Annotated in this window: 52 protein-coding genes (1 of these 52 only partly in view); 28 read left to right on the top strand and 24 right to left on the bottom strand. The window is 33.9% G+C overall.

The genetic code is table 11. The features are described from left to right. The 4 genes from lon to yaaA all read left to right on the top strand — a co-directional run. Positions 1–1281, top strand: a 1281-nt coding sequence (lon, locus tag V7M80_RS06710; protein ID WP_333694935.1) for an endopeptidase La, incomplete at its 5' end; no start/stop codon positions are given. A 122-nt stretch (positions 1282–1403) separates the two neighbouring features. Then, on the top strand, positions 1404–2423 hold the full coding sequence (gene porQ, locus V7M80_RS06705) for a type IX secretion system protein PorQ (RefSeq protein ID WP_333694934.1): 1020 nt from the start codon (positions 1404–1406) through the stop codon (positions 2421–2423). A 68-nt stretch (positions 2424–2491) separates the two neighbouring features. Continuing rightward, positions 2492–3181, top strand: a complete 690-nt coding sequence (gene cmk / locus V7M80_RS06700) for a (d)CMP kinase (protein ID WP_333694932.1) — start codon at positions 2492–2494, stop codon at positions 3179–3181. Between the two features lie 96 nt (positions 3182–3277). After that, positions 3278–4039 (top strand): peroxide stress protein YaaA, encoded by a 762-nt coding sequence (yaaA, locus tag V7M80_RS06695; protein WP_333694930.1) that lies wholly within the window; start codon positions 3278–3280, stop codon positions 4037–4039. Between the two features lie 197 nt (positions 4040–4236). On the opposite strand, the gene V7M80_RS06690 is transcribed toward yaaA, so the two are convergent. After that, entirely contained in the window at positions 4237–5112 is an 876-nt protein-coding gene (locus tag V7M80_RS06690) for a winged helix-turn-helix domain-containing protein (RefSeq protein ID WP_333694928.1), read from the bottom strand. 152 nt (positions 5113–5264) lie between these two features. Here V7M80_RS06690 and V7M80_RS06685 point away from each other — a divergent pair, with 152 nt between their 5' ends. Beyond that, positions 5265–5819 carry a hypothetical protein gene (locus V7M80_RS06685; protein WP_333694926.1) on the top strand — a complete coding sequence of 185 codons (555 nt, stop codon included), beginning with the start codon at positions 5265–5267 and terminating at the stop codon, positions 5817–5819. Positions 5820–5925: 106 nt separating this feature from the next. Next, a complete protein-coding gene (locus tag V7M80_RS06680; RefSeq protein WP_333694925.1) occupies positions 5926–6522 on the top strand; it encodes a hypothetical protein in 597 nt (198 codons plus the stop codon). Positions 6523–6925: 403 nt separating this feature from the next. Here V7M80_RS06680 and V7M80_RS06675 read toward each other — a convergent pair whose 3' ends face one another. The 13 genes from V7M80_RS06675 to V7M80_RS06615 form a co-directional block, all read right to left on the bottom strand. Further along, entirely contained in the window at positions 6926–9328 is a 2403-nt protein-coding gene (locus tag V7M80_RS06675; protein WP_333694923.1) for an NACHT domain-containing protein, read from the bottom strand. 184 nt (positions 9329–9512) lie between these two features. Continuing rightward, positions 9513–10460 carry a tRNA dihydrouridine synthase gene (locus tag V7M80_RS06670; protein WP_333694922.1) on the bottom strand — a complete coding sequence of 316 codons (948 nt, stop codon included), beginning with the start codon at positions 10458–10460 and terminating at the stop codon, positions 9513–9515. A 42-nt stretch (positions 10461–10502) separates the two neighbouring features. Next, entirely contained in the window at positions 10503–11024 is a 522-nt protein-coding gene (locus V7M80_RS06665; RefSeq protein ID WP_333694921.1) for a CIA30 family protein, read from the bottom strand. A gap of 191 nt (positions 11025–11215) precedes the next feature. After that, positions 11216–11977 carry a tryptophan synthase subunit alpha gene (trpA, locus tag V7M80_RS06660; RefSeq protein WP_333694920.1) on the bottom strand — a complete coding sequence of 254 codons (762 nt, stop codon included), beginning with the start codon at positions 11975–11977 and terminating at the stop codon, positions 11216–11218. 2 nt (positions 11978–11979) lie between these two features. Then, complete coding sequence (gene trpB / locus V7M80_RS06655; RefSeq protein WP_333694919.1) at positions 11980–13164, bottom strand: tryptophan synthase subunit beta; 1185 nt, start codon at positions 13162–13164, stop codon at positions 11980–11982. Beyond that, a complete protein-coding gene (locus tag V7M80_RS06650) occupies positions 13161–13787 on the bottom strand; it encodes a phosphoribosylanthranilate isomerase (protein ID WP_333694917.1) in 627 nt (208 codons plus the stop codon). The genes trpB and V7M80_RS06650 overlap by 4 nt, the downstream gene beginning before the upstream one ends. Then, positions 13784–14569, bottom strand: coding sequence for an indole-3-glycerol phosphate synthase TrpC (gene trpC, locus V7M80_RS06645; protein WP_333694916.1), 786 nt, complete (start codon positions 14567–14569; stop codon positions 13784–13786). The genes V7M80_RS06650 and trpC overlap by 4 nt, the downstream gene beginning before the upstream one ends. Further along, entirely contained in the window at positions 14566–15561 is a 996-nt protein-coding gene (gene trpD, locus V7M80_RS06640; protein ID WP_333694915.1) for an anthranilate phosphoribosyltransferase, read from the bottom strand. The genes trpC and trpD overlap by 4 nt, the downstream gene beginning before the upstream one ends. 64 nt (positions 15562–15625) lie before the next feature. Then, positions 15626–16192 (bottom strand): anthranilate synthase component II, encoded by a 567-nt coding sequence (locus tag V7M80_RS06635; RefSeq protein WP_333694913.1) that lies wholly within the window; start codon positions 16190–16192, stop codon positions 15626–15628. A 7-nt stretch (positions 16193–16199) separates the two neighbouring features. Next, a complete protein-coding gene (locus tag V7M80_RS06630; protein WP_333694911.1) occupies positions 16200–17600 on the bottom strand; it encodes an anthranilate synthase component I family protein in 1401 nt (466 codons plus the stop codon). 292 nt (positions 17601–17892) lie between these two features. Next, positions 17893–18462 (bottom strand): YceI family protein, encoded by a 570-nt coding sequence (locus V7M80_RS06625; RefSeq protein WP_333694910.1) that lies wholly within the window; start codon positions 18460–18462, stop codon positions 17893–17895. 23 nt (positions 18463–18485) lie between these two features. Further along, positions 18486–19118 (bottom strand): NAD(P)H-dependent oxidoreductase, encoded by a 633-nt coding sequence (locus V7M80_RS06620; RefSeq protein ID WP_333694908.1) that lies wholly within the window; start codon positions 19116–19118, stop codon positions 18486–18488. A 6-nt stretch (positions 19119–19124) separates the two neighbouring features. Then, positions 19125–19583, bottom strand: coding sequence for a MarR family winged helix-turn-helix transcriptional regulator (locus V7M80_RS06615; protein WP_333694906.1), 459 nt, complete (start codon positions 19581–19583; stop codon positions 19125–19127). Positions 19584–19715: 132 nt separating this feature from the next. Here V7M80_RS06615 and V7M80_RS06610 point away from each other — a divergent pair, with 132 nt between their 5' ends. The 7 genes from V7M80_RS06610 to priA all read left to right on the top strand — a co-directional run bounded on the left by V7M80_RS06610 (position 19716) and on the right by priA (position 25866). Beyond that, a complete protein-coding gene (locus tag V7M80_RS06610; RefSeq protein WP_333694905.1) occupies positions 19716–20237 on the top strand; it encodes a redoxin domain-containing protein in 522 nt (173 codons plus the stop codon). Positions 20238–20248: 11 nt separating this feature from the next. After that, positions 20249–20857, top strand: a complete 609-nt coding sequence (locus V7M80_RS06605) for a thioredoxin family protein (protein WP_333694903.1) — start codon at positions 20249–20251, stop codon at positions 20855–20857. 59 nt (positions 20858–20916) lie between these two features. Next, positions 20917–21231, top strand: coding sequence for a rhodanese-like domain-containing protein (locus V7M80_RS06600; protein WP_333694902.1), 315 nt, complete (start codon positions 20917–20919; stop codon positions 21229–21231). A gap of 54 nt (positions 21232–21285) precedes the next feature. Next, positions 21286–21498: a YgaP family membrane protein gene (locus tag V7M80_RS06595; protein ID WP_333694901.1), complete on the top strand. Its 213-nt coding sequence runs from the start codon at positions 21286–21288 to the stop codon at positions 21496–21498. 97 nt (positions 21499–21595) lie between these two features. Then, positions 21596–22453, top strand: coding sequence for a carboxylating nicotinate-nucleotide diphosphorylase (gene nadC, locus V7M80_RS06590; RefSeq protein ID WP_333694900.1), 858 nt, complete (start codon positions 21596–21598; stop codon positions 22451–22453). A gap of 14 nt (positions 22454–22467) precedes the next feature. After that, a complete protein-coding gene (locus V7M80_RS06585; protein ID WP_333694899.1) occupies positions 22468–23394 on the top strand; it encodes a YihY/virulence factor BrkB family protein in 927 nt (308 codons plus the stop codon). A gap of 21 nt (positions 23395–23415) precedes the next feature. Then, entirely contained in the window at positions 23416–25866 is a 2451-nt protein-coding gene (gene priA / locus V7M80_RS06580; RefSeq protein WP_333694898.1) for a replication restart helicase PriA, read from the top strand. 2 nt (positions 25867–25868) lie between these two features. Here the strand turns inward: priA and V7M80_RS06575 are convergent, their stop codons facing one another. Beyond that, entirely contained in the window at positions 25869–26564 is a 696-nt protein-coding gene (locus V7M80_RS06575) for a LytR/AlgR family response regulator transcription factor (RefSeq protein WP_333694897.1), read from the bottom strand. 169 nt (positions 26565–26733) lie between these two features. On the opposite strand from V7M80_RS06575, the gene rpsF reads away from it, so the two are divergent. From rpsF to V7M80_RS06555, 4 genes are all read left to right on the top strand, one after another. Further along, on the top strand, positions 26734–27072 hold the full coding sequence (rpsF, locus tag V7M80_RS06570; protein ID WP_333694896.1) for a 30S ribosomal protein S6: 339 nt from the start codon (positions 26734–26736) through the stop codon (positions 27070–27072). A gap of 5 nt (positions 27073–27077) precedes the next feature. Beyond that, the gene (rpsR, locus tag V7M80_RS06565; protein WP_333694895.1) at positions 27078–27374 is read left to right on the top strand and encodes a 30S ribosomal protein S18; all 297 of its coding nucleotides are present in this window, start codon (positions 27078–27080) and stop codon (positions 27372–27374) included. Positions 27375–27435: 61 nt separating this feature from the next. Further along, positions 27436–27876: a 50S ribosomal protein L9 gene (gene rplI / locus V7M80_RS06560; protein WP_333694894.1), complete on the top strand. Its 441-nt coding sequence runs from the start codon at positions 27436–27438 to the stop codon at positions 27874–27876. A gap of 110 nt (positions 27877–27986) precedes the next feature. Then, the gene (locus V7M80_RS06555) at positions 27987–28607 is read left to right on the top strand and encodes an L-threonylcarbamoyladenylate synthase (RefSeq protein ID WP_333694893.1); all 621 of its coding nucleotides are present in this window, start codon (positions 27987–27989) and stop codon (positions 28605–28607) included. 46 nt (positions 28608–28653) lie between these two features. On the opposite strand, the gene V7M80_RS06550 is transcribed toward V7M80_RS06555, so the two are convergent. The 3 genes from V7M80_RS06550 to V7M80_RS06540 all read right to left on the bottom strand — a co-directional run bounded on the left by V7M80_RS06550 (position 28654) and on the right by V7M80_RS06540 (position 31004). After that, positions 28654–29490 carry an OmpA/MotB family protein gene (locus V7M80_RS06550; RefSeq protein ID WP_333694892.1) on the bottom strand — a complete coding sequence of 279 codons (837 nt, stop codon included), beginning with the start codon at positions 29488–29490 and terminating at the stop codon, positions 28654–28656. 81 nt (positions 29491–29571) lie between these two features. Continuing rightward, positions 29572–30558: a glycosyltransferase family 2 protein gene (locus tag V7M80_RS06545; protein ID WP_333694891.1), complete on the bottom strand. Its 987-nt coding sequence runs from the start codon at positions 30556–30558 to the stop codon at positions 29572–29574. Further along, positions 30555–31004, bottom strand: coding sequence for a type I restriction enzyme HsdR N-terminal domain-containing protein (locus V7M80_RS06540; protein ID WP_333694890.1), 450 nt, complete (start codon positions 31002–31004; stop codon positions 30555–30557). The genes V7M80_RS06545 and V7M80_RS06540 overlap by 4 nt, the downstream gene beginning before the upstream one ends. Positions 31005–31061: 57 nt before the next feature. Between V7M80_RS06540 and holA the strand changes: the two genes are divergently transcribed. The 4 genes from holA to V7M80_RS06520 all read left to right on the top strand — a co-directional run bounded on the left by holA (position 31062) and on the right by V7M80_RS06520 (position 36336). Next, entirely contained in the window at positions 31062–32066 is a 1005-nt protein-coding gene (gene holA / locus V7M80_RS06535; protein ID WP_333694889.1) for a DNA polymerase III subunit delta, read from the top strand. Between the two features lie 61 nt (positions 32067–32127). Continuing rightward, positions 32128–32310 (top strand): CAL67264 family membrane protein, encoded by a 183-nt coding sequence (locus V7M80_RS06530; protein WP_333694888.1) that lies wholly within the window; start codon positions 32128–32130, stop codon positions 32308–32310. Between the two features lie 17 nt (positions 32311–32327). Then, complete coding sequence (gene ettA / locus V7M80_RS06525; protein WP_333694887.1) at positions 32328–34022, top strand: energy-dependent translational throttle protein EttA; 1695 nt, start codon at positions 32328–32330, stop codon at positions 34020–34022. A 121-nt stretch (positions 34023–34143) separates the two neighbouring features. Then, positions 34144–36336 (top strand): response regulator, encoded by a 2193-nt coding sequence (locus tag V7M80_RS06520; RefSeq protein ID WP_333694886.1) that lies wholly within the window; start codon positions 34144–34146, stop codon positions 36334–36336. A gap of 2 nt (positions 36337–36338) precedes the next feature. Here the strand turns inward: V7M80_RS06520 and V7M80_RS06515 are convergent, their stop codons facing one another. Then, positions 36339–36662 carry a YbaB/EbfC family nucleoid-associated protein gene (locus V7M80_RS06515; protein ID WP_333694885.1) on the bottom strand — a complete coding sequence of 108 codons (324 nt, stop codon included), beginning with the start codon at positions 36660–36662 and terminating at the stop codon, positions 36339–36341. A 143-nt stretch (positions 36663–36805) separates the two neighbouring features. Here V7M80_RS06515 and V7M80_RS06510 point away from each other — a divergent pair, with 143 nt between their 5' ends. Then, on the top strand, positions 36806–38863 hold the full coding sequence (locus tag V7M80_RS06510; RefSeq protein WP_333694961.1) for a S9 family peptidase: 2058 nt from the start codon (positions 36806–36808) through the stop codon (positions 38861–38863). Positions 38864–38938: 75 nt separating this feature from the next. Next, complete coding sequence (locus V7M80_RS06505; RefSeq protein ID WP_333694884.1) at positions 38939–39979, top strand: PLP-dependent cysteine synthase family protein; 1041 nt, start codon at positions 38939–38941, stop codon at positions 39977–39979. A gap of 75 nt (positions 39980–40054) precedes the next feature. Here V7M80_RS06505 and V7M80_RS06500 read toward each other — a convergent pair whose 3' ends face one another. Both V7M80_RS06500 and V7M80_RS06495 read right to left on the bottom strand, forming a co-directional pair. Beyond that, a complete protein-coding gene (locus V7M80_RS06500; protein WP_333694882.1) occupies positions 40055–41836 on the bottom strand; it encodes an ABC transporter ATP-binding protein in 1782 nt (593 codons plus the stop codon). Positions 41837–41955: 119 nt separating this feature from the next. Further along, on the bottom strand, positions 41956–42666 hold the full coding sequence (locus tag V7M80_RS06495; RefSeq protein WP_333694881.1) for a YebC/PmpR family DNA-binding transcriptional regulator: 711 nt from the start codon (positions 42664–42666) through the stop codon (positions 41956–41958). Between the two features lie 147 nt (positions 42667–42813). On the opposite strand from V7M80_RS06495, the gene V7M80_RS06490 reads away from it, so the two are divergent. Continuing rightward, complete coding sequence (locus V7M80_RS06490; protein WP_333694879.1) at positions 42814–43392, top strand: porin family protein; 579 nt, start codon at positions 42814–42816, stop codon at positions 43390–43392. 46 nt (positions 43393–43438) lie between these two features. Here the strand turns inward: V7M80_RS06490 and gcvT are convergent, their stop codons facing one another. Then, the gene (gcvT, locus tag V7M80_RS06485) at positions 43439–44521 is read right to left on the bottom strand and encodes a glycine cleavage system aminomethyltransferase GcvT (RefSeq protein ID WP_333694878.1); all 1083 of its coding nucleotides are present in this window, start codon (positions 44519–44521) and stop codon (positions 43439–43441) included. Between the two features lie 194 nt (positions 44522–44715). On the opposite strand from gcvT, the gene V7M80_RS06480 reads away from it, so the two are divergent. The 4 genes from V7M80_RS06480 to V7M80_RS06465 all read left to right on the top strand — a co-directional run bounded on the left by V7M80_RS06480 (position 44716) and on the right by V7M80_RS06465 (position 49101). Next, positions 44716–45870: an alpha/beta hydrolase gene (locus tag V7M80_RS06480; RefSeq protein ID WP_333694877.1), complete on the top strand. Its 1155-nt coding sequence runs from the start codon at positions 44716–44718 to the stop codon at positions 45868–45870. A gap of 5 nt (positions 45871–45875) precedes the next feature. Then, the gene (locus V7M80_RS06475) at positions 45876–47288 is read left to right on the top strand and encodes a leucyl aminopeptidase family protein (protein WP_333694876.1); all 1413 of its coding nucleotides are present in this window, start codon (positions 45876–45878) and stop codon (positions 47286–47288) included. A 3-nt stretch (positions 47289–47291) separates the two neighbouring features. After that, positions 47292–48509, top strand: a complete 1218-nt coding sequence (locus V7M80_RS06470; protein ID WP_333694875.1) for an ATP-grasp domain-containing protein — start codon at positions 47292–47294, stop codon at positions 48507–48509. Positions 48510–48603: 94 nt separating this feature from the next. Further along, a complete protein-coding gene (locus V7M80_RS06465) occupies positions 48604–49101 on the top strand; it encodes a hypothetical protein (protein ID WP_333694873.1) in 498 nt (165 codons plus the stop codon). Positions 49102–49182: 81 nt separating this feature from the next. Here V7M80_RS06465 and V7M80_RS06460 read toward each other — a convergent pair whose 3' ends face one another. After that, the gene (locus V7M80_RS06460) at positions 49183–50373 is read right to left on the bottom strand and encodes a hypothetical protein (protein ID WP_333694871.1); all 1191 of its coding nucleotides are present in this window, start codon (positions 50371–50373) and stop codon (positions 49183–49185) included. Positions 50374–50439: 66 nt separating this feature from the next. Further along, positions 50440–50861, bottom strand: the 3' portion of a protein-coding gene (locus V7M80_RS06455; protein ID WP_333694869.1) for a type 1 glutamine amidotransferase. 406 nt of this gene lie beyond the right edge of the window; only the last 422 of its 828 coding nucleotides appear in the window; its start codon lies off the right edge, out of view — the gene reads right to left on this strand; it ends in the stop codon at positions 50440–50442.

Raw genomic sequence — 50861 nt, 5'->3', positions numbered from 1 at the left:
CCGGGAGTTGGAAAAACATCTATTGGTAAATCTATAGCCAAAGCTCTTGGCAGAGAATATGTGCGAATGTCGTTAGGCGGTTTACGTGATGAAGCCGAAATTCGAGGACATCGTAAGACCTATATTGGGGCTATGCCCGGAAGAATTTTGCAAAACATAAAGAAAGCCGGTACTTCCAATCCTGTTTTTGTTTTAGATGAGATTGACAAATTATCGGTAAGTCATACCGGAGATCCCTCTTCGGCTTTGTTGGAAGTTTTAGATCCGGAACAAAATAAAGAGTTCTATGATAATTTCCTGGAAATGGGTTATGACTTATCTAAAGTGATGTTCATTGCAACTTCCAATACCATGTCTACCATACAGCCGGCTCTGAAAGATCGAATGGAGGTAATTAAAATGACAGGATATACTTTAGAAGAAAAAGTTGAAATTGCCAGACAACATTTATTCCCTAAACAATTGAAAGAACACGGTCTCACTTCCAAAGATTTGAGTATTGGTAAACGTCAATTGGAAAAAATTGTAGAAGGATATACCCGAGAATCCGGTGTTCGTTCTTTGGAACAAAAATTAGCTCAAATAATTCGATTTGCAGCCAAATCGGTAGCCATGGAAGAAGAATACAATACCAAAGTTACCGATGAGGATATCATTAAAACTTTGGGAGCACCTAGATTGGAAAGAGATAAATCTGAGGGTAATGATGTGGCCGGCGTGGTAACCGGTTTAGCATGGACAAGTGTGGGTGGTGATATTTTATTCATAGAATCTCTTATTTCCAAAGGAAAAGGAGGATTAACCTTGACCGGAAATTTGGGAACCGTAATGAAAGAATCGGCTACTATTGCTATGGAATACATTAAGTCTAATGCCGAAATGTTTGGAATTAACCCGGAGGTGTTGCAAAATTATAACATTCACATCCACGTTCCGGAAGGAGCTACACCCAAAGACGGACCAAGTGCCGGTATTGCTATGTTAACTTCGTTGGTTTCGGTTTTGACTCAGAAAAGAGTAAAAAAGAATTTGGCTATGACAGGTGAGATAACACTTAGAGGCAAAGTTTTACCTGTTGGCGGAATTAAAGAAAAAATTTTAGCGGCAAAGAGAGCCAATATCAAAGAAATCATTTTATGCCATGAGAATAAATTTGATATTGATGAAATCAAAGCCGAGTATATAGAAGGTCTAACTTTTCATTACGTCAGAGACATGAGTGAAGTAATTGCCATTGCAATTACCAATCAAAAGGTTAAAAATGCTAAGAAATTAAATTAAAAACAGAAATAAAAAAATGGTGAAGTTTCTTTACCATTTTTTTTTGAAGTTTATCAAGTCCAAAATAAAAATAATATCTTCGCATTTCCGTTATTGAATAAGCTAATTGATAAATCTGCCTAATGTTTAGAGTTGTTTTGTGTTTGTTTGTTTTATGCTGCTGTATGAAAGGATACAGTCAGATAGGCGGTCAATCGGTTTATCAGTTTCTAAATTTGGTTACCTCACCTCGTCAAGCGGCATTGGGAGGTAAGGTTATCACACATTTTGATTACGATGTAAATGCCGCTCAATTCAATCCGGCTAGTATTAATACCGAAATGGACAATCACTTGTCTGTAAATTACGGGAACTATTTTGGCGAAATCACCTACGGAACGGCTTCTTATGCTTACACATACGATCGTCACGTTCAAACGTTTCACGCCGGTGTAAACTATGTTAATTATGGTACTTTTGAGGGTAGAGATGAACTGGGTGGACTCACTTCAGATTTTACCGGAAGTGAAATAGCTTTGTCATTTGGTTACAGTTACAATATCCCTTTTTCTGATTTTTATCTAGGAGCCAATGCCAAATTGATATCTTCTACTTTAGAAAGTTACAATTCTTTTGGTGGAGCATTAGATTTAGGAGCTCTTTACATTGATACAGATAACGATATTCATTATGCACTCGTAATTCGAAATATAGGGACTCAATTTACAACCTATGCGGGTGAACGTGAGAAGTTGCCTTTAGAAATTTTGCTGGGAATTTCTCAAGAAGTAGAAAATGTTCCTATTAGATGGCATGTTACTTTAGAAAACTTACAACAATGGAATATTGCGTTTTCAAATCCCGCACGAGCTCAAGGAAATTTAGATGGTGGGACTCAAGAGGAAAAGGTTTCATTTTTTAATAATGCGTTACGTCATTTAATTTTGGGAGCCGAACTCTTCCCGGGTAAAGGTTTTAATATTAGGGTAGGGTATAATTTTCGGAGAAGTGAAGAATTACGTATTGTAGATCAACGTCATTTTTCCGGAATATCTGCCGGTTTCAGTTTAAAAATTAATAAAATTCGTTTTGATTATTCCTATTCCAGATATACTTTAGCCGCAAACACCAGTCTTTTTGGATTGATGATTAATTTGCAATAAAATCGTGAATACATAGAAAATTAATCCAGAAAAAAGAAAAAGTATCTTAGTAACTTAGTACCCAAAAAATGAATCACATTACCATTGCTATAGACGGATTTTCATCCACCGGAAAAAGTACTTTAGCCAAACAACTAGCCAAACATTTAGGTTATGTCTATGTAGATACCGGAGCTATGTATCGTGCCGTTACTTATTTTGCAATGCAAAACCATTGGGTTGGAGAAGATTTCCTGGACGCAAAAGCATTAGTTAATGGTTTGCCGAAAATAAAACTTCATTTTCAGTTTAATGCTAATTTAGGTTTTGCCGAAATGTATTTGAATGATGTGAACGTGGAAAACGAAATCAGATCTATTGAAGTTTCCAGATTGGTTAGTAAAGTTGCCGAGATTTCTGAAGTTCGAACCAAATTGGTAGAACAACAACAAGAAATGGGGAAAAATAAAGGTATCGTGATGGACGGTCGAGATATTGGAACTGTAGTTTTTCCGGATGCCGAACTCAAATTATTTATGACTGCCAGTGCTCACACGCGTGCGAAAAGACGATTCGATGAATTAATAGAAAAAGGTCAAAAAGTATCGTATGAAGAAGTTTTACAAAATGTTGAAGAACGTGATTATATTGATACCCATCGAGAGGATTCGCCTTTGGTTAAAGCCCAAGATGCAATTGAAATTGATAATTCAACTTTGACCAAAAAAGAACAATTTGATTTGGTTTTAGATTTAATCTACAAATTTCATAACGATTAAGTATCATTTTCTCTGATAGAGCAATCAATACTTTCCATTTTTACGTATATGATTTTCAGGAATCAATTTGTATTTTTGAAATTATAAAAAGTTACTATGAAAATCGTTATATCGCCAGCCAAATCTTTAGATTACGAATCTCCCATCCCGGTAGACAAAGCCACACAATTTTGTTTTTTAAAAGAAGCTCAACAAATTAATACATTGTTGAAAAAGCAAAAGCCTAAACAATTAATGGAATTGATGGATATATCCGATAAATTGGCCGATTTGAATTGGCAACGCAACCAAGAGCGTGATTTGGATAATTTTACTCCTGAAAATTCTCGTCAAGCGATATATGCTTTTAACGGAGATGTGTATATTGGTTTGGATATCAAAACTTTACCAGTTGAAAAAATAGACGTTTTGCAAGATAAACTCCGCATTTTGTCCGGATTGTATGGTTTGTTGAAACCGTTAGATTTGATGCAGCCGTATCGATTGGAAATGGGAACCAAATTTCCGATAGGTAAAAGCAAGAATTTGTATGAGTTTTGGAAAGCCAAAATCACCAAGCAATTGAACAGCGAATTGCAAAAAGACGAACTTTTTATCAACTTAGCCAGTAACGAATATTTTGATGCAGTGGATGTGAAAGCCTTAAAAGTCCCCGTCATCACTCCCGAATTCAAAGACTACAAAGACGGAAAATTAAAAATGATTAGTTTTTTTGCCAAAAAAGCGAGAGGCATGATGGTGCGATACATCATTGATACCAATGCCGAAACCATTGGCGATCTCAAAGGTTTCAATTACGAAGGCTATGCCTTTGATGCGAATTTGAGCAAGGGAAATAAGTTAGTGTTTACGAGGTAGATTGGTTTTAGTTTCAAGTTTGCTTCGCCAGTCGCCTTTTAGGCTCGTGTCAGGTTTCAAGTTTGGTATTCTGTTTAGAATTGCAAGTTTGAAGTAATAAATCCGCTTTTGTCCTTTATAGCGAAGCTATCAAAATCTGTGAAAATCTGCGTTTGCGAAGCAATCCGTCCCGATAGCTATCGGGATCCGTGTTTCAATTAAGAATTAGTTTCTTTCACCTCCAAAACATACCCAATCCCATGAACATTCGTCAACTTAATGCTTTCATCCTCACTCAACTTTTTGCGTAATTTGGAAATATACGTATCCAAACTTCTCCCCACAAAAACCCCATGATCTTCCCAAACTTTTTTGGAAAGTTCTTCTCGTTTGATGATTTTATTGGGATTGGCTACAAAAAGCGTCAACAATTCCACTTCTTTTTTGGAAAGACTGATTTCTGTTCCTTCAGTCATTAATTTATTTTCTTCAGGATAAAATTGCAATTTGCCAATTGCAATTCCATTTTCACTAAGATTTTCCTTGGTTTGTTGTTTTACAATATCCTTTTTGAAGAAGAAGTAAATTGCCGCAAACAAACTGATAATTAATAGAAGTATCCAATGATATGGAGTTGTATTCGGTTTTAAATTCACAAATTGTACTTCAATAGAATAGCAATTTTGTGGTAAAATTCGACCGCTACACGGAATAATGTCTTTACTAATGGCATTACTTTTTTGATAACTGTACGCTACCTCAAAATCGCGACATTGTTTTACTTCAATTTGATAAAGTGGATGAAGATTCGCTTTTTTGAAACTATTTTCCACAATAGAAACCAAACTATCCGGATGAATGGTCAGTTCTTTTTCAAATGTAAGTTGGTATTTTGAATCATTACTTTTTTTTACAGGCAAAATGAGCGAAGTACTATCGCCATTTGCTAATAACAATTTATTACCCACATCTCGCAAGGCAATTTTTGTCAATGCTGTTTCAACCTCACGGTTATTTTGATAAGTGAGTAGTAGCAAAGCTGATAAAAGGGCAATCAAAAGACTACCGTAAAAAAATAGTTTTCGTGTATTCATAGGTTTGGCAAAGAACATACTATTTTGTGATTTTTTAAAACTGTTGACACTTTTTTTACCTATTTTTTACATTTTAAACAATTGATACGGCTAGTTTTACATTGAAATTCAAGAACAATGGATTTCAAAATAATCATTTAAAATCATCCCTCATGAACAACAGTTTCTTTTTAGGTTTATTCCTTCTTTCGTTCAATTACAATTGTGCGGAGGTCAACTCTCAAGATTTGGCTCAAAACAACAAAGCGGTTGACAGCGTATATGTTGGGCCAACTCATTTTAGCGATGATCTGGTAAAAGAAGATCCGCTTTACACCACAATTATTCGCATTGACAAACAAAGCGATAAGGAACATGTACTTTCCATTCAAATGAATCTGAAGAAGAATGGCTATTTTGTTTCGCCTACAGAACTCGGTTCTTTTACAGGAAAATTTACGATTGTACTTACCGAACCGCAACATTTGCAAACCAATGGTGCCATCATCGAAACCCCTTTATCAAAAGTGGATGAAAACGAAGGTTTTGTTAAATGGGTTCGACAAAACACGCATTACAAACAATCGTTAAAAGTCCTAACCAACGAAAATTTTGAAGTCTATGGCTATATCCAATTTACGATTGAACCACGTTGCACGTTAGAAAAAATTCCGTTTATTCTTTCGTATGGGGATGGAAAATTGAGTGTGAAGAGGGATGGGTGTTAACTGTTGTCGGTTGACTGTTGTCGGTTGACTGTTGTCGGTTGTCTGTTCTCAGTTGTCAGTTCTCAGTAGTAATAAGAAAAAAAATAGTATTTAATCCTTTATTAATATGAAAAAAATTATTTCAATACCCATCCTTACGTTGGTAATAGTAGGCGGATTGGTGTTTAGCTTTACACAGTTCAACAACGACAAAATTACCAATAATGAAATTAAAACAGAGACTCCTAAAAAGCCAAAACAAAAGCCCCTTTCAGCGGAGGAAAGAAAAGCAGAATTGAAAAAATGGGAGGCAAGTCCGGATGGGATGGCATTCAAAAAATGGGAAACCTCTCCTGTGGGACAAAAAGTGATTGCCGCTTCGGCCAAAATTAGACAACCCGTTAAAAATTTTACACCCATGGAAGCCGTTGTTACATCACTTTCGCTACCGCCTGGCTCAAGATTGGGATTTGGAATGATGATAGCAATAGAAGGCGAGGAGTATATTCTTTCTTTTGGCATTGAACAACCCGGTAACAATAGTTTGAACTTAAAAAGAGAATTTGACCTATTGCGAATGCTAAAAGTAAACGACAAAATACAAATTAAAAGTCATAACATTTCAAAAGCTCCAAAATATGATTTTCCTATTATAGCTGGTGATTTTGTGGAAAAAGAGGGTGAAGTTATTTATGAAAGGATGTTACGGAAAGATGGGTGTTAAGGAAATAAATTATGAAATATAGTTAGAAGTGTATACTTTTTCTGAGATGAAAAATTGTTGATTTTATTTATGGGTGCGAGCGTCTCGCTCGCACGAGCAGGGGGGAGAATTGAAGATGTTTTACTAGTTTCAATCCACCATGACAAAAACGGTATTCTGTGGTTAGGAACAGATAATGATGGCGTTTACAAACAAAATGGAGATAAGTTTGAAAAATTTAAAGTAAAAAATAAATGTGACCGCTGATTAGGGTTTGACAATTTTTTTTAAATTATTGATTTCGTTTTACAACTTCCCCAGTCGTTTGATTTATATAAAACCGCAAAGATAGAGAGGTTTGCGGTGCAATTTGCTATCAAAGAATACTCAGGTGAGCTTATAGAAGCTGTAAAGGACAGTAGTATCAGTTTAGTTGATTTGTACTTATATCTTTCAGTTTACTTAAAATTAGAAATTTGTTTTTGTCCATCTTTTTCTTAATACGTTTGAAAGATTTTATGTCTTTCGATTTGTAGTGAAGAAGTTTTAAATCAATGTATACTATCCTTTGCCATATTACATCGATATTTGGTCTATCTAGAAATAGTTCCAACGTAGTTGGAGAATCTCTATGAAAAGTTACAAAGTATGATATACAATAATTTGTTAATTCTGAAAGGTTATTATTTTCTTCAAGCAAAATACTTTCAAAAAGCTTCATACATTCATCATTTGAAATGTGTTTTGATCCAAATAGCTTTTCAAAGAAATCACGAAATATTAAAACTATGTCCATTGTTGACGATGCTGCTGCGAAAGTATTTCCTTTTTCTCCTTCTTTAATAAAATTAACAAAGAAATTATCGAAAACACTAATCATTCGCTTAACAATAGCGAGTCTACTATTAATTGGGATTGCATGACTTGCTTGTAATGATTTTGATAATAGACCTAAATAAATATAAAGATCTTTTAATTCAACAGGAACAACATTTTTACTGACTTCTAAAATGAATTTATCCCTTCTTGGGGTTTTTCCACAATAAAATACGATTGCATTTTCCCACCATTCTTCAAAGAAATTATCTTTTAAATCATTTTCATTATTTTCATCAATGCAAAGACTTACAAAGTACTCTTGAAAATAATGATTGAAAAATGAAAAAACGTGCATGTTCTCGTCATAATTAAGTACACCAGATTTTTGCTTTAAATGTTGAACAAATTCATATGGATTATCAATTTCTTCATAATTATAAACTTTTCTAAGTTCAGTGAGGAATTTTATCAATTCATCTTCATAAATAAACGTTTTTTCTGATGAGTGAATTTCCATTGCAATAAATCCTAATATATTCTTAGTTTGCTCGTATTTGTATTGTTGAGAAACTCCTTTCGATGTATCCCACCTGTCTAAATATGTGTCGGTGAATTTATTATATAGCTCAGTAATATTTGCTGGAAGTTCTTCCAAATCTATAGTCTCATCTCTGTATAGTATTGCCATTAATGTTAACGCTAAAGGTGTTCTTAATATAGAAGATGAAAGCATAGAATCTTTCATTGCCTTTGTAAATGCAGTTGATTTTGCTTTATTATTTGGGATGATTTTTTCGACTAATTTTAGAGCTTGCCCTATATTGAATGGAAGCAATTCGGTTTTTTCAAATTCACTTAATCGTTGTTCTTTATCAATTATTTCAGTGGTTCTCATTGCTAAAACGATTTGCAAGTTTTTTAAGTCGGTTGTGGCGAGAAAAGTATCAATTTTTTCGAGTATTGTACATTTTAGATTTTCATCTTTAATATCGTCAAAAGAATCTAGTAAAAGAACGATTTTAGAGTAGTTTTCAAATTCTAATTTTTCATCATTTGTTCTTATCTTAAACTGTTCAATCATCTTCTCTTTTAAGTCATAAAGCGTTTTAACTTTATAATCAACTATTTCGGGAATTTCAAAGAAAAAAACTAGATTTTGTTTTTGCTCTTTTATCAATCGAATTCCTAATCTCTTTAAAAACAAAGTTTTGCCACTAGTAGGGATACCATGTACAATGAAACTTTTATCAGAGTTAATTACTTCATCTAACCCGTCAATATCTTCTATGTTTTTGGTTCTAGACTTGTTATCTTCATCAAACATAACATAATTCTCAACTTTTTTCATATGTTTCGAATTTGTAGTTTGAACACTAACAAAAATCTCATCAATGTCTTTCATATTAAGTTGAAGTAGTTGATTGGTTTTGGAAATATCGCTCAATACAGTTATTTGATTATTATCAAACATATTTATTGAAGGTAAGTTACTTCCTAAAAACAAATCTTTGGTGTGAGATTCAATTTCAGAAATAAGCCGTTGATAATCCCAAATAATAATGCTTGAGCGAAGATGCTGTTCATAATTTGAGCATAAGACTTCTCTAGCATTTTGTGTGACTGAACCATTAATGATAACAAAAACTCTTGAAATTTGAATTTTTTTACCAGATGGATCTAAGAATGGATGTTTTAGAGATAATTCAACTTGTTGCTGAATTTCACCACCGCTGACAAAATCATTTTGCTGAGCATTTTTGTTTTTTACAATCGCTGAATACCAAATTTTTTCATCAATAGCACTATCGGTCATTGAAAAAACCAAATCTTTTCCAAATTCATTATTTCCATGAGTTATTTGAACATTCTCGAAGCTTTTTGCTTTAAATAATAATCTCAGTGGTTCGAATAATTCAGATTCATGACAATTTTTATGTATAAATGAAACTTTCTCTTTAACGGTTGGAAAGTTAGTGTTTACGGTCGTAATTTGTTTCTTAGATTTCATTTTCAAATTATTTGGAATTAAAAAAAAAGCTTTCAATTCAAGTCGGTGTTTTAAGGCTCTCTGCTTACTAGTTCATAAACTCAAATATATATAACATTTATGAAATTTCTGAGTAAAATAAGTAAAGGGAAACTAAAAAATTTTCCAATAGAAGTAAAAAATATATATTTATCAAATTATTAGTCTACCTCTCCCCACCAAAAATCTCCTTAACAGCCTCTTGATAACTCCTTGGATTCTGTGCTTTTTTAATCTTTTTCAACGTCTTTTGCGGGTTGGAGAAGGAAGTAGAAAAGTATTCCCAAAATCCTAACATTTTCATTTTGATAGGCGTGGGGCCGGAAAGAGCGGCATCGTATTCTTGGTAAATCGTGTCGTGAAATTCTTTGAAGATTTGCCAACGGTTGATTGGGTATTCAGTAGTGTTGTTTTTGATCATACTTGGCAAAAACGGGTCGGCAATCAAACCGCGACCAATCATAAAATGATCGATGCTCGGGAAACGTTCTTGCATTTCTTTAAACTTGGCTACCGAAGTGATGTCGCCGTTGTAATAGAGTTTGTGTCGTGTATTTTCGGTGCAGCGTTGAAAGGCTTCTAAATTTACGCCACCGTTGTACAATTGCTTCCCAATTCGGGCGTGAATGGCTATGTTTTTAATTGGGTATTGATCCAAAATCGGGAAAACATCCAAAATTTCTTCCGGATGTTCGTAACCCATTCGCATTTTCATGGAAACAATCACATCGGTTTCGTTATGCACACGGTCTAAAATATGATTTATTCGATGCGGTTCGCAAATCAGCCCGGAACCCATTCCTTTTTTCGTAACCATCGGGTAAGGACAACCTAAATTCCAGTTTAATTCTTTGTAGCCCAATTCCTGAATGTATTTCACCACAAACAAAAACTCATCGGCATCATTCGTCATTACTTGCGGAATCAATTCGGATACTTTATTGTTTTCGGGTTGCAAATCGCGTTGGTACGAATTTTTAATGACTAATTTGCCATCCAACCGAATATAAGGTGCATAAAATGTATCAATGCCACCAAAATAGTGATGAAACGCATTGCGAAAACGGAAATCGGTAAAACCTTGCAAAGGCGAAGAAAGTAGGGTAGGACTCATGGTTACAATTGAGCCGTAAAGATAAGAGAAATCAGTCTTAGTTTAATCCAACTCAATTTTATCTAAAACCAGTTGAAAGGATTCGTTCTTTTTGTTACCAATTAAAAATACAATTTCCTCAAAAGAATTGCTATTGAAGTTTGGCAAATCCAATGTTCTTCCTCTAAAAGAAGGATATAATTCACTCAGTTTAATTTCAATGGTTTCCCAGTCCCCCGAAGTTTTAAAAGTCGTGATGTACGAATAATACGAAGTTGCTTTGTCTTTGATTCTAAATTGATAGTTTTTGCCATCGCCTTTCAATCGAATGCGAACCTTGGATTCTTTGGTAACAGTAATTTTTTCAAATTGATAACGAACCGATGAAAACCCACCATTGTTTTCTAGTGAAACCTCTCCAGCAAAAACGCCGTTTCCGGCTGCATCAATAAAAAATTTGCCTTGCGATAAACCGCCCATAACGCCATCGTCTATAATTCGCCAATCGCGTGGGGAGGAGTTTTTGTTGAAGTCGTAAATGAATTGAGTTTGCATGACTAAAACTAAAAGTATCAAGGATTTCATTTTTCTTTTTGCTAAAGGTAAATCATCTCTTTTATTTTCAATATCAAGTTAACAGGAACTTATCATTTGTTGTACAAAGAAAAATGTACAAATGGGTTCAAAATATAAAAAAGACACATGTTTCAAAACCATAGATAAAAACTATTATTCATATTTAAATAGTTTTATATAAAGCAGTTACGACTTTTTAACTAAAGTATATTTTTGATAAAATTTTGAATGCTATCTACTGAGTTGTTCTTGATAAATTTAATAAAAGCACTCCCAATGATTGCTCCTTTTTGATGTTTCGTTGCTTGTTGAAAAGTCGTCTTATCTGAAATTCCAAAGCCCACAATTTGCGGATTTTTTAAATTTAGGTATGCCATACGTTCAAAATACTGTTCTTGAATTTCAGAAAAGCCCGATTGATTTCCGGTAACACTTGAGGAGCTCACCATGTATATAAAACTGCTTGAAAGAGAATCAATTTTCAGAATTCGTTCTTTAGAAGTTTGAGGTGTGATTAAGAAAATGTTTTTTAAACCGTATTGTTCAAACAATTCTAGGTATTCCGTTTCGAAAATTTCCATAGGCAAATCGGGAATAATCAATCCGTCAATACCTACTTCTTGACATTTTTGGCAGAATTTTTCCATGCCAAATTGCAACATCGGATTAAAATACCCCATAATAAGTAACGGAATTTGAACCGTTTCACGAATATTTGCCAGTTGTTGGAACAAAAGTTCAGTTGTCATTCCGTTTTGCAAAGCTTGGGTTGAACTCGCTTGAATAGTAGGTCCATCGGCTAACGGATCGCTGAATGGCAAACCGATTTCAATCATATCAACGCCGCTTTTTTCTAATTCAGAAATGATTTGGATTGTATCATTCAAATTGGGATAACCTGCTGTAAAATATATAGATAGCAGTTTTTTGTCTTCTTGTAATTTTATATTTATTCGATTCATTTCTAGCGTAAATTAAAATAATCAATGTAGGTACTCAAATCTTTATCACCGCGACCGGATAAATTTATCACCACAATATCTGAAGGTTTAAACTGCTTTTTATCCAAAACTGAAAAAGCATGAGCGGTTTCAATGGCCGGAATAATTCCTTCCAATTGCGATACTTCCCAGCCGGATTGCATGGCTTCATCATCCGTAATGGCAATAAATTCAGCTCGTTTAGTTTGATGCAAATGTGAATGTAGCGGCCCAACACCGGGATAATCCAAACCGGCAGAAATCGAATACGGTTCCGTAATTTGTCCGTCATTTGATTGCATCAAAAGCGTTTTACTTCCATGAATGATACCGATTTTCCCTAAAATGGATGTTGCCGCACTTTCACCGGAATCGACTCCTTTTCCGGCGGCTTCCACAGCGATTAAATTTACGTTTTCATCATCAAGAAAATGATAAAAAGCACCGGCTGCATTGCTTCCACCGCCGACACATGCAATCACGTAGTTGGGAAATTCTGTTCCTTCTTTTTCCTCTAATTGAGCTTTGATTTCTTCTGAAATAACCGCTTGAAAACAAGCTACCATATCTGGATAGGGATGTGGACCTACGACAGAACCAATGATGTAATAGGTGTTTTCCGGATTGTTAATCCAATCGCGAATGGCTTCATTGGTAGCATCTTTCAGGGTTTTGGATCCGGAAGTGGCGGGTCTGACTTCTGCACCCAGCATTTTCATTCGTGCTACGTTGGGAGCTTGCCGTTTGATATCTATTTCACCCATATAAATCACACACTCCAAGCCCATTAAGGCACAAACGGTGGCTGTGGCTACGCCGTGTTGACCAGCTCCGGTTTCGGCAATGATGCGGGTTTTACCTAAACGTTTGGCAATGAGTATTTGACCAATCGTGTTGTTAATTTTGTGAGCTCCGGTGTGGCATAAATCTTCTCGTTTCAGATAGATTTTGGTATTGTATTTTTTAGACAATCTTTTGGCAAAATAAAGTGGCGTAGGCCTTCCCACATAATCAACCAACAATTTCATAAATTCTTTTTTAAAACTGGGTTCGGCAGTAATTTTTAAATAGTTCAACCGAAGTTCTTCGATATTTGGGTACAACATTTCCGGTATAAACGCTCCGCCAAATTCGCCATAAAATCCTTTTTCATCTACTTGATAGTTCATCGCAATTGTTTTAGTTTTTCTTGAAATTCTTTAATTTTTTCTTTGTTTTTGATACCGGGTTCGTCTTCAAACCGACTGTTAATATCAATAGCAAAACAATATTTTGCTGCATCTGATTGAAGGAATTTTTCCAATTTTGGTAATTCATTCAACCCAATTCCGCCACTTAAAAAGTACGGAATGTCTTCTTTGTATTGACTCAAAATTTCCCAATCAAAAGTAGTTCCGTTACCACCTGGAAGTTTTCCTTTGGTATCAAACAAGAAATAGTCAATACTGTCTTTATATGGATTTAAATCATTGAAATTTAAATTATTATCAACTGTTATTGCTTTAATTACTTTAGTGTTTAATTTTTTAATTTGTAAACAAAAATCGGGTTTTTCTTTACCGTGTAATTGCATCATACTTAGTTGATGTAATTGAATTGTATTTCGAATTGTATCGAAATCCTCATCTACAAAAACTCCCACTTTTTCAATTGATTTTGAATTCACATGAATCTCATTTTCGCAGAACCGTTTGGATTGTTTCCAAAAAATAAATCCCAAAAAATCAGGTTGCAATTCGCTAATTGCATTGCTGTTCTCCTGATTATTCATGCCGCAAATTTTTAGTTTCATGAGTTTATTTTATGGATGAATTCTTTCATTTCATTTTCAGGGTTTTTACATTTCATAAAATACTCACCCATTAAAAAACCCTGAAAACCGTAGTTTTTTAATTCTGAAACAGATTCCGCAGAATCCATTCCACTCTCTGAAATTTTTATATATTCAGATGGAATGTGTTCAGACAATTGTTTACTATAGTTCAAATTGACTTCAAAGGTTTTCAGATTTCGGTTGTTTACGCCAATTAAATCCAAACTTGGCATAATCGATTTATCTAGTTCTTCTTGGTTATGAATTTCCAATAAAACTTCCAACTGAAGCGATTTGGCCAATTCAGATAATTTTTTGATTTCTTCTCTACTTAAAACCGCCGCAATCAATAGAATTACATCGGCTCCAAAAGCTTTAGCTTCCAAAATTTGATACGCATCAATTGTAAAATCCTTTCGTAAAAGGGGTAAAGTAGTTGTGGCTCTTGCTAAAAGTAAATCGTCTAAAGAACCTCCAAAATACTGACTATCTGTTAATACAGAAATTCCCGAAGCACCGCCATTTTCATAACCTTTCACAATTTCTTCAACCGAATTCGATTGGTTTATAACTGATTTAGAAGGCGAACGTCTTTTGTGCTCGGCAATGATTCCGCTTGAACTGTTGGATAAATTCTGTACCAATGAAGTCGTTTTTCGTTCAAACAATATTGATTGTTCCAATTGTTGTAATGGAATAATCGTTTTTTTTAATGCCACTTCTCTTTTTTTGGCAGCGATGATTTGGTCTAAAATGTTCATAATCGGCTTATATTTTGAAGTTTTTTTAACCTTTCGAGTGCTTTTCCGCTAAGTAAACTGTCTTTTGCAATTGCTAAACTCTCTTCAATTGCTATTTTTTGCATCATTGAAATTGCCAAGGCCGCATTTGCAAAAACCACATCATTTTGCATTTGGGTTCCGTTTCCGGAAAGAATAGTCATGAAGATTTTGGCAGCTTCATCAATGGTTGTACCGCCTTTTATTTGATGTAACGTAACCGATTGGGTATAAAAGTCTTCCGGTTTTAGAATTTTTTCGGATGCATTTGAAATGATCTTTACATTTCCGGTTAAAGAAACTTCATCAAAACCTTCCAAATCATATACAATTGAAAAATTGGTTGATGTATTTTGATACAAATACGCATACATTCGAGCCAATTCCAAACTAAAAACACCCACCAGTTGATTTTTAGGAAAGGACGGATTTACCATAGGTCCCAGCATGTTAAAGAACGTTTTCACGCCCAATTCCTTTCGAATGGGACCCACATTTTTCATGGCCGGATGAAATAACGGAGCGTGAAGAATAGCAATATTGGCTTCATCTAAACATTTTTCCAAAAAATCTTGTTGGTTACTGAATTTTACCCCTAAATTCTCCATTACATTACTGGAGCCGGAAATGGAAGAAACACCATAATTTCCGTGTTTGGCAACTTTGATTCCCGCTCCGGCAACCACAAAAGACGATAGTGTAGAAATATTGAACGTGTCTTTTCCGTCGCCACCGGTTCCACATAAATCGATGGTGTCGTAGTTTGAAAAATCAATGGGAATGCAAAGTTCTAACAACGCTTCCCGAAAACCGGTTAATTCCTCAATAGTAATGCTTCGCATCATAAAAACGGTCATAAAAGCGGCCATTTGACTGGCGTTGTATTGTCCGGAAGAAAGATTAATCAATACGTTTTTCGCTTCTTCTTTTGAAAGCGTTTGGTGATTGATTAATTGATTGAGTATGTTTTTCATTTTTAAGTGAATAGTAATTAGTGAATAGTAATTAGTCGTTTTACGACCTGCTATTAATGAAGGACTAACTCTTCAGCCAATTTTCTAAAATCTTTTTACCCTGTGGCGTTAAAATGCTTTCCGGATGGTATTGCACCCCTTTTACATCGAATGTTTTATGCCGAATTGACATAATTTCGCCGTTTTCATCCACAGAAGTGACTTCTAAATCTTCAGGAAAATCATGGGGATTTATAACCCAAGAGTGGTAGCGACCCACTTCAAATTCGTTTGGTAAATTATTGAACAGAGTATCTTTAATCTTAATTTTTACTTTAGAAGAAACTCCGTGATAAACTTTATCTAAGTTAATTAGGCTTCCACCAAAAACTTCTCCAATGGCTTGTTGCCCCAAACAAACGCCAAGTATGCTTTTGGTTGAAGCATATTTTTTGATAACCTCCAGTAACAAACCGGCTTCTTCAGGAATGCCCGGACCGGGTGAGAGTAGAATTTTATCGAATTTTTCTAGTTCATTCAATTCAAATTCATCATTTCTTAAAACGGTAACTTCGGCATTTAAATCTTCTAAATAATGCACCAAATTGTAGGTAAAACTATCGTAGTTGTCAATAATGATTACTTTTTTCATTTTCAAATTATATTTTTTCAGCCATTTCTAAGGCTTTGGTTAACGCGTTTAATTTGTTATATACCTCTTGCATTTCGCTTTCTTCTGATGAACTTTCTACTATTCCTGCTCCGGCTTGGTAATGCAATTGATGGTTTTTACTCAAGAATGTCCGAATTAGGATTGCGTGATTGAAGTTACCATTAAAATCCATAAAACCAATGGCTCCACCGTAAAAACTTCGATTGGTGTTTTCAATCGTATCAATCAATTGCATGGCTTTGTGTTTGGGAGCTCCGGTTAAAGTGCCGGCCGGAAAGGTAGAAGCAACCAAATCCATAGTCTTTGCGTTTGATTTTAGTTTACCTTTTACTTTGGAAACCAGGTGAATGACGTGTGAGAAGAACTGAATTTCTTTGTATTTTTCAATTTTCACTTCATTGCAATTTCGGCTTAAATCGTTTCGGGCTAAATCTACAAGCATGACGTGCTCGCTGTTTTCTTTGACATCTTCGGCTAATTTTTTGGCTTGCAAGGCATCGTTTTCATCATTTCCGGTTCGTTTGAACGTTCCTGCAATAGGATGAATTTCGGCTTCACCGTTTTTTACAATCAAATGAGCTTCGGGCGATGAACCCAAAAGTTTAAAATCGCCATAATCAAAATAGAATAAATAGGGTGAAGGGTTGATGTTTCTTAGAGCTCGATACACGTTGAATTCATCGCCTTTGAAACCTTGCGAAAATCTTCGGGATAAAACCAATTGAAATACATCGCCACGATGGCAGTGTTTTTTGGCTAAAGCAACGTGTTTTTTAAAATCTTCATCGGTTAAATTAGAATAGGATTGACCCACTTTTGAAAAGGAAAAAGAAGCAAAATTTTTCACTTGAAGTAATTGTTCTATTTCTTCGATATTAGATGATTTATCAAGACTGTGACAAAAAATATAGGCTTCATTATTAAAATGATTGATGGCAATTACATTTTTATAAATAGCGTAATACATTTCCGGAATAGCCAACGCATTTTCTTTTGGATGGATGGTTATTTTTTCAAAATAGTGTACGGCATCGTAACTGGTAAAACCAAATAATCCGTTGTAAGCAAATTTTAATTTGGGACCTGAAACTTCAAATTTTTGAATAAAATTTGTGATTTCTTCTGTTATAGTATTATTTTTTTCAATTTGATTATTTTGACTGCTTCCATCGGGAAAATGCATGACAATCTGATGTTTTTCCACTTTAAAACTCGCAATCGGATTACAACAGATGTACGAAAAACTATTGTCGCTCGCATGAAAATCAGAACTCTCCAACAAAATACTGTTGGGAAATTTATCTCGAACTTTTAAATAAACACTTACCGGAGTGATTGTATCAGCTAAGACCGATTTGTAAGTTGTATTTAGTTTGTAGGGTTTCATAATTTGAATGGATTTAAAAAGAAAAAGGGCTTGTCGTGTTTGACAAGCCCTTTTGTAATATTTTGAAAAATACATCTATAGGAAGCTAGCTCACGACGTCTGACGTAAGTTACTCCACCACCAAGAAGTATTAAAAAATGTGTTCATTACTGTTAATTGAGTTACAAATGTAGGAATGAAAAATGAATAAACAAACGATTTTTTTGAAAATAATAAAATTTAGGAATTGTTTAAACCAAAAAAAATCCTGACACTTTCGCATCAGGATTTTATAGCAATTTTTCCCATTATATTAGAACGCTAAAACTACAGTCAATTCAAACTCGTCATTAATAGCTTTATCTCCAAGGTTGTCAAAGAAACTTCCAGAACCGTATTTGATATCGTATTTGGTACGATCAATTTTTAAGGTAGTTCGAGCCGTAGAGTCTCCCAGAGCGATATCAAAAGTAATTGATTGAGTAATTCCTTTGATAGTTAAATCAGCAGTTACCGTGTAGATATCACTTCCTTTTGATGCAATTTTTTTGAACTCTAGTTTAGAAGTTGGATATTTATCAGTCCCGAAGAAATCATCGGCTTTAAGGTGACCTTCTAATTTTTCTTTTCCTTTACCGGCTTCTAAGTCAGCTACGGTAATACTTGTCATATCTACTTCAAATAAACCGCCTTTTAATTTTTTTCCTTCAAAAACCAAAGTTCCGGAGTTTAATTTGATAGTTCCATCGTGTTGACCGGTTACTTTTTTACCCACCCATTTGATGGAACTTTTTTCGATGTTAACTTTTTTGTTTTGTGCTATAGCTGTTACGGAAGTAAAAGCTACTACTAAGGCTAATGCGATTGTTTTAAAATTTTTCATTTTTTTGTGTATTAGGTTAAAGGTTATAAAGTTATAAATAATTCATTTTCAGGTTTTCTTACTTTGGCATAATGTTGCGTAGCATCCTCTTCGTGACGATATCCTATAGTTGCTAAAAGTGAAGCATTTAGCCCCATTTCGTTTAGTCCTAGAATTTCATTTACTTTTTCAGGTTCAAAACCTTCCATAGGAGTAACATCAATTTTTAATTCTGCTGCAGCATTTAATAAGTTCCCCAAAGCTAAGTAGGTTTGTTTTGAAGTCCAAGTATTGCGTAAATCTTCGGGTAAGGTAGTGATTTTAGATTTCATAAAATCGGCATAACCTTGAATACTTTCAACAGTAATTCCGCGTGTGGTTGCCATATTCTCAATATAAGAATCAATTTGAGAAGCACCAAAATTGGTAATATTTGCAAAAACCAATAGGTGAGAGGCCTCAACAATTTGAGATTGCCCCCAAGCTACAGGTTGTATTTTAGCTCTTATTTCAGGGTTTTCAATAATAAACACTTTGTAAGGTTGTAAGCCATACGATGAAGAGCTTAGTTGTATAGCTTGTTTAAGCACATTAAAATCGGCTTCAGAAATTTTTTTCGACGCATCGAATTTTTTAGTGGCATAACGCCATTTTTGATTTTCAATAAAGTTACTCATGTTTTTTTAGTCTTTAGTTCTGTATTTTTCTAATAAATAATTCAAATTTTCTAATTCCTCTTGAGACAGATTTGAAGCAAATAAATTTTCGTGAGCTTCAACTTTAGGGTCAATTTCAGACAACAATTCCAAGCCTTTTGAGGTGATTGTTATTTCCATTTTACGTCTGTTCTCTTCACAAACTTCTCTTGTAACCAACCCTTTGAGTAACAATTTATCTACCAATCGTGTTGTATTACTTGTCTTGGCAATCATACGTTCTTGAATTACGCACATGTTTGCCGGTTTACCTTTTTGACCTCTTAAAATTCTTAAAACATTGAATTGTTCAGCAGACAAATCATAGGTTTTTAAAATTTCATGAAACGAATCGGCAATTACATTTTGCGTGTACATTAAATTCATTAACGTACGTTTTTGTACACTCATGGGAGAGTTCGGTTTTATAACTTCTTCTATCTTCATTTGTAATTACAAAATTTGTATGTACAAATGTAGTGCAAATTTTTAATTGTATATACAAATGTCTATTAAATTTTTGTTAATTATTGTAATGAGGAGCGAGTATGTTCTAATTTTATAAATCAAAACGAAGTTATGAAGTGTAGTTATATTTTCCTTTTTATGGTAGTTTCTTTTGGTATTGTAAATGCTCAAAAAGTAGAGCAATACAAACCCTTAATGGTTTATGAAAAGGATGGTGTTTTGATTAAGTCTTTTAACTACGAGGGTTTTGAACCCTACCTCAATCAAAAAAACGATACTTTATATGTTATTAATTTTTGGGCTACTTGGTGTGTTCCCTGTGTAAAAGAATTGCCCCATTTTGAGAAGTTGAATACCAAATATAAATCCGGAAAGTTTAAAATGCTTCTGGTTAGTTTAGATTTTCCGAAATTAGTAGAATCACGTGTTATCCCTTTTGTGAAAAATAAAAATTTAAAAGCCGAAGTGCTTCTTTTGAATGACCCTGACGCCAATTCTTGGATAGAGAAAGTAGCTTCTGAGTGGACTGGAGCTATACCCGCAACTATAATTTACAAAAATGATATTCGAAAGTTTTATGAAAAATCTTTTACAGAAGAAGAATTAGAAACCGAAATACGCTCTTTTAATTAAAACTATTAACTATGAAAAAATTGAATTTCACACTTCTAGTGTTGGCTTTTACAGTAATGACTTCATTTACCTTACTAAATGTAAATGGGTACGAGATTGGTTCTGTTGCTACAGATTTCACTTTAAAAAATATTGACAATACAAATGTCTCTTTAAAGGATTTTAAATCAGCTAAAGGTTTTATTGTGATTTTTACATGCAATCACTGCCCCTACGCTGTAGCTTATGAAGACCGAATCATGGCTTTGGATAAAAAGTACAAATCTCTGGGATATCCGGTAATTGCTATAAATCCAAACAATCCGGAAAAACAAAAAGAAGACAGTTTTGAAAAAATGCAAGTGCGTGCCAAAGAAAAAGGATTTACTTTTCCGTATCTATTTGATGCCGGACAAAAAATTTATCCCCAATATGGAGCCACAAAAACACCACATGTTTATATTTTACAGAAAACAGCCAAAGGTAATATAGTAAAGTATATAGGGGCTATAGATGATAATTATTCCGATGAATCAGCTGTTAAAGTAAAATATGTAGAAGATGCGGTAGATGCTCTTTTGAACAACCAAGATGTCAAAATCAAAACGACTAAGGCAATAGGATGTTCTATCAAATTTTAAAAATAAATTTGATTTACTAACGTTATTTACACAAACAAAAAAATAAAACACAAAATCAAATGAACTTAACACAAGAGGATTGGTGGAATCGGCTTCAAAATGATTCTTCAGCAGTAATACTAGATGTAAGAACTTCAGATGAAGTTGAGCGTGGCATTATTCCAAATTCAATAAATATTGATATTTATAAAGGACAAGGATTTATTTATCAGTTGGAAGAGCTGGATAAGTCTAAAAATTACTATGTGTATTGTCATGCCGGTGCTCGTAGTGCTAAAGCTTGTGAAATAATGAATCAAATGGGATTTGAAACAACTTTCAATTTGATAGGTGGAATTTCGGAGTGGAAAGGACCGATAGAAGAAGCCGTATAAATTTTTCTAAGTGAATATTATTTTTTGTATTTTTAACAAACTAAATTCACAATTATGAAAAGAAATATGGGTAATACAGATCGTTTCGTAAGAATTATTTTCGGAATAATACTTTTAATTTTGGTTATGTCCGGTGCTTTCGAAAACGCTACTTTTAAATGGATTGTTCTGGGAGTAAGTTCAATTCTAATTATTACATCATTTCTAACTTTTTGTCCGCTCTACGTTCTATTAGGAAAAAACACTTGTGAAGTAAAGAAAAGATAAGAAAAAAGGCCACGAATTTTAGTGGCTTTTTTATTGCCTTATACTTTTCTAAAATCAATTCCTTTTGTTATTTTAGCGATATCATAAAATCTATCCCATGATAAGTGAAATGGACTTTAAACAAGAATTGAATTTAATTATTGAAAACGGAATAAGAGAAGATATAGGCCCCGGTGATTACAGTTCGTTGGCATGTATACCCTCATCTGCTGTAGGAAAAGCGAAATTGCTGGTTAAGGATAAAGGTGTAATTGCAGGAGTAGAGTTTGCCCAAATGATTTTTAAAAAGGTCGATTCTTCTCTGGAAGTTGAAGTTTTAATTCAAGATGGGAGTTTTGTTAATTATGGGGATGTAGTTTTTCATGTGAAAGGAAGTTCCCAATCAATATTAAAAGCCGAAAGATTAGTGCTTAATTCAATGCAACGTATGAGTGCTATTGCAACCAAAACACAAAAATATGTAGAGTTACTCAAAGGTACCGGGACTCAAATATTAGATACCCGTAAAACTACGCCTGGATTCAGAGCTGCCGAAAAATGGGCGGTACGAATAGGAGGTGGCGAAAACCATCGTTTTGCACTTTACGATATGATTATGCTAAAAGACAATCACAACGATTTTGCCGGAGGAATTGCAGAAGCTATACAGAAAACCAAATCCTATTTATTAGAACACAATTTGGATTTAAAAATTATTGTTGAAGCCCGAAATTTGCAAGAAGTTGATTCTATAGTAAAATGTGGTGGGGTTTATCGAATTTTATTAGATAATTTTGATTTTGAAACCACTCGTGAAGCTGTAAAACGTATTGGTAATCATTGTTTAACAGAAAGTTCCGGAAATATCAATGAAAACACCATTCGAAGTTATGCAGAATGTGGCGTTAATTATATTTCTTCGGGAGCTTTAACGCATTCGGTTTACAATATGGATTTGAGTTTAAAAGCCTTTTAAAAACCTCTTTTTTCATGTCGCTGGATATAGAACAACAACTCGATAAAATCCCTGTAGTGCGTAATTTGGTTCGTTTTGCTCAACGTATTAAATTACCGTGGTTAGAAGGATTGTCGTTCTACGATTTAATCGAATTGTATGTAATAGGTATAGCCAAAGGAGCTTTTTCTTACAGAGCCGGAGCCATAGCCTTTAGTTTTTTTATGGCTTTGTTTCCGTTTGCATTATTTATTTTAAATCTTATTCCCTACATTCCTATAGAAGGATTTCAGGATGATTTTTTAAAATTTGTAGAAAACAGTGTACCACCCAACACTTACGAAGCTATAAAATCTATTATAGATGATATTCTTAATAACAGTTACAAAGGCTTACTTTCATCGGGTTTCATTTTATCTATATTTTTAATGACCAATGGGATTAATGCCATTTTAGGCGGATTTGAAACCTCTTATCACATCACAATCAACAGAAGTTTTATCAGACAGTACCTAATTGCATTGGGTATGTCTATACTTTTTTCCGTTATTTTATTGGTAACTGTAGCTTCTATAGTAATTTCAGAAGTGATTATAGTAAAAATTCAATTGCATCAAATTTTAACAACCGAAACTTCTTTTATAGAAATGATTCGATATGGGTTTGTCATAGTAATGATTTTGACAACCACGTCGTTACTATTTAAATTCGGAACCAAACAAACTTCAAAAATTGCTTTTATAAGCATTGGCTCTGTATTTACAACCTTATTAATATTGCTTTCATCTTACATTTTTGGGATTTATGTAGTTAAATTTGCCAAATACAATGAATTGTACGGATCTATAGGAACTTTATTAATATTGATGTTTTACATTTGGATCAATTGTATGATTTTATTACTTGGTTTTGAATTGAATGCCACAATAAATAAATTGAAAAGACGAAATCTCTACGATTAATTCCTGATATACAAAAAATATATGCCTTACTTCGTTGAAGTTATATTGCCTCTTGCTTTAGATAAAACGTTTACGTACAATGTATCTCAAACCGAGTTTCATTTTATTAAACCCGGGATGCGAATTGCTGTTCCATTTGGAAAAAGTAAAATCTATACTGCATTGGCCAAAGAAACTCACGAAAGGGTACCTGCATTGTATGAAGCCAAAGAAATTCATCAAATACTCGATGAGACTCCAATTGTCAATACTATACAATTGCAACTATGGGATTGGATTGCTAGCTATTATATGTGTAGTTTGGGTGAAGTTTACCGAGCGGCATTGCCCAACGGATTTATTTTGGAGAGTGAAACTATCATAACATTGAGCTCCAACTCAAAATATGAAGTTTCGGACCTGAATGACGATGAGTATTTGATTTTAGAGGCCTTACAACAACAAAGTTCATTAAAAGTTAATGATATCAGTTCCATTTTAAATAAAAAAAATGTAGTCTCCGTTTTACAAAAAATGCTTTCCCAAAATATCATTTCATTGCAAGAGGAGCTTTATGAAAATTATAAGCCGAAATTGGTAAAGTATGTAAGATTACACGAAAACTTGAATTCTGATACAACGCTCAATTCATTTCTTCAAAATGTAAAATCAGAAAAACAAAAACAACTTGTATTGGCTTTTTTTCAATTGAAAGGAATTGATAGAAATCCGATTTCGGTTAAAAAAATTTTAGAGTATTCAAAGCAAAGTAGAGCCATTTTAAACAAGTTGATAGAACTTAATGTTTTTGAGGAATATACCTTAATTCAAGATCGAACAGATTTTCAAAACGATGATGTTAGAGGTCATTTCGAATTAAGCGATTCCCAACAAACCGCTTTTTCTCAAATAAAAGAAGCCTTTGAAACTAAAGATATTTGTTTACTTCACGGGGTTACTTCAAGTGGTAAAACCGAGATATACAGTAAGTTAATTCAAGAAACCCTACTTGAAGGCAAACAAGTTTTATTTTTATTACCCGAAATAGCTTTAACCACACAATTGGTTTCCCGACTGAGAAAGTTTTTTGGAAACCAAGTTGCTGTTTTTCATTCCAAATACAACTCAAACGAAAGGGTAGAGGTATGGAATCAAGTTTTACATAGTTCAGAAAAAGCACAAGTTGTTATTGGGGCACGATCGGCTCTGTTTTTACCTTTTTCCAACTTGGGATTAATTATAGTAGATGAAGAGCACGAACAAAATTTTAAACAAACCGATCCGGCTCCAAGGTATCATGCCCGCGATACCGTAACAGTTTTGGCAAAGATTCATCAATCTAAAGTCCTCTTAGGTTCGGCTACGCCAAGTTTAGAATCGTATTATAACACCAAAAATCAAAAATACGCTCTTGTAGAACTTACAGAGCGATACAACCTCACACCACTTCCTGAAGTACTATTGGTCGACTTAAAAGACAAATATTTCCGAAAAAAAATGAAGGGCCACTTTAGTGATGTTTTGATAGAAGAAATGGCATCGGCTTTGGCTCTTGGTGAGCAAATTATCCTTTTTCAAAATCGAAGAGGCTACGCCCCATTAGTTGAGTGCTTGACCTGTGGTCATGTACCTCAGTGTCCAAACTGTGATGTAAGTTTGACCTATCATAAATTCAAAGGTCAACTAAGATGTCATTATTGCGGTCATTCGATTGCCAAACCAACCCATTGTCATGCCTGTTCTAGTGTAGATCTAACTACAAAAGGATTTGGAACAGAACAAATTGAAATGGAATTGGTATCTCTTTTTCCCAATAAAAATGTTTTTAGAATGGATCAAGATACTACAAGAGGTAAGTTTGGTTACGAAAAAATTATTGATAAATTTCAAAATAAGGAAATAGATATTTTGGTTGGAACACAAATGCTAGCAAAGGGATTAGATTTTAGTAATGTGAGTTTAGTGGGAATTCTTAATGCAGATAACATGCTTTATTTTCCGGATTTTAGAGCCTTTGAGCGGAGTTTTCAAATGATGGTTCAAGTTTCCGGAAGAGCGGGTAGAGCTGATAAAAGAGGTAAAGTAGTCATTCAAACCTATAACCCGAATCATAATACAATTCAGCAAGTGACACACAACGATTATATAGCCATGTTTGAAGAGCAATTGTATGAACGTCATATTTTTAAATATCCGCCCTACTATAAGTTAATTAAAATCACGCTTAAGCATAGAGACTTTGACAAAGTGAAAGAAAGTGCTCAATGGTTGGCTCAAGTATTAAAACAACAACTTACCTCACCGGTTTTGGGACCGGAAGAGCCCTCTGTAAATAAAATTCGCAATGAATATATTAGGACATTAATGGTTAAAATTCCGGAAACAGTATCTGTAGCTCAAACAAAAAAAACTATTCAGAAAGTACTGAATAGTTTTGATGTTATTTCGCAATATAGGTCTGTTAAGCTAGTAGTAAATGTTGATGTTCAGTAGTTTTAAGCAATTGCTAAAGCTTTTTTCAAATCATCTTTTTTATTTCGGCTTAACGGAATTTTAGTAACTCCAATCTCGGCAAATTTACTGTTGAAACGTTCAATCTTGTCAATATTTACAATAAATGACTTGTGAACTCGTAGAAAACGATCTTTAGACAAGTCATTTTCAAATGATTTCATAGTAGAAAGCACTAAATTACTGTCTTCATCCGTTACAACTTTTACATAATCGCCATAAGCTTCAATCCATTTAATTTTGGAAGTGTAAACTTTTAGCTTTTTAAGATTGCTTTTAATGAAAATGTAATCTCCTTCTTCTTCGGTTACTTCATGACGTAATTTATGCATATCCATGGCACGCTTTACAGCCGAGTCAAAACGATCTACAGAAATAGGTTTTTGTAAGTAATCCGTGGCATCATAATCAAAAGCTTTTACGGCATAGTCAGCTTTGGATGTAATGAAGATAATTTGAGGCTTTATTTTTAATCCATCCAAGAAATCAAAGCCATTGATAATAGGCATTTCGATGTCAAGGAAAATTAAATCAACCGAGTGTATAGACATACAACTCTTGGCCTCGATAGCATTAGAAAAATCACCAACAAGATTGAGATTTTGGTGATTATTTACTAACTTGGTGATGATCATCCGTTGGATGGAACTATCATCAACTACGACACAATTTAGTTTCATAATTCGATTTATTATAGATTTGGTGAAACAAACATAGTGCATTTCATCGATAAAAACTAATTTTTTTCGAACTTTTTTACCTTATGTCGATTATTTCTGCACTTTGCTTGTTTATTCAATTATATTTTCTACTTTTGCACCCAATTTAACAATTTTAAAGTATTACATTATGAATCATTATGAAGCTGTTTTCATCTTGAATCCCGTTTTATCTGAGCAACAGGTAAAGGAAACAGTAAGCAAATTTGAAGATTTCCTTACTTCTAAAGGGGCAGAGATGGTATCTAAAGAGGATTGGGGCTTAAAAAAATTAGCCTATGAAATCCAACACAAAAAAAGTGGTTTTTATCACTTGTTTGAGTTCAAAGCTCCTGCAGATGCAATTTTAAGTTTTGAAACTGAACTTAGACGTGACGAAAGAATTATGCGTTTCCTAACTGTTAGTTTAGACAAACACGCTATTTCTTGGGCAGAAAGAAGAAGAGAAAAATTAAAAGTTAAAGCATAAGTAGTATGTCAACAATCGAGCAATCAGCTAAAGGAAAAAAAGAAGGAGATATCAGATATCTTACTCCTTTGAATATAGATACGAACAAGACAAAAAAATATTGTCGTTTCAAAAAATCAGGCATTAAATATGTTGATTACAAAGACCCGGATTTTTTATTGAAATTCGTTAACGAGCAAGGTAAAATTCTTCCTAGAAGATTAACCGGAACGTCATTAAAATACCAAAGAAAAGTGTCTGTAGCTGTTAAAAGAGCAAGACATTTAGCTTTAATGCCTTACGTGGCAGATTTATTAAAATAATTATTAATTAAGTTGTTGCCTCGCCATTGGCGGGCTAACTTCTACAAAAAAGGACAACAACATGGAACTAATCTTAAAACAAGACGTTCAAAATTTAGGTTTCAAAGACGATATCGTTTCTGTAAAACCAGGTTACGGTAGAAATTTTTTAATTCCTCAAGGATTTGCAACTTTGGCTACGCCATCTGCAAAAAAAGTTTTAGCTGAAAATTTAAAACAAAAAGCTCACAAAGAGCAAAAAATTGTTGATGATGCTAAAAAATTAGCCGATACTTTAAAAGCTCTTGATATTAAAATTGTAGCTAAAGCCGGAGGTGAAAAACTTTTTGGTTCGGTTACTAATATTGATATTGCTGAAGCTTTAGAGAAATCTGGTAACCCAATTGATCGTAAATTCATCACTTCAGGTACTGTAAAAAGAACAGGAAAGTACAATGCTACTGTTCGTTTACATAGAAATGTAGTAATCGAATTGCCATATGAAATTGTTGCAGAAAAATAATCTCAACATAAAAGTTATTAAAAAGCTCCCAAATCCGGGAGCTTTTTTTTTGATTAAGTATAGCTAGAATTGATTTAACTAGTGTATTTTTGTACAAATCAAAGGCTATAATGGCACAGTTTATAAAAATATACCCCGAAAATCCTAATGAAGCTGCAATTTTAAAAGTAGTTCAAGTTTTAAAAGCAGGCGGACTCATCATATATCCAACCGATACGGTTTATGGTTTAGGTTGTGATATAACCCATTCAAAAGCATTAGAACGTGTAGCTAAGATCAAAGGGATAAAACTTGAAAAAGCTAATTTTTCTTTCATTTGCCATGATTTAAGCAATCTTTCGGATTATGTAAAACAAATTGATACAGCCACATTCAAAATCTTGAAACGTTCTCTTCCTGGTCCTTATACTTTTATTTTGCCGGGAAACAATAATTTACCAAAGGAATTTAAAAAGAAAAAAACTGTAGGAATTCGGATTCCCGATAATACCATAATTTTGGAAATAGTTAAACAATTGGGCAATCCCATCGTTTCCACATCCATTTATGATGAAGACGAAGTGTTAGAATATTCTACCGATCCGGAATTGATTTTTGAAAAATGGCAAAATTTAGTTGATGTAGTTATTGATGGTGGATATGGGGACAATCAACCTTCTACGATTATAGATTTATCTGAAAGTGAACCCGTTGTGATTCGAGAAGGTAAGGGTGATATTTCAATCTTATAAAAAAAAATCGTCTCTTTTGAGACGATTTTTTTATTTCTATTCTTTATTATTTTCCAGTTTGTTTTTTCATTTCTTTTTCAATCATATCGTAAAATTGATCGATTTTTGGCATAACAATAATTCGCGTTCTGCGATTAGCAGCTCTATTTTCAACAGAATTATTAGCTACTAAAGGAACAAATTCTCCGCGACCGGCTGCAATCATTTGCTTTGGATTTACTTTATGATCTTGAGTTAGAACTCGCACCACAGCAGTTGCTCTTTTAACACTCAAATCCCAGTTGTCTAACAATACTCCATTTCTAAAAGGAACATTATCGGTATGACTCTCAACCATACATTCAAATTCCGGTTTATCATTTACTACTTTAGCAACTTTGCCTAAAATTTCTTTAGCTCTGTCGCTAATTTCATAACTTCCAGATTTGAATAAAAGTTTATCAGCAATAGAAATCATTACTACCCCTTTTTCTACATTAATCTCAATATCCGGATCAGAAATACCAACGGCACCTTTTAGACTGGTTACCAATGCTAAAGTTACACTATCTTTACGTGTTAATGCATCTTGTAATCTAGAAATTTTTAAATCTTTCTCTTTCAAACTTTCTAAAGATTTTTCTAGGTTTTCTGCTCCTTTTGCTGAAAGCATTGTCATATTTCCAACATTAGAAATCAAATCACTATTGGTTTTTTTCAAATCATTAACTTGATTTGCCAAAAGTTCTTTTTCTGAAAGACACATGTTTAACTTTACAGTAGTAGAATTTAACAAGTCTTGACATTCCTTGTTTTTAGCTTCCAACTCTGCAATTTTCTTTTTGGTTCCACAAGAGCCTAATGAAAGGGCAACAACACTGAGTAATAAAACAATTTTTCTCATAATGGTTTAAGATTTTTTACAAAATTAAGGTTTTAAGTTCTATTTTCAATTAGTTTACAGATAAACTATTGTTAAAATCTGCTAATCAAAAACCTTGCCTTTTTTAATATAATAGTGAAATACAATACTTGATTTTTTATAGTAATTGGTCTTATTTTTTGATGTTCGTTTTGCTAATGTTTTGAAAAACAATTTATAAAAGCCGAAATGTGATTGCAATACAGCCCAAAAATGGTTAGGTTTTTTTTGAATTAAAAATCGAATACCGGCTACACCATCTAATAGTAGTCTTATCATTAAAACAGGAATCAAATGAAGAATAGGTAAATTTTTGAGAAGCATGAGTAGTGAATTTCTAAAATTCAAATACGTTTTTTTGGGATTTAGAGTATGTAGTGTTCCGCCTCCTAAATGATAAACGGTAGAATATCCACAATAATAAGTACTATATCCGGCATTAAAACTTCTCCAACACAAGTCAATTTCTTCTTGATGTGCAAAAAAATCAGAATCAAAACCTTTTAGTTCTCTATATACGTCTTTTCGAATAAAGAAACAAGCCCCTGAAGCCCAAAAAATGGGGATTACATCGTCGTATTTCCCATTATCCTTTTCAATAGTTTCAAAAATTCGACCTCTGCAAAATGGATAGCCTAACCGGTCGATAAATCCACCTCCGGCACCGGCATACTCAAAAAAGGATTTATTTTTGTAATCTAAGATTTTAGGTTGAACTATAGCAATCTGAGAATCTTTTTCAAACAAGTGTAGTATAGGGTCAAGCCAATTAGGTGTTACTTGAACATCGGAATTAATCAAACAATAAATATCTTCGTCAATGAATTGCAATCCCTCGTTGTAACCTCTTGCAAAGCCGAAATTTTCCTTATTAGAAATAATTTTAACAGATGGGAATTCCTCTTCAAGCAATGAAATAGAAGTATCAGTAGAAGCATTATCTATCACATAAATTGTGGCCTCTTTTGAAAATTGTAATACAGATGGTAAAAACTCACGCAAGAGATGAGTACCATTCCAATTTAAAATAACTACGGCTATTTTTTTCAACTGAGAGTATATTTAGGAATTTCATCTAAGAATAAATATTTTTCATTCTCCAAATCCATTTGACAAAAATAATGATTCAAACCATTGGTTACCATTAAATATTTGGCATTTAAGGTGAGATTATACCGAGCAATTTGATCAAAAACATTTTGAGTTATGGGTATTTGAATTTGCTTGCATTCTACAACCAATAAAATTTTTCCATCTGGTTGAAATACAACCACATCATATCTTTTATTTAATCCGTTTATTTTAATCAATTTTTCAACATTGATGTGTGATTTGGGATAATTTAAAACATGAATAAGATATTGAACTACGTGTATTCTTACCCATTCCTCTGGCGTAAGAATCACAAATTTTTTCCGAATTTCATCAAATACCAACAAGTTATTTTCACTATTTTTGAAGCGAAAGGAAAACTCGGGGAAGTTCAATTTTTGCATAGAGCAAATTTATTGAATTCTTTCGTACTGTCAACAGATTCCGAAACAGATTTATAGATGGATGAAATAGTAAAAATAATTTCCGACATAAAGAGCGGAAACATCAAGCCAATTTATTTTTTAATGGGTGAAGAACCCTATTATATTGATAAATTGACTGAATACATTGAAGATAATATACTGACAGAAGATGAAAAAGGCTTTAATCAAATGGTGTTGTATGGAAGAGATGTAACGGTTGAAGATATCATATCGCATGCCAAAAGATATCCTATGATGGCAGAAAGGCAAGTAGTTATTGTTAAAGAGGCTCAAGATTTGACAAAAACTATTGAAAATTTAGAAAAATATGCCGAAAATCCGCAACCTACAACAGTTTTAGTAATTGCCTATAAATACAAAACACTAGACAAGCGAAAGAAACTAACCAAAATACTTGAAAAAAATGGTTTGCTTTTTGAAAGTAAAAAGTTGTATGAAAATCAAGTAGCCAGTTGGATAAGTAGAGTACTCAAGCCCAAAGAATATACTATTGATGCGAAAGCAGCGGCAATGTTAGTTGAGTTTTTAGGAACCGATTTAAGTCGGATTAACAATGAATTGGAAAAACTTCAGATTATTTTACCCAAGGGTACTCAAATTAATCCCATTCATATTGAGGAAAATATTGGTTTTAGTAAAGATTTTAATGTTTTTGAATTTAGAAAGGCCATAGGCGACCGTAACCAACTTCAAGCGTATCGCATAGCAGAACACTTTGCTCAAAATAAGAAAGAGTACCCTATAGTACTCACTACAGGTATGGTTTTTAATTTTTTTTCCAGTTTATTGCAATACCATGGTTTAAAAGATAAATCGGCCGGAAACGTTGCTAAAGTTTTAAAAATAAATCCCTACTTCGTTAAAGATTACGATATAGCCTTGAAAAATTATCCCATGAAGAAAGTGAGTGCTATAGTAGCTGCTATTCGTGAAATTGATTTGAAAAGTAAAGGAGTAGGAGCAAATCAATTGCAAGAATCAGATTTACTTAAAGAAATGTTAGTTAAAATCTTTAATTAGGAGTTAGAAATCAATTTTGTAATTCCGATATTTGCACTTCCAAAAACTAATTTACTAAATCATGGGAATGAATAAAAATACAATCTTAGCTTGGGCTACATTTATTATGATTGTGATGGGGCTTTTACTTATTGGTATGGGAGCATTTCGATACAATGAAGTTGCCGGCTGGGGCTTTGCTGCCACTGGAATTGGGTTTCTATCTATTGCTTGGGTTTTTAATGCATTAAAAGGAAGAGTCTAATTTAATTTATACACAAAATGTCAGACGATAAAAAAGTTATTTTTTCTATGTCGAGAGTGAGTAAAACTTACTCTAGTACCAATAAACAAGTTCTTAAAGATATTTATTTAAGCTTTTTTTACGGAGCCAAAATTGGAATTTTGGGTTTAAATGGTTCCGGAAAATCATCCCTTCTCAAAATCATTGCCGGTGTAGATAAAAATTACCAAGGTGACGTGGTTTTTGCTCCCGGGTATAAAGTAGGCTATCTGGAACAAGAACCCCAATTGGACGAAACTAAGACTGTTATTGAAATTGTTCGTGAAGGGGCAGCCGAGATATTTGCATTATTGGATGAGTTTAACAAAATAAACGATATGTTTGGTCTTCCGGAAGTATATGAAGATGCCGATAAAATGCAAAAATTAATGGACAGGCAAGCTGAATTGCAAGACAAAATTGATGCTGTTGGTGCTTGGGAAATAGATACCAAATTGGAAATAGCAATGGATGCACTTCGAACCCCAGAATCGGATACTCCAATCAAAGTTTTATCCGGTGGTGAAAAAAGAAGAGTTGCATTATGCCGTTTATTACTTCAACAACCTGATGTTTTATTGCTAGACGAACCTACAAACCACTTAGATGCTGAGTCGGTACTTTGGTTGGAACAACATTTACAACAATACCAAGGAACCGTAATTGCGGTAACACACGATCGTTATTTCTTGGATAATGTAGCCGGTTGGATTTTAGAGTTAGATAGAGGTGAAGGTATTCCATGGAAAGGGAATTACTCATCTTGGTTGGATCAAAAATCAAAACGGTTAGAGTTGGAAGAAAAAGTTGCATCCAAACGTAGAAAAACTTTAGAACGAGAGTTAGAATGGGTTAGACAAGGAGCCAAAGGAAGACAAACCAAACAAAAAGCTCGTTTGCAAAACTATGATAAGCTACTTAATGAAGATCAAAAAGTATTAGACGAAAAACTAGAACTTTACATACCCAATGGGCCACGATTGGGAACTAATGTGATTGAAGCCAAAGGGGTTTCAAAAGCCTATGGAGATAAACTTTTATATGAAGATTTGAATTTTACTTTACCTCAAGCCGGGATAGTTGGAATTATTGGACCAAATGGTGCCGGTAAAACAACGATTTTCAGAATGATAATGGGAGAAGAACAGCCAGACAAAGGTACATTTACTATTGGTGATACGGTTAAAATTGCCTATGTAGATCAATCGCATGCCAATATCAATCCCGAAAAATCCATTTGGGAAAATTTTTGTGACGGACAAGAATTGATTATGATGGGAGGAAGACAAGTAAATTCTAGAGCCTATTTGAGTCGTTTTAATTTTGGTGGAAGTGATCAAAATAAAAAAGTTTCTACTTTATCCGGTGGAGAAAGAAACCGTTTGCATTTGGCTATAACTTTGAAAGAAGAAGGAAACGTACTTTTATTGGATGAACCTACCAATGATTTGGATGTAAATACCTTAAGAGCCTTAGAAGAAGGTTTGGAAAATTTTGCAGGTTGTGCTGTTATTATTTCCCACGACCGATGGTTTTTAGATCGTGTTTGTACCCATATTTTAGCTTTTGAAGGTGATTCTCAAGTGTATTTTTTTGAAGGAAGTTTTTCTGAATATGAAGAAAATAAACGCAAAAGATTGGGAGGTGACCTTACACCCAAACGAATAAAGTATAAGAAATTAGTAAGAAATTAATTAAAATCCCGACTCATCGGGATTTTTTTATTTTTTTATGTAAGAAATTAAAAAAAAATACGAATAACTCGAAATTAATAATCTAATTTATTCAGTATATTTGAGACCCAATTTCTACAAAATGAATAAAAATTTACTTCTTGGTCTTGCTGTATTACTCCTAATGAACATAGCAGTAGCACAAAACTCATTACCTCCTGAAAAAGAAGTTAGAAAGTTACTTAATTCAGCCGATAGTTGTCTTTATAAATCCGACTATAAGAATTCCTTAGACTTTTCCAGTAAAGCTTTAAATGAAGCATTAAATTTGAACGATAATGATTTAATTGCCCGTTCTTACAACACTTTAGCAGGTAATTTTGAAGAAATGTTGGAAACCGATAAAGCATTAGATTATTACAATAAAGCTTTATTTCACTTTGATAAAGCCCGAAATGATACTTTGATTGGTGCTGTTTACAACAATATTGGTAACATTTATTTTTATCGCAAAAACGATTTTAAAAATGGAGAACAATTTTACAGAAGAGCTATTACAATTTCCGAAAAATTAAACAATACTTACTCAACGGTATTAACCAAACTCAATCTTACACTTTTAAATTTTGAAAAAAATGATTTTGTAGCGGGCATTAAGCATTTAGATTATGTAGAAGCCCATCAAGATCAGATTCGAATTATTGATGTTAAAAGTTATTTTTATATTCTATTAGCACGCAAATATCATTATCTGAAAGACAATGTAACCTCAGAGAATTACTTTAAAAAAGCCATTCAAATAGGTATAGACAATAACAGTAAAGTTTATTTGTCAGACAGTTATAAAGATTACTCCATTTTTTTATTTAATCTAAAACGCTACAAAGAGGCCTATGAGTACTTAAAAAAACATGAAGAATTAAAAGAAGAGATTTTTAATCTTGAAAAAATCAGAAGTGCTAAACTGGTTGGGCTTACTATTGCTTTAGATGATACCAAACGCCAAATATCTCAGTTTGAAAAAGAGAAAAATATACAGAATGAAAGTATCAAAAAATCAAAGATTATAACTATTCTTTCTTTTGTGTTTCTTTTAGTTATGTCGCTATTGCTTTACATACTCTACAGAAATAATATTTACAGACAAAATATCAATCAGTTTTTGGTTACCAAGAATGAAGAATTAAAAGAAGCAAAAGAAAAAGCGGAAGAAGCTTCTAAATTAAAAACCCAATTTATTTCTACTATTAGTCACGAGCTCAGAACTCCTTTGTATGGAGTTGTAGGGATTACAAACATGCTTTCTGACGAGCACGAAGAGTTAAAAGGAAGTCCCCATTTAAATTCGTTAAAATTTTCTGCCAGATATCTGTTGTCGTTAGTTAACGATTTACTTCAAATCAATAAAATTGAAGAGAATAAAGTGATTTTAGAGAATTTAACCATGAATATTTCGGATGAAATCAACATGGTATCCAATTCACTTTCATTTATTGCCAATCGAAACAATAACAAAATTGTTACCGAAATTGATTCTAAAATACCCGAATATTTGGTTGGAGACAAACTTAGACTTTCTCAAATTTTAATGAATTTGGTAAGTAATGCTCTTAAATTTACTCAAGATGGTACTATCACTATTAGAGCCTTGTTTGAAAAACAAGAGGATTCACTTTGTTATGTAAAATTTAGTGTTGAAGACACCGGAATGGGAATTGCCGAAAAAGACATAGAAAAAATATTTGACAAATTTGTACAAATTGACCGCAAGGAAGACGATTATCAAGGTGCCGGTTTAGGGCTATCTATTGTTAAAAAACTAATTGCTTTATTTGGCAGTGAAATTTATGTAAAAAGCAAGCTAGGAGAGGGGACCCAGTTCACTTTTACCATTGCTTTTGATGCCGATGACCAAAAAGTAAAAGAAATAATAAACGATATTCATGTGGATTTATCTAACAATCATACTTACAAAGTTTTGGTTGTAGAAGACAACAAAATCAATCAAATGGTAACCCGAAAAATTATGGAGAAAAATAATTTTAAAACGGTTATTGTAGATGATGGTTATGCCGCAATGGAAGCCTTAAATAAAGAATTTTTTGATGTAGTTTTAATGGATATAAACATGCCACTTATTAATGGTTTTGAAACCACTCGTTTAATCCGTAAAAAAGGAATTACCATTCCAATCATTGCTTTGACAGCATTTGCAAAGGATGAAATTACAGATGAAGCCTTATCAGCGGGAATGAATGATGTTTTAATCAAACCATTTGAACCTTCAAAATTGCTTAAAAGCATTGAAGTACTTCTCAGAAAATCGGATAATTAATTTTACTTGAACAAATCTAATCCCGGAATTGAAGGCATACCCTCTTTGGCGACAGCCGCCAATTCTGCTTCCTGAATTTGTTTTGCTTTTTTCAGTGCGTTGTTAATAACCAAAACCAAATAATCTTCCAATTGTTCCGGATCTGATGTTATAGTTTCCAAAACGGTTACAGATTTCAAATAGCCATTAGCTGTAACTGTAACCTTCAAAGCCTCGTCACGACTCTGTTCATCAATATAAATAGTGTTAAGTCGTTCTTTCGTTTCTTCTATTTTTTGTTGGGTTTCTTTAAGCTTTCCCATCATTCCCATTAAATCTCCAAACATTGTTTATAATTTTTAAATTATTATTAGGGCAAAATTACTAAATTGCATAGTTTTGATTAAATTTTTTCTATATGAAATATCAACATTTATTAGGCGGACTTTGCATTATTTTTGCAACTTCATGTTCACAAAAAAAAGATTCAATGACAGATACTTTACTTCCTCCTATTGCAGCCCAAAAAGATACCGTTCTGGAAAAACACGGAGACAAACGGATAGATCCGTATTATTGGTTAAATGACAGAGAAAATCCTGAAGTTATAAATTACCTAAAAAAAGAAAACGAGTATTATGAGAAAATGACAGCTCATACTAAAGATTTCAGAGAAAGTTTGTTTCAGGAAATGAAGGCAAGAATTAAAGAAGACGATACCTCTGTACCATATCTTTATAATGGTTATTATTACATTACCCGCTACGAAAAAGGAAAAGAATATCCTATTTACTCCAGAAAAAAGGGCAATCTAAATGCTCCCGAAGAAATTCTTTTTGATTGTAATGAAATGGCAAAAGGGTCAACATATTTCAACCTTGGTGGCTTAAATGTAAGTGAAGATAATAAGTTGGTAGCATTTGCAACCGATTATGTGGGAAGAAGAATATATACCCTGCAGGTAAAGAATTTGGAAACCGGGGAAATCTTATCTGATAAAATTGAAAATGTGACCGGAAATTCGGTTTGGGCAAATGATAACAAAACGTTATTTTACTCAACTCGAGATAAAGTTACACTTCGATCAGATAAAATTTTCAAACACGTTTTAGGAAGTTCATCAGCTCAAGATCAATTGGTATTTCATGAAAAAGATGACACCTACATGGTTTATGTCATGAAATCCAAGTCCAAAAAATATTTGGTAATCAATAGTAGTAGCACCCTAACCGGAGAATATCAAATATTGAATGCAGATAAACCTAATGATAAGTTTAAAGTTTTTCAACCTAGAACTCGCGGACTGGAATATACCATTTCTCATTTTGAAAATGATTTTTACATCGTAACCAATAAGGATGGAGCTACCAATTTCAAAGTAATGAAAACATCTGAAAATGCTACAGGAAAAGACAATTGGGTAGATGTTATTCCTCATAAATCGGATGTTCTTATTGAAGGAATAGAAATTTTCAAAGATTATTTGGTTGTTGAAGAACGTTCGAACGGACTTAATAAAATTAGAATTAAACCTTGGAAAGGCCAAGAATATTATTTGCCTTTTGAAATAGAAACCTATTCTGCTTTTGTAGGAACCAATGTTGATTTTGATACAGATATACTGCGTTATAGCTATCAATCACTTGCCACTCCTTATTCCGTTATTGATTTCAATATGAAAACTAAAACCAAAGAAATCAAAAAAGAGCAAGAAGTTTTAGGCGGAAAGTTTGATAAAAACAATTACAAAGAAGAGCGTCTTTGGGCAACTGCAAAAGATGGTACAAAAATTCCAATTTCTATTGTTTATCGAAAAGAAACTAAATTAGATGGTACAAGTCCGTTGTTACAATATGCTTACGGTTCCTATGGGAACTCTATGGAACCCGGTTTCGATTCTACCATTTTATCGTTATTAGATAGAGGTTTTATTTATGCCATTGCCCACATCAGAGGAGGAGAAGAAATGGGAAGACAATGGTATGAGGATGGAAAACTGTTGAAAAAGATGAACACTTTTACAGACTTCATTGATTGTTCACAATATTTAATTTCAAAAAAATATACAAGTGCGAAACATCTTTATGCTCAAGGAGGTTCGGCTGGCGGTTTATTAATGGGAGCTGTAGTCAATATGGCACCTCAATTATATAATGGTGTTATTGCTCAAGTACCATTTGTTGATGTAGTAACAACAATGTTAGATGATACCATACCTTTAACTACCTCTGAATATGACGAATGGGGTAATCCAAATGATAAAACCTATTACGAATACATGAAATCCTATTCTCCTTACGACAATGTTAAAGCACAAGATTACCCCAATATGTTGGTAACTACCGGTTTACATGACAGTCAGGTACAATATTGGGAACCAGCTAAATGGGTAGCCAAACTCAGAACACTCAAAACCGATAAAAATGTTCTGTTTTTAGATACCAATATGGATGCCGGTCATGGTGGTGCATCAGGACGTTTTGAATCACTCAAAGAAACAGCGAAAGAGTTTAGTTTTATTTTAGACTTAGAAGGAATCCGTAAATAGAATTTTTTTTATAAATTTGCAAGGTTTTAAGGTTGCCAAAATCAGATAAAGTTTACCTTGACTAACATATTTTTTATGAAAGAACAGATCAAAGCTTATAATAGTGTATTGGATTTAATAGGAAATACTCCACTCATTAAACTCAATAGGATTACAGAATCATTAGATGGTAATTTTTATGCAAAAGTAGAATCTTTCAATCCGGGTCACTCCACAAAAGACAGAATTGCACTATACATTATTGAAGAGGCAGAAAGACAAGGTATTTTAACTCCTGGTGACACAATAATTGAAACAACATCCGGAAATACGGGCTTTAGCTTAGCAATGGTAAGTATAATAAAAGGATATAATTGCATTTTAGCCGTTAGCTCTAAATCATCAAAAGACAAAATAGATATGCTAAGAAGTATGGGAGCAAAAGTTTATGTTTGTCCCGCACATGTTTCGGCAGATGACGAAAGATCTTACTATAACGTAGCCAAACGTTTGCATGAAGAAACAAAAGGCTCTGTATACATCAATCAATATTTCAACCAACTTAACATAGATGCTCATTATAAAAGTACCGGACCCGAATTATGGGAACAAACAAATGGGCAAATAACACACCTAATTGCTTGTAGTGGAACTGGAGGAACTTTATCGGGAACCGCTAAGTTTTTGAAAGAAAAAAATCCTAATATTAGAATTCTTGGTGTAGATGCATATGGTTCTGTATTGAAAAAATACCATGAAACCCGAGAATTTGATAGCGAAGAAATCTATCCTTACCGAATTGAAGGTCTTGGAAAGAATTTAATCCCTACTGCAACAGATTTTGACGTTATAGATAAATTTACCAAAGTTACCGATGAAGAAAGTGCTCATACAACTCGAGAGATTGCTTTAAAAGAAGGGTTGTTTGTGGGTTATACTTCCGGAGCTGTTGTTCAAGCCCTAAGACAATTTGCCGAAGAGGGTGAATTTGATGCCAATTCAAATGTAGTTGCTATTTTTCCGGATCACGGATCACGTTATATGAGTAAAGTTTTTAGTGACGAATGGATGAATGAGCAAGGCTTCTTTGATAGTATAAATAGGGAAGAAGTGCAGAAAATAGAGTTTATTAAGTAAACTTTATTTTTAGAAAATAGAATAAAAAAAATATAATATTGATAAAACGCCAAGTGATTTACTTGGCGTTTTTTTTTATTCTGAAAATTGGAGATTACTCAAGTTTTTATAGATACCATTTTCAACCTCCATTAAAACTTTGTGTGTTCCTTGTTCGGCAATGATACCGTTGTTTAATACCAATATGGTATCCGCAGAGCGAATAGTTGACAAACGATGGGCAATAATGATACTGGTTCTGCCTTTCATCAATGTTTCCAAAGCCTCTTGAACCAGTTTTTCACTTTCACTATCAAGAGACGAAGTTGCTTCATCTAAGATTAAAATACTTGGATTCTTAAGTAATGCACGAGCAATCGCAATACGTTGACGTTGTCCGCCCGAGAGTTTAATTCCTCTTTCGCCTACGAGAGTTTCAAATTGTTCCGGAAATCCGTTGATGAATTCTAAAGCATTAGCTTGTTGAGCAGCCAATTTGATTTCTTCAAAAGTAGCATCCGGTTTACCATAGGCGATGTTCTCTTTGATACTTCCACCAAAAAGAATAACATCTTGTGGCACGATACTCATGTTTCCGCGAAGTTCAGCCAAATCATAGTCTTGGATATTTTTACCGTCAATGATAATTTCACCTTTGTCCACATCATAAAAACGAAGCAGTAAAGCGGAAATAGTGGATTTTCCGGCACCACTCGGACCTACTAAAGCAATTTTTTGTCCAAATGTAGCTTGAAACGATACATCGGATAAGACCGTAATTTCTTTTCGGGAAGGATAACTGAATCCCACATGATTAAACGATACATTGCCTTTTAATTTTAAAGAAGCTTCGTTTTGAGTATTTTTGATATCTTCGGGTTTTTCGTCTAATAGTTCAAAAACGCGTTCTGTTGCTCCAACCGCTTTTTGAATTTGAGCATACAATTCAGCCACTCCGCCAAAAGAAGCTCCCACAAAAGTAGAATACAAAACAAAAGTAATCAATTGACCTACTGACATTTCACCTTCAATACTTAAGGTGACACCAAACCAAACTACACCCACAATAGCACCAAATAAGCAGAAGATGATGAACGAAGCAAAATAGCCTCGGTATTGTCCACCTTTAATGGCAATGGAAACAATTTCTTTAATTTTTGATTGATAGCGACCTATTTCATACCATTCGTTAGAAAAGGCTTTAACGTTCGAAATACCTTGTAATGTTTCTTCTACAATCACTTGACTTTCCGCCACGGTATCTTGTACTTTTTTAGAATATTTTCGAATAAAACGACCAAAAATAACCGCTGCAACCGCAACTAAGGGCACAATGGCCAACATCATCAACGTAAGCTTAATGCTTTCACTTGCTAAAAGAATTACACCGCCGATAATCAATATGAATTGTCTCAGAAATTCTGCTATGGTTGTCGTTAAAGTATCTTGTATTTGGGCAATATCAGAACTGATTCTACTGTTTAATTCGCCAACTCTTTTTTGCGTAAAAAAGTTCATGGGCAATTTAATTAAGTTGGCATACAAAGCAAAACGCAAATTAGCTAACGTGTTTTCGGTAAAATTGACAAAAAGAAAAATTCTAAAAAAGGAAAAAAAGGATTGTAAGAATAAAATTCCGAGTAATAATAAGGCAACATTGTTGGCTGCACTCAGGTCTTTATCTTTTACACAATCTACAAGCATTCCCATAAGTTTTGGAAAGGCTAGGGCAGTACCACCGGTGAGCAATAAAAATAATAAACCTACAAAAAACTTCCAGCGATGTACACCGGCATATCTAAAAATGGTAATCGCTTTGCTTAATGAGGTAGCATTTATTTTTGATTTTGGTAAATCATTTTCTTTGAATCGAGCCATGAATGAGGATTAGTGATGGGTTAAAGGTTAAAGGTAATAGGAAAAAGAAGATTTTAAGACGCAAGTATAAAAATAAAAAACTCTCTTTTTCAGAGAGTTTTTATCATATGCTTTATGCATTATTCTTGCATGGTGTGATACACATTCATCACATCATCGTCTTCTTCAATTTTTTCCAATAGTTTTTCAACATCTGCTATTTGCTCAGGAGTTAATTCTTTGGTTACTTGCGGAATGCGTTCAAAACCGGACGATAAGATTTCGATACTACGGTTTTCCAATTCTTTTTGAATGGCACCAAAACTTTCAAAAGGAGCATACATCACGATGCCATCTTCATCGGCAAAGATTTCTTCTACCCCAAAATCAATCATTTCTAACTCTAAATCTTCTACATTTTGACCTTCTGCCGGAATTCTGAAATTACAGGTATGATCAAACATAAATTCTACAGAACCTTGTGTACCCAATGCTCCATTACATTTATTAAAGTAACTGCGAATATTCGCTACGGTTCTATTGTTGTTGTCTGTAGCTGTTTCAATTAAAACGGCAATACCATGAGGAGCATAGCCTTCAAAAAGCACTTCTTTAAAGTTAGCAGTGTCTTTATCAGAGGCTTTTTTAATCGCTCTTTCCACATTATCTTTCGGCATATTAGCCGCTTTCGCATTTTGAATAACTGCTCTTAATCGAGAATTGGTTTCCGGATTAGGTCCGCCTTCTTTAACGGCCATTACAATATCTTTTCCAATTCGGGTAAATGTTTTGGCCATAGCAGACCAACGCTTCATTTTTCGTGCTTTTCTAAATTCAAACGCTCTTCCCATTTCTATTTTATTTCAATTTTTAAAATACTTATGTCAATTATAATAATTATTGACAAAAGTATAAAATCAGAATACTTTAAAAAATTTTATTTTGAGTTTAATAAATTTAATATTCTATATTTGTAGCTTAATACTTATTTAATATACATGAAAAAAATTATTTGTTTGTCTATGCTATTTTCTGCCTTTGCCATGTATGCACAAAATAGAGAAAAAGGAACTATTGAAGTTACTCCTATAATAGGATTTTCTTCTGCTAATTATTACAGTAATGAATCATTGAGTAATTCAGCTGTAAGTTCTTTTGATTTCGGTGTTAATGGCGATTATTATTTTAATGATAGATGGAGTTTACGTTCTGGTCTATTGTTTCAAACTATGGGTAGTCAGTATATTAATTTTGAAGACAAGTTAGAATACTTTACTTTACCTATTAATGCTAATTGGCATTTTGGAAGTACTCGTAAATGGAATTTGAATTTTGGTCCGAGTTTAGGCTTTCTTATGTCTGCAAAGGCAAATGGAATAGATGTAAAAGATGAAGCAAATTCTTTTCAACTAGGTTTAAGTTACGGTATTGGATATAAAATTGAAGTATCTCAAAAATTCAGTATACTTATTGATTTTCAAGGAATTACTGGTTTGACAGAAGTTATAAAAGATACTCAAATTCCAATTAAAAATGCCTATAGTGCTTTTAATATTGGAGGTGTATTTAAGCTATAAAAAAAATCCGCATTAGCGGATTTTTTTATTTTTAAACTTTTGACTTTTACTTTTTATAAAAAGGCATTTTGACCACTTTTGCCAATACTTTATTGTTTCTGATTTGGATATAAAATTCTGAATCAACTGCTGCATGTTCTGTTTTTACGTAGCCCATTCCAATTCCTTTTCCTAATGAAGGAGCCATTGTTCCCGAAGTCACAATACCGATATTATTTCCATTTGCATCCACAATCTCGTAATCATGACGTGGTATTCCTCTTTCCAATAATTCAAAACCTACCAATTTTCGAGAAACACCTTCCTCTTTTTGTTTTTTCAGGTTTTCAGAGTTGACAAAATCTTTGGTGAATTTGGTAATCCAACCCAAACCGGCTTCCATAGGAGAAGTCGAATCGTTGATGTCATTTCCATATAAACAAAATCCCATTTCCAAACGTAAAGTATCACGTGCAGCTAGACCTATTGGTTTGATACCAAATGAAGCTCCGGCTTCAAATACTTTATGCCAAATTTGTTCTACTTCGGAATTTTTACAATAAATTTCAAATCCGCCCGAACCGGTATAGCCGGTAGCCGAAATTATTACATCCTCTATTCCGGCAAAATCAGCCACTTCAAAATGATAGTATTTGATTTCTGATAAATTTACAGAAGTTAAGGCTTGCATCGCTTCAACCGCTTTTGGTCCTTGAATCGCTAATAAGGAATAGTCGTCCGAAAGGTTTTTCATATCTACACCTAAATCATTGTGAGACGAAATCCAATTCCAATCTTTTTCAATGTTGGAAGCGTTTACCACCAATAAATATTGTTCCTCTTTCATACGATACACAATCAAATCATCTACAATTCCGCCCTCTGCATTGGGTAAACACGAATATTGGGCTCTACCTATAGTTAAAGTTGACGCATCATTTGAAGTCACTTTTTGAATCAAAGCTAGTGCATTAGGTCCGGTTAGTAAAAATTCACCCATGTGGGAAACATCAAAAACCCCAACACCGTTCCGTACGGTCTCATGTTCTGCAGTTACTCCTTCATATTGAACCGGCATATTAAATCCGGCAAACGGAACCATTTTAGCTCCCAAACTTTCGTGAATGTGCGTTAACGCTGTATTTTTCATGTGTTGCAATTGTAAAATTTGAAGTGGCTAATTTATTAAAAAAAATATGATTTTTGGTTGTATATTGACTTCAAAATTGAACTTTTGAGAATAGAATTGGATGTTCATTAAATAATGTAAAATTCAAGCTTTTAGGAGCAACAAATATTTTTGTTAGTCTATGTAAAGACTTATATTTACCTTTCTAAACTATAATGCCAGAAACCAAAGCAATGTCAGAATTTGAGCCTAAAATAGCTGATTCTAAAATCACGATAGTTGAACCTAATCTTACTCTAATACTTACCACCGATGAAGATGATGATCGACCGGTGTATATATCCGGAAATTTTAACCAATGGATTACGCAAGATAAGCGTTTCCAAATGCTTAAAGTAGGAAAGGGGTTATATCATTATACTTTTGCTCCGGATTTTGTATATCCTGAAGAATTGTTATACAAATTTACCCGTGGCGATTGGAGTGAGGTTGAAATCGATAAATACGGAAACCGAACCGAAAACCGTTCGTGTAAACAACATTCCGGAGTACGAAAAGAACATGTGGCCAAATGGCGACACAACTGGTTGCCTTTTAAACCCAATTTTTTACCCAAAGTTCACTTAATTTCGAAAGAATTTGAAATTCCACAGTTGAACAAAACCCGCAAAGTTTGGGCGTTATTACCGCATGATTATGAATCATCAACCGAACATTATCCGGTGATGTATTTGCAGGATGCTCAAAATTTATTCAATGAAAAAGCCCAATATGGCAATTGGGAAATTGATAAAAAACTCGCTGTTATGGCTGAGTATAAAATTGGTAAAATCATTGTTATTGCTGTTGAACATGCTGATAATGAACGAATCATCGAATACAATGTGGGCAATACCGTTTTAGGTGCCGGTCAAGGAAAAAAATACATTCGTTTTTTAACCGATACTTTAAAGCCTTTTGTAGATGCCAATTTCCGCACCAAACCGGAGCGGGAGCACACCGGAATAGGTGGGAGTTCGATGGGAGGATTAGTGAGCATTTTCAGTGGCATCATGTATCCGGAAGTATTTGGGAAGTTGATGATATTTTCGCCTTCGTTGTGGGTAGTGCCAAAAATAAAGTTATCCTTTTTAGACATGGAAGAACCACAGGAAACCCGCATTTATTTGTATGCCGGTGGCGATGAAAGTGCTACCATGATTGACCATGTAAAAAACTTTAAAAAGCGATTGTTAAAACGAAAATCGTTAGAGGACAAAATGAAAGTGCGATTAAGCATCAACGAATTTGGCAAGCACAATGAAATCTATTGGAGTGACGAATTCCCCAAAGCAATCGAATGGTTGTTTTTTAGTACAAAAGAAGAATAAAAGCTATGAAAATAAAACACTTAAACAAAGTTAGTTCAACAGAAAGTTTAGTATTGGTTCCCGTTTTGGAGACAGAGGAAACGGTTCAATATTTATCGTTATCGGTTTCCAATTCTATTTTTTCCGGAAAGAAAGATACCCTTTATGCTTTAGAGAAAGTGGGTGTTGTCTATCTTTTTATTGGTTTGGGAAAGAAACCGATGGTAACCGATTTAAAGAAAATATTCAGACGTGTGGCTCAAAAGCAAGCGTCTTTTTTTCAAAAAGAAACATCTCTGTTTTTACCTGATTTTTTTACAGATGAATGGGCTGCTGCGGCTGTGAACGGATTAGTTTTAGGCACCTATCAATTGGGACATTACAAAAAAGAGAAAAAAGTACATCCGTTACAAGAAGTGCGATCGGTATTGAATATTGTGAGTGCCTCCAATCGTCAAAAAGTAGTTGAATTGGGCTTAAAAACGGCTCAAGCTCAACTGGAAACTTTTCATTTGGTTGATTTACCTCCCAATAAAATTACCCCTAAACATTTGGCCAATTGGGCAACCGATTTAGGCAAAAAATTCAAATTGGAAGTGGAGATCATCGGAGCAAAAAAAGCCAAAGAAATCGGATTACATGCCTTTATTTCTGTTGGAAAAGGTAGTGCCAATGAACCCCAATTTATTGTTTTAGATTACCAACCGAAAAATGCTCAAAAACATTTTGGTTTGGTGGGTAAAGGCATCACATTTGATACAGGAGGTTTGAACATAAAAACTGCCGGAATGGTACATATGAAATGTGATATGGCGGGTGGTGCGGCCGTTTTAGGAGCCATGCAATTGATCGCCGATTTGAAATTACCCCATCGAGTTACGGCAATTGTACCGGCTTGTGAAAATTCAGTGGATGCTCAATCCTTTTTGCCTAGTGATGTGATAGAAAGTTATAGCGGACATACGATTGAAATCATTGATACCGATGCGGAAGGCCGTTTAATTTTAGCCGATGGATTATCCTATCTCATCAAAAATTACAATCCCGAAACGATTATAGATATTGCTACCTTAACAGGAAGCAGTGTGGCAACATTTGGTTATGAATGTGGTGCCTTGTTTACGAATAATGAACAACTATCTAAAAAACTTCAAGAGGCCGGAACCAAAACTGGGGAACGTTTGTGGCCTTTGCCACTTTGGGAGGTTTATCAATCTGATATTGAAAGTGAGATAGCTGATGTGAAGAATTATTCTGGGAAACCGGTTGCCGGAGCAATTTCTGCAGCGAAGTTTTTAGAATTTTTTACTGAAAATCATCCTTCTTGGGCCCATTTGGATATTGCCGGAGTGTCATTTGTAGATGATGAATTTGCCAAAACCAAACATGCCACGGCATTTGGCGTACAATTAATTACTACTTTTATTCAAAATCAATAGGTTATGGAGCAAACGACCAAAACATTTATATGCATTTCCAATTATTTTAAGGGAAATGATTTTTTAATTAATATGAAGCGATTGGGAAACAAGGTCTTCTTGATTACTTCCGAGAAATTACGGGATAAACCTTGGGCTTTTGATTCCATTGACGAAATATTTTATATGCCCGGCCAAGATATCGATTGGGATTTGGATATGCTTTTACACGGTGTGGCCGGATTAATGCGAAAAGAAAAAGTAGATGCCATCGTAGCGTTAGACGATTTTGATGTGGAAAAAGCTACCTTTTTACGAGAAAATCTACGAATGGCAGGCATGGGGCAAACCACCGGAAGGTATTTTAGAGATAAATTGGCCATGCGGGTAAAAGCCCAATCAGAAGGTGTGCCGGTGCCGGCATTTAGTGCGTTGTTTAATGATGACTATATAAATCATTTTGCCGATACGGTTTCGCCACCATGGGTATTGAAACCAAGGTCAGAAGCTTCTGCCTCAGGAATTATGAAAGTGCATACTAAAGAGGAATTATGGCAAAAAATTCACGAATTGGGAGATAATCGCATTAAATATTTAGTGGAACAATTCAAACCCGGTGCGGTGTATCACTGTGACGGATTGAATTTTAACGGAAAAGTGTTGTTTAGTATCACTTCGCAATATTTGGCTACACCAATGGAAATTTCGCAAGGCGGTGGGATTTTCAGAAGTGCTAATATTCCGTACAACAATGCTGATGATAAAGCGATAAAAAAAGTAAATGAGCAAGTGATGAAAGCGTTTGGAATGAAACATGGAGCCACACATACAGAATTTATCAAATGTAATGAAGACGGAAAAATTTACTTTTTAGAAACGTCTTCCCGAGTTGGTGGAGCTCATTTGGCGGAAATGGTAGAAGCCGCATCCGGTATCAATTTATGGGGTGAATGGGCCAAAATTGAAGATGCATTAGTTCGTGATGAAACCTACAAAGTTCCAACTCCCAAAAAGCAATATGCCGGAATAGTGTTGACGTTATCCAAATACGAACATCCAGATTTGAGTGGGTTTAGCGATAGCGAAGTATGTTTCAGAGTACCTTTGGAATACCATGCCGGATTGATTGTGAAATCAGACAAGCACGAACGCGTTCGGGAATTGTTAGACGATTATGCGGAGCGATTAGTGAAGGATTTTGCGGCTGTAGCTCAGCAACAAGAAGTGAAGAAGTTGCATTAACCTAAAATATAATTTTATATTAACCATATAAGTCATATAAGTTTAAAAACATCAAAAACTTATATGACTTATATGGTTTAAAAAATAATTTGAATTGAAAAAATACAACTCCAACAACTTCCACAAACACACTTTTTGCCTTTGGAAAGAGGTTCCTTTAACTGAATTTGAAGGAATGAAACCGAGTTTCAAAAGTCAATCGGGAAGTGAATATTTTTTTACAGAAGAGGGTGTTTATCGGATTTCTAATCATTGGGGTAGGGTGGCTAATTGCCGTTGGCGTTTGCTTCCTCTGAGTGATTATAAAAATCAACATACCAAAATTGGTTTTGCGAATTGGGCTGATTTTTATGCAAATGACGAAACCACCAACTTATTTTTTATTCAAGTCAATTGGGAACAGAAAACAGCTGACTTTTTCCATAAAGACATGCCTTTATATGATGGAATTGCTACGTTGCGAAATGCGGCTGATACTGTTAAAACACTCAAAAAAATCAAATTGATTTTGAATGAAGATTCATGGGCGAAATATTTGGACTATGAGAATTTGGAGGAGTTGAGGATAGAAATGGTGAAGAAATTAATCTAAAATTAAACATTAAGTAATTAAGGAAAGTTAAGATATTCATTAAGGATCAATGAAAAAAAATTAATTTCTTTATGTTAAAAATTATCGCTCAAACATCCCAACCGTTCCACCCACCCAGTCTTTATCTTTATTGAATTTCACACCAATCATTTCGCCACGACTTAAACGCACTAAATTCGTAACCGGAATAGGAGCAGGGGCATTATCGGGCCAAACACAAAGAATGCGAACTTCTGCTTTGACTTTACCATCCGGAGATTGAATAATTGGGATGTAATTCACTTTTTTCTGTAAAATATATAAGTCTTTTTCTTCAACCGCTTCGATGTCTTCTTTTTTAACATGGAAAATCACACCACTTCCTGAGAAAGAAAACAAAGGTTTGAGCACATAATTCTCTAAATCGGTTGGAATTTCTTTTAAATCGCTCAACAAAGTCGTTTCAATGAAATAATCTCCTTTCAAATAAGGCAAAATGAACTTACTGATGCGGAAAAACCAATTCGGATGTCCGGCCCATTCTACATCCAGTTCATCTGAAAAATCAAAGTTTAATTGTAGATCGGTACGTAAATCTAATTCGTCAAAAATAACCCGATTGTAGATGCGTTTTACTTCAATTTCTTCACCTTTTTTGTTGGTATAGTAGAGTTTTTTACCTTTTTGAATGAGTTCTGTAACGCATACAATCGGAATACCAAAGTCGCGTTGACAGTAATAAAAATCGATTTTGGTGTTTTGTTTTTCCGGTTCAATTTCCAATAGAATCACTTGCTCTTTGGGATGATGGTTTAGTATCACTTCTTCCATTAACGCCAAATAACTTTCATGTGTATAACCACTTAAAAAAGGGGTTAATTCACTAAGAAAAGGGTAGAGGTTAAAAAATTTCTTAGATAATTCATTCTGAAAATTAAACAAGGATGGAAAGCCTTGCACTTCGATTAATTTTGGGATAATCTTTCCATTTTCTTCGCAAATTCCAAAATCAATCGCCAAAAAAGTCGTATGTTGATCTTCGTTGGGCACTTTACGGTTGAGTTCTAAGGCTTTGTCGGTTAAAGCTTTGAAATCCGGTTTTTGAATAAAATCAATCACTTCTTGGCATCCTTGCAACAATTGTGCTTTCAATTCATTTGGTATGAAAAAAGGAGTTTCACCAATGCGAAATGTAGGACGATAGTCAAAATCGTTTGTGATAGAATCGATGAGTTGGTTGTATTTTTCTTCAGAAAATTGGGCGTTGAATACCTTTCTATAATGCTGATTCATACTATTTTGGTTTAAAAAAAGGCACAAAAGAAAAACTTGAGTGCCTTATTTAGTGTTGTGTATCGATTAATTTGATAATGTCTTTTTATGCTTTAATAAATCATTAATAGAGGTGCGAAGAAAATTTGGGATGATGGTTTCATTGGTCAAATAAATTTTATCTTCTTCCACTAAGTTTTCCAACATTTTCAAAAACTTAATTCTACCTTTCATTTTGATAATTTTTTCTCTAAAGGGTCTGTTTTTCATATGTGCCAGGAAACTCAGCGGGTCGGCTTCCGGATGAAATTGTACTCCAACAAACTCTTTTGAAAAACGGATTCCCATGATAGCACGTTCGTATTGAACGTGGTCGCGAATTTTTTCCAATGCAATAATTTGTGCCCCTAATTTCTTAATGTTTTTAAGGTGTGGTTGAACCACTTGAAAATCACGGCTATCAATCGTATAAAAGGGATTTTGGAGACCTTCAAAAAGTATATCTGTCA

It is taken from the genome of Flavobacterium sp., from assembly GCF_036759525.1.
GTDB lineage: Bacteria > Bacteroidota > Bacteroidia > Flavobacteriales > Flavobacteriaceae > Flavobacterium.
The sequence above is the reverse complement of the archived record's forward strand: the minus strand, read 5'-3'. Positions and strand labels throughout refer to the sequence as shown.

Coding starts and splice junctions, on each gene's coding strand:
- porQ (WP_333694934.1), top strand. CDS start 1,404: ATGTTTAGAGTTGTTTTGTGTTTGTTTGTTTTATGCTGCTGTATGAAA.
- cmk (WP_333694932.1), top strand. CDS start 2,492: ATGAATCACATTACCATTGCTATAGACGGATTTTCATCCACCGGAAAA.
- yaaA (WP_333694930.1), top strand. CDS start 3,278: ATGAAAATCGTTATATCGCCAGCCAAATCTTTAGATTACGAATCTCCC.
- V7M80_RS06690 (WP_333694928.1), bottom strand. CDS start 5,112: ATGAATACACGAAAACTATTTTTTTACGGTAGTCTTTTGATTGCCCTT.
- V7M80_RS06685 (WP_333694926.1), top strand. CDS start 5,265: ATGAACAACAGTTTCTTTTTAGGTTTATTCCTTCTTTCGTTCAATTAC.
- V7M80_RS06680 (WP_333694925.1), top strand. CDS start 5,926: ATGAAAAAAATTATTTCAATACCCATCCTTACGTTGGTAATAGTAGGC.
- V7M80_RS06675 (WP_333694923.1), bottom strand. CDS start 9,328: ATGAAATCTAAGAAACAAATTACGACCGTAAACACTAACTTTCCAACC.
- V7M80_RS06670 (WP_333694922.1), bottom strand. CDS start 10,460: ATGAGTCCTACCCTACTTTCTTCGCCTTTGCAAGGTTTTACCGATTTC.
- V7M80_RS06665 (WP_333694921.1), bottom strand. CDS start 11,024: ATGAAATCCTTGATACTTTTAGTTTTAGTCATGCAAACTCAATTCATT.
- trpA (WP_333694920.1), bottom strand. CDS start 11,977: ATGAATCGAATAAATATAAAATTACAAGAAGACAAAAAACTGCTATCT.
- trpB (WP_333694919.1), bottom strand. CDS start 13,164: ATGAACTATCAAGTAGATGAAAAAGGATTTTATGGCGAATTTGGCGGA.
- V7M80_RS06650 (WP_333694917.1), bottom strand. CDS start 13,787: ATGAAACTAAAAATTTGCGGCATGAATAATCAGGAGAACAGCAATGCA.
- trpC (WP_333694916.1), bottom strand. CDS start 14,569: ATGAACATTTTAGACCAAATCATCGCTGCCAAAAAAAGAGAAGTGGCA.
- trpD (WP_333694915.1), bottom strand. CDS start 15,561: ATGAAAAACATACTCAATCAATTAATCAATCACCAAACGCTTTCAAAA.
- V7M80_RS06635 (WP_333694913.1), bottom strand. CDS start 16,192: ATGAAAAAAGTAATCATTATTGACAACTACGATAGTTTTACCTACAAT.
- V7M80_RS06630 (WP_333694911.1), bottom strand. CDS start 17,600: ATGAAACCCTACAAACTAAATACAACTTACAAATCGGTCTTAGCTGAT.
- V7M80_RS06625 (WP_333694910.1), bottom strand. CDS start 18,462: ATGAAAAATTTTAAAACAATCGCATTAGCCTTAGTAGTAGCTTTTACT.
- V7M80_RS06620 (WP_333694908.1), bottom strand. CDS start 19,118: ATGAGTAACTTTATTGAAAATCAAAAATGGCGTTATGCCACTAAAAAA.
- V7M80_RS06615 (WP_333694906.1), bottom strand. CDS start 19,583: ATGAAGATAGAAGAAGTTATAAAACCGAACTCTCCCATGAGTGTACAA.
- V7M80_RS06610 (WP_333694905.1), top strand. CDS start 19,716: ATGAAGTGTAGTTATATTTTCCTTTTTATGGTAGTTTCTTTTGGTATT.
- V7M80_RS06605 (WP_333694903.1), top strand. CDS start 20,249: ATGAAAAAATTGAATTTCACACTTCTAGTGTTGGCTTTTACAGTAATG.
- V7M80_RS06600 (WP_333694902.1), top strand. CDS start 20,917: ATGAACTTAACACAAGAGGATTGGTGGAATCGGCTTCAAAATGATTCT.
- V7M80_RS06595 (WP_333694901.1), top strand. CDS start 21,286: ATGAAAAGAAATATGGGTAATACAGATCGTTTCGTAAGAATTATTTTC.
- nadC (WP_333694900.1), top strand. CDS start 21,596: ATGATAAGTGAAATGGACTTTAAACAAGAATTGAATTTAATTATTGAA.
- V7M80_RS06585 (WP_333694899.1), top strand. CDS start 22,468: ATGTCGCTGGATATAGAACAACAACTCGATAAAATCCCTGTAGTGCGT.
- priA (WP_333694898.1), top strand. CDS start 23,416: ATGCCTTACTTCGTTGAAGTTATATTGCCTCTTGCTTTAGATAAAACG.
- V7M80_RS06575 (WP_333694897.1), bottom strand. CDS start 26,564: ATGAAACTAAATTGTGTCGTAGTTGATGATAGTTCCATCCAACGGATG.
- rpsF (WP_333694896.1), top strand. CDS start 26,734: ATGAATCATTATGAAGCTGTTTTCATCTTGAATCCCGTTTTATCTGAG.
- rpsR (WP_333694895.1), top strand. CDS start 27,078: ATGTCAACAATCGAGCAATCAGCTAAAGGAAAAAAAGAAGGAGATATC.
- rplI (WP_333694894.1), top strand. CDS start 27,436: ATGGAACTAATCTTAAAACAAGACGTTCAAAATTTAGGTTTCAAAGAC.
- V7M80_RS06555 (WP_333694893.1), top strand. CDS start 27,987: ATGGCACAGTTTATAAAAATATACCCCGAAAATCCTAATGAAGCTGCA.
- V7M80_RS06550 (WP_333694892.1), bottom strand. CDS start 29,490: ATGAGAAAAATTGTTTTATTACTCAGTGTTGTTGCCCTTTCATTAGGC.
- V7M80_RS06540 (WP_333694890.1), bottom strand. CDS start 31,004: ATGCAAAAATTGAACTTCCCCGAGTTTTCCTTTCGCTTCAAAAATAGT.
- holA (WP_333694889.1), top strand. CDS start 31,062: ATGGATGAAATAGTAAAAATAATTTCCGACATAAAGAGCGGAAACATC.
- V7M80_RS06530 (WP_333694888.1), top strand. CDS start 32,128: ATGGGAATGAATAAAAATACAATCTTAGCTTGGGCTACATTTATTATG.
- ettA (WP_333694887.1), top strand. CDS start 32,328: ATGTCAGACGATAAAAAAGTTATTTTTTCTATGTCGAGAGTGAGTAAA.
- V7M80_RS06520 (WP_333694886.1), top strand. CDS start 34,144: ATGAATAAAAATTTACTTCTTGGTCTTGCTGTATTACTCCTAATGAAC.
- V7M80_RS06515 (WP_333694885.1), bottom strand. CDS start 36,662: ATGTTTGGAGATTTAATGGGAATGATGGGAAAGCTTAAAGAAACCCAA.
- V7M80_RS06510 (WP_333694961.1), top strand. CDS start 36,806: ATGACAGATACTTTACTTCCTCCTATTGCAGCCCAAAAAGATACCGTT.
- V7M80_RS06505 (WP_333694884.1), top strand. CDS start 38,939: ATGAAAGAACAGATCAAAGCTTATAATAGTGTATTGGATTTAATAGGA.
- V7M80_RS06500 (WP_333694882.1), bottom strand. CDS start 41,836: ATGGCTCGATTCAAAGAAAATGATTTACCAAAATCAAAAATAAATGCT.
- V7M80_RS06495 (WP_333694881.1), bottom strand. CDS start 42,666: ATGGGAAGAGCGTTTGAATTTAGAAAAGCACGAAAAATGAAGCGTTGG.
- V7M80_RS06490 (WP_333694879.1), top strand. CDS start 42,814: ATGAAAAAAATTATTTGTTTGTCTATGCTATTTTCTGCCTTTGCCATG.
- gcvT (WP_333694878.1), bottom strand. CDS start 44,521: ATGAAAAATACAGCGTTAACGCACATTCACGAAAGTTTGGGAGCTAAA.
- V7M80_RS06480 (WP_333694877.1), top strand. CDS start 44,716: ATGCCAGAAACCAAAGCAATGTCAGAATTTGAGCCTAAAATAGCTGAT.
- V7M80_RS06475 (WP_333694876.1), top strand. CDS start 45,876: ATGAAAATAAAACACTTAAACAAAGTTAGTTCAACAGAAAGTTTAGTA.
- V7M80_RS06470 (WP_333694875.1), top strand. CDS start 47,292: ATGGAGCAAACGACCAAAACATTTATATGCATTTCCAATTATTTTAAG.
- V7M80_RS06460 (WP_333694871.1), bottom strand. CDS start 50,373: ATGAATCAGCATTATAGAAAGGTATTCAACGCCCAATTTTCTGAAGAA.